Consider the following 57,671-nt stretch of genomic DNA (forward strand, 5'->3'; position numbering starts at 1 on the left):
TCCTGCCAGACGCGGGCGATCTTCATTTCGAGCAGCGTTCTCGGTGCGACATATTCCGCTCCTCCAGCCGCGGCTTCCTCCGGCGCGGGCAGCGCTTTGCGGTCGATTTTCCCGTTCGGGGTCAGCGGCATCCGCGAAAGCTGCACGAGGTGCGAAGGAATCATATACCCCGGAAGCTGCTTGGCGAGCTCCTCCTTGAGTTCATTCGCCGCCAGCCTCGTTTCCGCGACGTAATAAACGACAAGCTGCTTATGGCCGTTCGCGTCGTCGCGGTCGAGCACCTTGGCTTCTTGCACGGCGGCGATCTTCAGCAGCTGCGTCTCGATTTCGTCCAGCTCGATCCGGTACCCGCGGATTTTCACCTGATGATCGATCCGGCCCAGGTATTCGATGTTGCCGTCCGGCAGCCAAGCCGCCAAGTCGCCCGAGCGGTACAGCTTCTCCCCCTCCGCAAACGGGGAATCGACGAACTTCTCCGCCGTCAGATCCGGACGGTTCAGGTATCCTCTCGCAAGGCCTTCCCCGGCCACGTACATTTCGCCCGCTACGCCAATCGGCACAGGGCGGCGGTTTTCATCCAGGACGTACACCCTCAGCGTCGGAATCGGCTTGCCGATATTGCTCTTCGCCGCCTCCATTTCGACCCACGTGATTTCCTTATACGTCACGTGAACCGTCGTCTCGGTAATGCCGTACATATTGATCAGCTTTGTCTCCGGGTACTTCGTCTTGAAGCCCTTGAGCAGCAGCGGACTCAGCGCTTCGCCCCCGAAGATGACGTTGCGAATCCGCAGATCGTACGGATGGTCCGCCAAGACCTTACGCAGCAGCTGATAGAAGTACGTTGGTGTCTGGTTCAAAATCGTGACCTGTTCGCGGCCCAGCAGCGCCAGGAAATCGGCCGGATTTTTCGCCGTGAGCGGCGGTACGATGACCAGCTTGCCTCCGTACAGCAGCGCTCCGTACATTTCCCAGACGGAGAAATCGAAGCAGAACGAGTGGAACAGCGTCCACGTGTCGGACGGCCCGAAGTCGAACAGGTTCTTGTCGTTGAACAGGAGCCGCACGACGTTCTTATGCTCGATCAGCGTTCCTTTCGGTCTGCCGGTCGTTCCCGACGTGTAGATGACATAGGCCAGGTTGCCCGGTCCGGAAATCGGCTCCAGGTTCGAAGCGTCCAGCGCATCGGCGGAGTCCGCCCCTCTGTCGCCCCAAACGAAATCGTCCAATTCAAGGCGCGTTCCTGCGAAGTCGGTCTTCTCGTGCAGATGCTTTTGAATCAGCAATAACGGCGCGCCCGAATCCTCGATCATGAAGCGGATGCGCTCCTCCGGGTAGTCGGGATCGACAGGCACGTATGCTCCGCCCGCTTTGAGAATCGCCAGAATGCCGACAACCATATCAAGCGAGCGTTCAGCCAGAATCGCTACCAGCTGGTCCGCTTCTACTCCCGTCTCCCGCAGCTTCCGTGCAAGGCGGTTGGATCGCTCGTTCAGCTCGCGGTAGGTCAGCTGCCGCTCGTTCATGACGGCGGCCACGTTGTCCGGGTAAAGCTCCGCCTGTTCTTCGAACAAGCCGTAAATCGTTTTCCCCCGCTCGAACTCGGTTTCGGTGTCATTAAATCGCTTCAGCAGCGTCTCCCTCTCGTCTGGGGACAGCACATCGGCTTGTCCGAGCTCCAGATCCGGCTGAAATAAAAGCACGGACAGCAGCCGAACAAGATGGTCGGCCGCCTGTTCCACAAATGCCCGCTCGTACCGCTGCCCATCAAAGCTTATTTCCAGCTCGATGGAGTGGTTTTGGCGGTCGAAGCGAAAAACCGTATCGGCCGCCACCCGGTTAACCAGCGGTTCCGGATGAATCGGGGCGAAGGATGTGACGGTGTTGACGACCGGGAGGCCGTCCCCCGTATAGTCCAGATGGAGCGGCTCCACCATTTTCCGAAAAGGCAGGTGCTGATGCTCCAGCGCCTCGCCGATGGAGGCTTTGATGCCCCCGAGCAGCGTTTTCAGCGTAGTCTGGCGGCTTACGGACGTCTTGATCACCAAGATGTCATGCGGCGGCGGAGTCCCGTCGGGGTCTGCGCTATAAGAAGGCATACCGATCAGCACTTGGTCCCGCCCGGTATATTTGAACAGCAGGCTTTTTACTCCTGCCAAAACAATCATGTACAAAGCCAAATCCGAACCGTTGGCGAGGCAAATGATTCTCTCCGAGAGTTCGCTCGGCAGAGTACGATGAAGCAAGCCCGGCTCGGCCGCAGCTTCCCCGTCGGCGGATAATTTGGAGGATTGACTGTAGGGAAGGAAGCTCAGGCTGTCATCGGCGTCAAACTTGCCGCTCCAGTATCGTTCTTCCTTTTCAAACAAAGATTTCATTCGTATCTCCCCTAAAAATGAAGTGACCGCATGCCCCGGCGCAGGTCCGAAAAAGCTTGCTTTCGGCCTGCGCGTTTACGGGCTTGGACGTTGTTCGCCGTCTTCCTTGGGATGCGCGCCGCTTTCATTTGACGGCGGAGGCGCGCTTGTAGGATTAGAACGCGAATTCGATCGTATCGACGGCACTTTTTGCGCCTGCCGCCGGTTTATGACATTCAATCCGGCTTAGCTCGAGTTGTGGATTTTCCGCAATTTGAGACAGTACCCGCAGGTAATCCTCGGTCAAGGTGCGGATCATCGCTTTTTTGAACAGCTTGGTGGCGTAGAAGAAGCCCCCGCTCAGCGCCCCGTTGTTTTCATACATAAACAGCGTCAGATCGAACTTCGCTTCTTCCAAATGGTCAAGCTCGTAAGTCTTCAGGCTGACCCCTTCCAGCTCGGCGTCTCGTTCTTCGATATTTTGCAAGTCGAAAACGGCATCGAACAGCGGAAAGCGGCCCGGCTCCCGCTTCACATTCAAACGCTCCACCAGCTCCTCGAATGGATAATCCTGGTTCTCGAAAGCACCCAAAGCCGTTTCCTTTACTTCTTCCAGGTAGGACAAGAACGTTTTGTCGCCCGACGGACGATTGCGGATCGCCAGCGTATTGACAAACATCCCGATGACCGGTTCCAAATCGGCGTTCGTTCTTCCCGCCACCGGGGTGCCCACGACCAAGTCCTCCTGCCCGCTGTACTTGGACAGCAGCACGGTATAAGCCGCAAGCAGCACCATGAACAGCGTGCTTTCACGCTCGGCCGCCAATTCGTGCAGCCGCGCAGAGAGAGAAGCTTCGACGTCGAACTCCAGATGCGCGCCTTCGTAACTGCGAGCCGCAGACCGTTCGTAGTCCATCGGCAGGTCCGCCGTCGGCAGCTCGCCTTCGAAGGTTTGCAGCCAGTAAGCTTCCTGCTGCCCGATCCGCTCTCGGTGGGCCTTCGACTGCTGCCAAACGGCATAATCCTTGTATTGAATGCGCAGTGGCGGCAGTTCTTCCCCGGCGTAGAAACTCGAGAACTCATCGATCACAATCGCCATTGATACGCCGTCGGACACCATATGGTGCATGTCGAAAAGGAGAATATGCAAGTTCGGCTCCAGTTCGATGACCCCGGCGCGCAGCAGCGGCGGCTTGCCGAGATCAAACGGACGAACGAAGCTGCGGACGATCTGCTCGATTTGAGCCGCATCCTCTTTATCCGCTTGATGATGCTCGATAGCAAAATCGACCTGCGGGTAAATCCGCTGAACCGCTTCGCCCTTCACGATTTCAAAACCGGTGCGCAGCGATTCATGCCGTGTTATCAATTTCCGCAAGGCGGCTTCCAACCGGTCTAAATCAAACTCGCCTTCCACCTGCACCAACTCCGGCATGTTGTAAAGCTGATCCGCTCCATCCAGCGTGTGCTGAATGAACAGCCGTTTCTGCGCGGAGGACAGAGGGTAGTACTCTCTCTCCTCCGCTTGAGGAATGGCCTCATGCTCCCGCCGTTCCATCCGGGCGATCGCCTCGGCCATCGCCGCAATCGTCGAGTGACGGAATACGTCGCGCAGCGGCAGGTTGACGTTTAATTCCTTAAATACCTTGCCCGCCAGCTTCGTCGCTCGCAGGGAGTGGCCGCCGATGTCGAAGAAGTTGTCGTGAACGCCAATCTCCTTCGCAAGCCCCAGCACCTCCTGCCAAATCGCCGCCAGCTTCGTTTCCAGCTCATTGCGCGGTGCGACGTACTCCGTTCCGCTTCCCGCTTCCCCTTCCGGCGCCGGCAGCGCCTTCCGGTCAATCTTTCCGTTCGGCGTCAGAGGCAGGCGCTCCAGCTCCACGAAGTACGACGGGATCATGTAGCCCGGCAGCTCCTGCGCCAGCGCGCTGCGCAAATCGTTCACCGCCAGCTCCGCTCCGGTATCCGGCGTGTAATACGCGCATAGCGCCTTCTGCCCGTTCGCGTCACTTCGAACCAGCACCACCGCTTCGCGCACGCCTTCCGCCCGCAGCAGCTGCGACTCGATCTCGCCCGTCTCGATCCGGTACCCCCGGATTTTCGCCTGGTTGTCGATCCGGCCGATGAAGTCCACGTTCCCGTCCTCCATCCACCGCGCCAAGTCTCCCGTGCGGTACAACCGCTCGCCCGCGGCGAACGGGCTGTCTACGAACTTCTCTTCCGTCAGCTCCGGACGGTTCAAGTACCCGCGCGCCACTCCGACTCCGCCGATGACCAGCTCGCCCAGCACCCCGACCGGCACCGGATTCAGGTGCGCGTCCACGATGTAGAATTTCGCATTCAGCCACGCTTTACCGATCGGCACATTGCCTGTCTGCGGCAGCTTCGCCAGCTCCTCTTCGTAGAAGCTGGAATCGATCGCCGCTTCCGTCACGCCGTATGCGTTGATGATCCGGAACAACGAGCCGAAGCGTTCCTGCAAGGTCCGGTAATCCGCCACGCTGCAGCTGTCCGAGCTCGTGATCAACAGCTCCAACCGACTCATATCCAGCCCCTGCTCGTGCACGTACTCCAGGAACGGCACGATCAGCGCCGGCGTCGATTCGAAGATGGTGACCCGTTCCCGCTCAATCCAGTGGTGCAGACGAGACGGATCGATCCGGTCGTCCTTCGGCACGATCACCATCGTGCCTCCGTTGTACAGCGTCCGAGCGATATCTCCCACGAACACGTCGAACGAGAAGCTTGCAAGCTGCAGCAGCCGCACCGGGAACTGATCCAACCGGTATTCCCGCCGGTAGCCCGCCGCCGTGTTCACCAGGCTGCGGTGCTCGATCATCACGCCCTTCGGCTTGCCCGTCGTTCCCGACGTGTAGATCACGTACGCCAGGTCCTCTGGACGGGCTTCATGGAAGCTGTCGGCATTCGTCCGCTCCTCGCTGTACGACGCTTCGTCGTCCAGGTACAGCACCGCCGCCAGCGCCAGCTCCTCTTCGTCAAGCCAGGCTTCAGCACGCTCTCGCAGCGCCGTTTGCGTCAGCAGTACCTTCGCTCCGCTGTCTTCGAGCATGAACCGCACGCGGTCCGCCGGATAATCCGGGTCGAGCGGCACATACGCCCCGCCCGCTTTCCAGACGGCCAACACGGCCACCAGCAAGTCCACCGAACGCTCGGCGAGAATGCCGACGATCGTCTCCCGGCCGATGCCGCTTGCGCGCAGCGTGGCCGCCAAGCGGTTCGCCCGCTCGTTCAGCTCCGCATACGTCAGCCGCTCGTTCTCGTACACGACAGCTGCCGCTTCCGGCGTGCGTTCCGCCTGTTCCTCGAACAGCCGGTGGAACGCGGCCGCAGGAGCCGCTTCCAGCTGCGCCGGGTTAAACGCGCCGAGAATTTGTTCTTTTTCCTCTGCCGTCAGCAAGTTCAGCTCGGCAATCTTCGCATCCGGACGGCTTACGATCGTTACGAGCAGCTGCTCGTAATGTTTCGCCAGCCGTTCGATCGTCTCCCTTTTGTAGAGAGCCGTCGCATATTCGAAGCTGTAATCCAAGCCGCCGTTCTCCTCGCCCACATCCAAGCTGATATCAAACTTCGCGGTATCCAATGCGCTCGGATAAGGAATCAGGCTAAGCCCTTCCAGCTCAAATTCCTCGTTCTCCGTATTCTGCATCGTAAACAGCGTGTCGAAGAGTGGATTGCGGCTTAAATCACGGGTGACTTGCACCTTGTCCACCAATTCTTCGAACGGATAGTTTTGATGCTCGAAGGCGTGGAGGGTTGTTTCTTTGACTTCGTTCATGTATGACAGGAATGTCTTCTCCGAAGCCGGATAACTGCGGATAGCCAGCGTGTTTAAGAAAATCCCGATCAACGGCTGCACATCTCCATGATTCCTTCCGGCAATCGGCGTACCGACGATCACGTCTTCCTGACCTGAATATTTATGCAGAAGGACGTTATACGCCGCAAGCAGCACCATAAACAGCGTCGTGCCCGTTTCCGAGGCCAGCTGCTTTAGGCCGTCGGTTTTCGAAGCGTCGAAGAAAAACTCCAGCGTTTGGCCTTCGTAGCTCTGCACGGACGGACGCGGATAATCGGTCGGCATTTCCAGCACCGGCAGCTCGCCTTGGAACATGTCCAGCCAGTACGCCTCCTGACGCTGAAGCCGTTCCTTCTGCTCCTGCGAATGCTGCCAAACGGTGTAGTCTTTGTACTGAATGCGCAGAGGCTCCAATTGCTCGCCGCCGTACAAGCGGACGAATTCTTCAACAAAGATTTCCATCGAGACGCCATCGGAAATAATATGATGCATGTCGTACATTAGAATATGGCGTTCTGGAGCCAGCTCGACAAGTCCTACCCTCAGCAGCGGAGGCTTCGCCAAGTCAAACGGACGGACGAAACGGCGAACCATCTCTTCGGCCTCTTGCTCATCCACTCGATAGAACTCCACGGCAAAATTCACGTCTTGGTAAATCCGCTGCGATGCTTCGCCATCCACCATTTCGAACCCGGTGCGCAGCGTTTCATGCCGCGCCACGAGCTTACGGAACGCTTCTTCGAACCTTGCCCGGTCCAAAGCACCCTCCAGCAGCATCGCTTCCGGCATGTTGTAGCTAAGCTCCGCGCCTTCCAGTTGATTCAGGATAAAGAGACGTTTTTGAGCAAAAGATTGCGGGTACACCTCTCGGTCATCCGCCACCGGAATGGCAACGAATGTCTGCTCATCCAGCCTGGAAATGGCGGCCGTCATGCTCTCGATGGTGGAATGGCGGAACACGTCGCGCAGCGGCAGATCCACGTTCAACTCTTTATGAATCTTGCTGACCAGCGTCGTCGCCCGCAGGGAGTGGCCGCCGATGTCGAAGAAGTTGTCGTGAACGCCAATCTCCTTCGCAAGCCCCAGCACCTCCTGCCAAATCGCTGCCAGCTTCGTTTCCAGCTCATTGCGCGGTGCGACGTACTCCGTTCCGCTTCCCGCTTCCCCTTCCGGCGCCGGCAGCGCCTTCCGGTCAATCTTTCCGTTCGGCGTCAGAGGCAGGCGCTCCAGCTCCACGAAGTACGACGGGATCATGTACCCCGGCAGCTCCTGCGCCAGCGCGCTGCGCAGATCGTTCACTGCCAGCTCCGCTCCGGTATCCGGCGTGTAATACGCGCATAGCGCCTTCTGCCCGTTCGCGTCACTTCGAACCAGCACCACCGCTTCGCGCACGCCTTCCACCCGCAGCAACTGCGCCTCGATCTCGCCCGTCTCGATCCGGTAGCCCCGGATTTTCGCCTGGTTGTCGATCCGGCCGATGAAGTCCACATTCCCGTCCTCCATCCACCGCGCCAAGTCTCCCGTGCGGTACAGCCGCTCGCCCGCGGCGAACGGGCTGTCTACGAACTTCTCTTCTGTCAGTTCCGGACGGTTCAAGTACCCGCGCGCTACCCCGACTCCGCCGATGACCAGCTCGCCCAGCACCCCGACCGGCACCGGATTCAGGTGCGCATCCACGATGTAGAATTTCGCATTCAGCCACGCTTTGCCGATCGGCACATTACCTGTCTGCGGCAGCTTCGCCAGCTCCTCGTCGTAGAAGCTGGAATCGATCGCCGCTTCCGTCACACCGTATGCGTTGATAATCCGGAACAACGAGCCGAAGCGTTCCTGCAAGGTGCGATAATCCGCCACGCTGCAGCTGTCCGAGCTCGTGATCAACAGCTCCATCCAGCTCATATCCAGCCGCTGCTCGTGCACGTACTCCAGGAACGGCACGATCAGCGCCGGCGTCGATTCGAAGATGGTGACCCGCTCCCGCTCCATCCAGTGATGCAGACGAGATGGATCGATCCGGTCGTCCTTCGGCACAATCACCATCGTACCTCCGTTGTACAGCGTCCGCGCGATATCTCCCACGAACACGTCGAACGAGAAGCTGGCGAGCTGCAGCAGCCGCACCGGGAACTGACCCAACCGGTATTCCCGCCGGTAGCCCGCCGCCGTGTTCACCAGGCTGCGGTGCTCGATCATCACGCCCTTCGGCTTGCCCGTCGTTCCCGACGTGTAGATCACGTACGCCAGATCCTCCGGACGGGCTTCATGGAAGCTGTCGGTGCCAACATGCTGATGGCTCTCATCGCCGTCGTCCACAGCATCCGTCAGCTTGCCGGAGACTATGCCGGAGCCAATCGGCGTATTCGTCCGCTCCTCGCTGTACGACGCTTCGTCATCCAGGTACAGCACCGCCGCCAGCGCCAGCTCCTCTTCGCCGAGCCAGTCTTCGGCACGCTCTCGCAGCGCCGTTTGCGTCAGCAGTACCTTCGCTCCGCTGTCTTCGAGCATGAACCGCACGCGCTCCGCCGGATAATCCGGGTCCAGCGGCACATACGCCCCGCCCGCTTTCCAGACGGCCAGCACGGCCACCAGCAAGTCCACCGAACGCTCGGCGAGAATGCCGACGATCTTCTCCCGGCCGATGCCGCTTGCGCGCAGCGTAGCCGCCAAGCGGTTCGCCCGCTCGTTCAGCTCCGCATACGTCAGCCGGTCGTTCTCGTACACGACGGCCGCCTCTTCCGGCGTGCGCTCCGCCTGTTCCTCAAACAGCCGGTGGATCGCGGCCGCAGGAGCCGCTTCCGGCTGTGCCGGGTTGAACGCGCCGAGAATTTGTTCTTTTTCCTCTGCCGTCAGCAAGTTCAGCTCGGCAATCTTCGCATCTGGACGGCTTACGATCGCCGCAAGCAAATGTCCGAAATGAGTCGACAGCCGCCGGATCGTGCTTTCTTTATAAAGAGCCGTTGCGAATTCAAAGCTGCACTCCAGGCCGCCGTTTTCTTCCGTAACATCCACACTCAGGTCGAACTTGGCCGTGCCGTATTCGCTAGGGTACGGGGACAATTTCAGCCCTTCCAGCTCAAACTCTTTATCCTCCAAGTTTTGCAGGGAGAACATCGTGTCAAACAGCGGGTTGCGGCTCAAATCCCGGCTGACCTGCACTTTATCGACGAGCTCTTCGAACGGATAATTCTGATGCTCGTAAGCGCCTAAGGTCGTTTCTTTCACTTCTTCCAGATACGACAGGAAGGTCTTCTCCGAAGCCGGATAATTGCGGAGCGCCAGCGTATTGACGAACATTCCGATCAAAGGCTGCGTGTCTCCGTGCGTTCTGCCCGCAATCGACGTTCCGACGATCAAATCGTCCTGACCTGTGTATTTATGCAAAAGCACGGTATATGCCGCAAGCAGCACCATATACAGCGTCGTTCCTCTTTGAGCGGCCAGCTGCTTCAAGCCTTCGTTCGTTGCCTCGTCCACGAAGGACGTCAGCGTTTGTCCCTCAAAGCTCTGCACGGCAGGACGCGGATAGTCCGTCGGCATTTCCAGAACCGGAAGCTCGCCGCGGTAACGATCCAGCCAGTAAGCTTCCTCGCGTTTCAACTGCACTTTTTGCTCGTCCGACTGCTGCCATACCGCATAGTCCTTGTATTGAATGCGCAAAGGCTCTAATGATTCGCCGCCGTACAGACGAACGAGTTCCTCGACTAACACGTCCATCGAAACCCCGTCGGAGACGATATGGTGCATGTCGAACATCAGCAAATAACGTTCGGCTGCCAGCTCTACGAGTTCCGCCCGCAGCAGCGGAGGCTTCGCCAAGTCGAAAGGCCGGATGAAGGTCTGCACAACTTCGGGCGCTTCTTCCTCGCTCGCATGACGGTACTCAACGGCAAAGTCGACGCTCTCGTAAATGCGCTGTACAGCTTCGCCTTGTACGATCTCAAAGCCAGTTCGTAGCGTTTCGTGCCGTGCGATCAGTCCGTGGAAAGCCTTCTCCAGCAGGCTCCGGTCAATCGATCCTTCCAGCAGCAGCACGCCCGGCATGTTGTAGCTCTGATCGGCCCCTTCCAGCTGATTCAGGATAAACAGCCGCTTCTGAGCTGAGGAAAGCGGATAATATGCTCTTGCGCCTGCCAGCGGAATCGACGAGAACGACTGCTCTCCGATCCGGGAGATGGCCAGAGCCATCTCTTCGATCGTCGAGTAGCGAAATACGTCGCGCAGAGGCAGCTCGACGTTCAGCTCCTGATGCACCTTGCTCACCAGTGTCGTCGCCCGCAGGGAATGGCCGCCCAGGTCGAAGAAGTTGTCATGAACCCCGATGTGCTCCAATCCGAGCACGCTTTTCCAAATTCCGGCCAAACTGGCTTCCAGCGGAGTCCGAGGTGGAGTACGTCCTTCGCCCGGCTGCAAGCTCTCCTCCGGCGCCGGAAGGGACCGGCGGTCGACCTTGCCGTTTGCCGTCAGCGGGAGCCGCTCCAACTGGATCAGGTACGCCGGGATCATGTAGGTCGGCAGTTCCTGGGAAAGCGCGCTCTTCAGCTCGGCCGCCGGAAGCTCGCGGTCCGCTTCATAATAGGCGCAAAGCTGCTTCTCGCCGGAGGCGTTTTCCCTCGCGAATACCGTCGTTTTCCGAATTCCCTCCACTTTCTGAAGCTGAGCTTCGATCTCGCCCAGCTCAATGCGGAAGCCGCGGATTTTCACTTGGTCATCCGTCCGTCCTACGTATTCGATCGTGCCGTCCGGCAGCCATTTCGCCAAATCCCCCGTCCGGTACATGCGCTCTCCCGGCACAAACGGATTGTCCACAAATTTCTCCGCCGTCAGCTCCGGCCGGTTATTGTAGCCCCGTACCAAGCCTTCTCCGCCGACGCAAAGCTCCCCGGCCACGCCGATCGGCAGAAGCTTATTCCGGCTGTCGACGATATACACCGTCGTATTGCTGATCGGCCGTCCGATGGGTACGGTAACCGCCGACTCATCGACGAAGTCGACCGGAAGGTACGTGGTATAAACCGTGCTTTCCGACGGGCCGTACAGATGGTTGAGCCTGCCCGGTCCGATATGGGCGAGCGCTTTACGCACATGGCCGACCGACACGCGCTCTCCTCCGAACAAAATCGCCCGGACATCCCGCAGGCAGTCGACGTTCACATCTACAAGGATGTTGAAGAAAGCCGTCGTAATCAGCATGACCGAGATGCGCTCGCGCTGGATGAGATCCGCCAGCCGGCCGATTTCCAGCAAAGTCTCGCGAAGAACCAGCACCAGCCGCGCCCCGTTGGTCAAAGCGCCGAAAATATCGAAAATCGCTCCGTCGAACGAATAGCTCGAAAGCTGGAGGACATGATCCCGCTCGGTGATGTCGATATAATTCGTATTTCGCACGATCCGCACGATGTTGCGGTGCGAAACAAGGTTGCCTTTCGGCTTGCCCGTCGTACCTGACGTATAGATGACGCAAGCCAGATCTGTCGCTTCGGTGCCTGGATTTAGATTTGTGCCGTCCTCGTGATAGAAGGCCTCGTCATCCAGTAAGATCACGGAGTCTGAACCCGCCAGGCTCTCGCGCAAGCGGCTTTGCGTCAGCATGACCTGCGCTCCCGCATCCTCGATCAAGAAACGGATACGCTCCTCGGGATATTCCGGGTCAATCGGTACGTAAGCCGCTCCGGCTTTGTGTGCCGCCAGCATGCCCACCACCATTTCAATGGAACGCTCAGCCATAATGGCGACCAGACGGCCTTTGGATATCCCGTGGCTACGCAAGGTACGGGCAAGGCGGTTGACGCGTTCGTTCAGCTCGCGGTAGGTCAGCTCTTGCTCATTCAAGGAGATGGCGGCTGCATCCGGGATGCGCTCCGCCTGCTCTTCGAACAATTGAATGAGCGTCTTCCCGCGCGGAAATTCCGTGATGGTGTCGTTAAAACGTCCGAGAAGGTCGGTTTTTTCCGCCTCCGTCACAAGTTCCAGCTCGCCCACTGTAATTTCCGGGTTATCCGTCACCTGCTCCAGCAGATGGACGAGATGCCCCTTGAGCCGCTCGATGCTGTCTTTATCGAACACTTCGGCGTTAAAGTCGAACCGAATTTCGATCTCGACTCCCGGCACCACGGTCACGTTGAAGTTATAGTTCGTCTGCTCCTCCATCTGAACGTCAGCGATCGTCAGGTCGCCGTGCTGCTGGTCGCCCGCCTGCTCCATCTGCTCGTCCACCGGATAGTTCTCGAAAGCGATGATATGGTTGATTAGGTTCTGCTTTTGCACGCTGCGGGCTTGAATTTCATACAGCGGATAGTAATCATAACGCCCGGACTCCAGCGCCCGCTCTTGGAGCTTCGCCATCAGGTCGGCGAACACAGTGTCCGCTTCGCTCGTGACGCGGACCGGCACCGTATTGATGAACAGTCCGATCATGGATTCGATGCCCGGGATTTCCGCCGGTCTTCCAGCCACGACGCTGCCGAATACGGCATCGTTTGTCCCGTTATATTTTTGCAACATCACGCCCCAAGCGGCTTGCAGCAGCGTATTGACCGTAACCAGGCGCTGTTTCGCCACCTGGTCCATCCGCTCGCTCAAGTCTTTGCCCAGCTCGGCGGTGACGTGATCAGCCGTAAATCTGCCGTTCGGCGCCGGTTCCTTTTGTCCCGGGAGTACGGTTTGCCCTTCATAACCTGCCAGGAATGCCGTCCAATAGCCGGATGCCGCCTGATCGTCCTGTTTCTCCAACCATTCGATATAGGCACCATAATCCGATCCCTTATCTCCCGCTGGCTGCTTGCCGGATGCCAAGGCCGAGTACGTCTCAAACAGCTCCTGCGTCAGCTGCGGTAGGCACCAGCCGTCCATCAAAATATGCTGGAAACTCCACAGCACATGATAGCTTTGCTCTTCGGTGCGCAGGATCGTAACCCGAACGAGCGCGTCATGTTCCAGGTCGAAGCCGCGAAGCTTGTCATCCTCGGCTTTTTTATCCAAGTACGCTTGTTTCTCGTCCGACTGCAAATGAAGCAGCTCTTCATATTCAAAGCCGACCGGCTTGTCGCGGTATATGATTTGCAGCGGCTCGCCCGCTGGTCCTTTCACAAAATTCGCCCGTAGCACCAGATGACGTTTCGCAAGCTCCGTCCAGCTCCTCTCGAAAAGCTGGACGTCGAGCGCTCCCCGCATCGTAAACTGCGTCTGCTCGAAGTAAGCTGCCGTTTGCTGGTCAAGCGCACTGTGGAACCACATGCCCTTCTGCATCGGCGTAAGCGAGTAAATATTTTCGATTTCCCCGAGATGGCCCGAGCGCTGGGCGATTTGCTCCAATTCCGCGATGGTCAAGCCTTTAAATTGCACGTCGCTCGGCGTCAATTCGGTGTTTTCTTTGCCTGCGCAGTGGGTAATGAGCTCTCGAAGACTTTGCTCAAGCCGCTGAGCGAAGGCTTCCATCGTTTCCTTGTGATACTGCTTCCGGCTGTAGCTGAGATCGAGCGATAAAGCGCCTTCCAGCACCATGCCGTTGATATCCAGCACAAAGCTGCGGGCCTGCCGGTCGCTGGCCGGGCTGCCGCTGGAATAAGAAGATATGCCGATCTCGTCCTGATTGACATCATCGTCGAACTGGCCGAGGTAGTTAAAATTAATTTCCGGCTCTGAGCCCCAAACAAAGCCATCCTCCGATTTGGAGAGATAGCGGCATACGCCGTACCCAAGCCCCTTGTTCGGAATGCGGCGCAAGCTTTCCTTGACCTGTTTAATCTGATAGGCCAAATCCCGGTCGGTTTCCGGCTCCAGGACGACCGGAAACTTGGTCGTAAACCAGCCGACTGTGCGCGTGATGTCGATATCCGTTCCGATCGATTCGCGTCCGTGTCCTTCGAGATTGATCCGCACCCGTTCGTGTCCCGTCCACTTGCGAACGGCTATGCCGAGCGCCGTTACCAAAATATCGTTCATTTCGGTGTTGTAGGCCCGGTGAACCCGCTTCAGCAGCAGCTCCGTTTCTTCGGGAGTCAAACGGACGAACAGCGATTCGCTGTCCTGCTGCGTCGTAACGTCCGCCTCCAGATCCTTCGGCAAGGCCGGAACCGCAATTTGTTCCACGGCCTGCCAATAGGCCCGTTCCTTCGCCATCTCCGGGCTTTGCGCGTAAGCGGCCAGCTGCTCGGACCAAGTGCGGTACGCATCCGTTTTCGCTGGGAAACGAATTTCCTCGCTTTTGCCGGCCTGCTCGTAACCCAGAGCGAAATCCTCCATCAAAATGCGCCAAGACACGCCGTCCACCACGGCATGATGAACCGCGAGCAGCAAATGATCGCCGTCCGCGCACCGGAACAGTCCCGCCTTCACGAGGGCCCCGTTCTCCAGATCGATGCCCGCTTGAATGTCCGTTGCCTTCGCTTCCACAGCCTGCGCGGTATTCTCCGCATCCTTGAAGTCGAACACGTCCAGCGTGAACAGCCCGCCTTCCTGAATCGCGCGGGTCCGCGCACTAAACCCTTGTTCTGTCTTGCGGAACACCATCCGCAAGGCGTCATGATGCTCGGCCAGCTTTTGCAGCACCTGACGCACCGTCTCTTCGTCGAAGCGTTCCTTCCGGTACAACATCACCGACTGGTTGAAATGATGCGGGGCCGCAAAAGAGCTCTCGAAAAACCAATGCTGAATCGGCGTCAGCGCCGTTTCACCCGTTATTTCGCCTTGATCGATGGTACGTCCGATCGGTTTCACATGCAGGCTGAGCTGTGAGATAGTCGGATATTTGAACAAATCCCGGATTTCCAGCTTGTACCCGGCTTGATGAAGCCGCGAAGATACTTGAATGGACTTGATTGAGTCTCCGCCCAGCTCGAAGAAATGATCCGTTACCCCAACGCGATCGGCGTTCAATACCGCCTGCCACACATCGGCAAGCGTCCGCTCGGCTTCATTGCGGGGAGCTACGTACGCGCCGCCGGTCAGCGCGTTTCCTTCCGGAGCGGGCAAAGCCTTGCGGTCGATTTTGTCGTTCGGCGTGAGCGGCATCCGCGGAAGCTGAACAAAATGCGCCGGAATCATGTAATTTGGCAATTTTTGCGCCAGCGCGCTTCTCAGTTCGCCGAGCGTAAGCGGGCGGCCCGCGACCAGGTAAGCGCACAGTTCTTGCCCGTTTTTGCCTTCCCGCGCGATTACGATCGTCTCCTGCACGGAGTCGATCTTCAGAAGCTGCTCTTCAATCTCGCCGATCTCGATCCGGAATCCACGGATTTTCACCTGATGGTCAATCCGGCCCAAGTACTCAATATTTCCGTCCGGCAGCCAGCGGGCCAAGTCGCCCGTCCGGTACAGTCTCTCTCCGGGCTCAAACGGGTGTTCGATGAATTTCTCCGCCGTCAGATCCGGCCGGTTCCAATATCCCCGGGCGAGGCCGACGCCCGCGATGCACAATTCCCCTTCCACTCCGATAGGCGCCAGTTGATTCTGTGCGCCCAGTATATACAAGCGATGGTTCCAGATCGGACGTCCGATCGGTATCGCTCTGCGTTCGGTGTCATACGTAGACGCCGCCCACACGGATGTGGCGATCGAGGCTTCCGTCGGACCGTACGCGTTATAGTACTGTACCTTGTCTTTCCACTGCTGCACGAATTCGGCTGAAACGGCGGAGCCCGCCGTGATGAGCCTACTCAGACTCGGCAGGCGGTCTGAATTCAAATAAGCCGCATAAGTTGGCGGCAAAGTGGCGATCGTAATTGCATGCTCGTTCATGAAACGTTCGAACAGCTGATCATCCAAAATCGTCTCGGTTGACGGTATATATAAGGTCGCCCCGAAATATAGAGCGTTGAACATCTCCCAGCACGACGCATCGAATGATAGGCTGGCGAATTGCAGCACTCGATCCTGTTCGGTCGTGTGAAGCGTATGGGCAAACGTCAGTTTCAGGCTGACCAGCCCGCGATGCTCCAGCATGACCCCTTTGGGTTTGCCCGTCGTACCTGATGTATAGATGACATAAGCCAGATCATTCGGACCGCTGGCCGGATCCAGGTTCGAGCCATCGTCGCTGTAGGCCTGCTCGTCATCCAGCGCCACCACGGTCCCTTCGAACGGCACCTGCTGCTGCAGCTCCCTTTGCGTCAGCAGCAGCTGCGCGTTCGAGTTCTCCAGAATGTAGCGGATGCGTTCTTCCGGGTATTCCGGGTCGATCGGCACGTAGGCACCGCCAGCTTTCAGAACCGCCAGAATGCCAACGACCGTCTCCAGCGATCTCCTGGCCATCAAGCCTACCAGCTGATTGGGCAGCACGCCGACCGATCGCAGCGTCCGCGCCAGCCGGTTCGCCCGTTCGTTCAGCTCCGCGTACGAAAGCCGGCGCCCCTCAAAGACAACCGCCGTCGCTTCGGGCACCCGCTTCGCCTGCTCCTCCACGAGCTGATGAATCGTCCGATCACGGGGATAGTCCTTCTCGGTATCGTTAAAGCTTTGCAGCAATTGAAATTTCTCGTCCTCCGACAGCATGTCCGCCCGCACAATGTCCAGATCCAACTCGTGAAGCCCCACGGCCAGCAGGCGATTCAGATGGCCGACGACCCGCGTCATGAACTCGGAGTCATATAAGTGCTCGTTATATGACAGCGCTAGCTGTATCGTCCCGCCGGTTAAGCTAAATTCAAAGGAACAATCCGTGACCACGTTTTGCCCGATTTCGTCCAGATGCAGCTCCTTAAGGGATACTAGCGTATGGACGACGGGTATCCCGTCTGCATATTGCAGGTCCAGCTTCTCTGTCATTTTCAAGAACGGAATATGTTGATGCTGAATCGCTTCCGGCAAGGAAGTCCTCAGCTCGCTCAGAAGCGTTTTAAAAGTCGCATCCGCCGAAAGCGAGTTTTTCAAAATGGCCGTATGATTAACGGATCGGCGCGTCTCCGTCGGTTTCCGTACAACCGGCATGCCGACCAGAATGTCAGAAGCGCCCGTATATTTATGCAAGAGCGACTGAACACCTGCGAGCAAAATCATAAAAGTGGCCAGCGGAGCGCCCTTGCTCATTTGAAGGACGCGCTGCGCCACTTCCTCCGAAAGCGAACCGCCGACGGTTGTCATAATGGGCTCCAGGGAGCTTGGAGCTTTGCTGTAAGGCAGCCGCGTCAAGGTATAATCGTCGCTACCGAATTTTTCGTTCCAAAACAACGTTTCTTTTTCAAAAGCCATCTGGATCGTTCCCCTCTCTTCATCGGTAAAAGCAATCCGGCGGAGCATATGCCGCAGCAACGCTTCAGCCTCGCTCCCCGCCTTTTCAAACATGTGACAATAATGTCAATGGCTTTCGCCAGGTCACCGCTTTGTTTGCCCGGTTGATCGCATGCGGCAATCCTCTGCCTAGCAGCTGTCCCGCTCGGCTCCTATGCGTGAAAGACAACTAAGAGCATCGTTCTACGCAAGAGATGCGGTGCTTCCGGCTCCGCTGCTTCATATGCTTGCTGCGGACGAGCCGCCCGAAAACGGGCTTTGGTTTAACATTGGGTTCGGAATTGGATTTGGGGGTGGACAAGGGATGTTCCTCCCATCGATGTAAGGCTTGCTGTAGGGTTACGGCCGGCCAGCAGGAAGTCGGCCGTACCTCCGGATTCGGCACCGGAGCTGCCTTTGTCGAAGCCTATGTTTAAGGGATATTGATACACTCTATGTACGATTTGTGTATTCCCCCGTCTGGTGTGGATAAGTAAAGATACGGCTGCGGGGTAGTGAGCTTTTCCTTGCGATTAGATGTGACGATGGGTCTGCATGAGGCTCAAAGAATGCTCCGTATGGCATGAACGGGACAGCCTTTGTATTGGAAGTAAATTACATATTTTCAAAAATGCTCACGCGCTTCATCCTCCATCGGAATTGGGATAAGGTTGGCTTCATCCTTTCTGAGCCTTCTGACGTCATGGAGCATACATATTCTCGGCTGTCACTTTCCACAATTGTCGGTCTCCGCATGCCTGCTTGCTGGGTAGCCAGTGGATTGGTCTCTCGCGCACAGCTTGGATAGATATAAAAACCATCTAATTCTATTTTCTATCATAATTGGAAAGGTAACCTAGGTAGAATTATATCAAAATTTCCAAGAATGTATAGTAAAACTTTAGTTAAATTTGGTCTGTCCAACATAAAGTGTTAATATTTTGCCTAAAAAAAACGAATGGAAAAGAAACGCTGGGAATGGTTTGCCATCAATCGAGGAATTCGACGCGTGTCGACATTCAGGCGGGGTGCCGGCCGATTTGGGAGATCTTCCCTGGAGACATTCTCTGCCGGTGCTCCGAATCCTTGCGCTTTGCGATCTATTTTCTAAAATAATCATGGATTGTAGAGTAGGCTGTATTAGATGAGTCATATCCACTACCAATAGCGATTCGCTATTAAATATTTCACGATTTGCATGCAGTACCCACTTGGTAAACCAAATAATTCATCTTGTTCTCTTGTAACTTTCGCAAGTGGTTTTTCACTTTGTTGAATAGCACAATAGAGATTATCTTCGAGACTATTTATATGATGATTTGACAATTTATCGTTGTTTTTAGCATTATGAAGCCATTCGACATTCCTAACCAAATTGTAGTTTATCTGTCTTTCCGTAATAAGTGCCCACTCTATCTTTTGGTCTTTAAAGAACTCTTTTTCAATCTGTAATTTCTCTACAACTCGTTTTGTCAACTTGTTAGAAGGTTTGATAGAATGTGCAATAAATTTTATACTTTCTTCTTGTTTTACTGTAAGTAACATATCTGTAGTCATAATGATGGGAAGCTTATTCTTGGGGTCAGTTGGATGTTTAATGTCTAACTTTTGTGCAATATAGAGGGTTTTATCTAGAGGTAATAAAGGAAATTGTTCGCGAATATCAATCACTTGCTCTGACCACTCCATTTAGTAATGATGTGCCAATTCAAAGTGTTCAGACAAATAATGGTGAAGTCGACCACTTTTCCAACCAAGAATTCGAGTAACTATCCCTATTGAAGGTACATCATGATAGTCAACCAAGGTTTATATTCCGAAAAGTGGCCTTGACCTCTTCCTTCTTTGATTTTCCGTTGAATAGATGCTATAGAGCTACTTGATCGAATTTTGCTCATTATTCACCTTCTTTTTAGAACTACTAAATCAGAGTAAAGTTCAGTTATCTTTTTCTACTCCTAAGATATATTTTAGTTTTACTTCAAAATACAAATGTAGAATATAACAACTCACAGCTTTATACAATAGCAAAGTAATATTTCTTAGATATATTTTACTTCGTAGCCTATTCATAGGCTACTCGTAGGGTACAGTAGAGCATGAATAAGCTATAATATGGGCTATAAGTAGGTATAATTAGTAAGCAGATGGGTCGGGTAAAACCTATTTGATTTAATAGAGATGAATTCATGAATACTTTGGAACAGAGATGTAAAAATTTGAGTCTAATCCATAAATAGACACAAAAAGAAATTTGTAATAAGATCGGGGTAACTAAACAGGTTGTTTCTAATTGGGAGTGAAACGTAGCACGGCCTAAAATTAATCATTTAATATCTTTAGCAAAGGTTTTTGACGTTACAACTGATTATTTACTTTGTATTGCTAATCGAATGACGTTCCCCTACTGTGTGGGCTCAATTGCTACAGGCGTATCTCCAAAGATTAACCACTCTATATGGGAATTGAAGTTTTCTTTAATTGCTATAAGTATATCAAGAGAGGGTCTGTATTTATCTTATTCCAGCTCACTCAACGTTCCTTGAGAAATTCCAATTATATTTGCAAACTTTATTTGATTTAAGTTGTTTGTTTTTCTAATAGTTCGAATTCGTTAGCCTATTGTAGACATAATTGCCTTCCTAAGCTAAAAAGATCCCGATATATCATCGGGATCTTTCTTGATGTTTGTAAAATGACTAGTTCCACACTTTTTTATCACCAGACATTTGTTTACAGACAATAAAGTTGTGTACCTAACTCCATTTTTTTGTAATAAACCATCCATAAAACAGAAGCCGCCCTTAAAGGTTGTTTGGAACTTCCTTTGAGGGCGGCTATTGTGCATCTACCTATGTTAAATCTCTAAGAGTTACAGCATTCCAACACAAACGGATTGCACTACTAACGCTCTCACTGCTTAACTCGAAGATTCCATGTAGATGGGCCTTCAGCATATAAACAAATGTCCCAAGTTCGATAACCCGATTCCAACCAAATTCAAACTTTTCACGAATCGTCGTGCCCTTAAGCAAGCCTTCTCGCACATTATTACAAATTATTGATGTAGTTGAGATGGACTCACTTTTTGAATTTGAACAAGTATATCAAACGTTTTACCTAATGATATATCAACAGTTTTTGGTATACCAGGGCCTTCTTTAGTTATTCCAGCGAAAATTTGATGTTGTTCGTTTAACCAAGTTTTTGTCACTCCGTTCGCCTTACGTAAATCAATAAAAAATTGATCTTTTTTGACCTGTCCAAAAATGTAATTATAACTGTTTGGATCATCTGATTTTAATATTCCATATGGGCCAAATTTACCATCATTATTATAAACATTATATTGTCCTTTATAAACTGATGTTCCAATAGATACATACCGTTTTCCATAATATTCTGCTAAATGCTGCCCAGCTACTTTAGGGTATATAAATGGAATCATATTTGTTTTCGAAACGTGTCCATTATGTCCCCAAACTATGGTTTTCCCTAAATGTTCTTCAGTCCACTTCGCATTTTCATACATTGCAATATCATGTTTCAAATAAAAATCCGATGGTTTATCAGGGGATGTTCCTCCTAACATTGTAGTAAACTGTTCAATAATACGAGCATTTTGTTTTATCCATGCGAATTCTTTGGATTTTCCGTTTAGATAACTTTTATTTTGTTCTAATAAAGCACTGATTTGTTTAGCATCTGATATATACTTTTCTTTTTCTTCTTTCGTAAGGCTCTCAAAAGTATTCATATCCTTTGTTACAGGAATAAGACCTTTTATCTTCTCTTCTACTCTAGGCACAAGATCTGAATTGTTTCTTTTTATATATTCTCTTATATTATTATAAACATTCTCGTTTACTGATTGAATATCCATCCCAATGATACGCACTTTAGATTTATGTTTTGGATTAGCATTATATTGTCGAATCCAACTAAGTAGATCTAACATTTCTTTTGTGTTAAATTCAGGTGATAGATGTTGGCTTGGGTTTCCCTTACCAGTAAGAACATATCGATCAAGCTCCAAAGCTCTGTCCCATCCCTCTTCTAAAACTAAGTTGGTGAATCCCTTTTCAGATACTAAATAATTAACAATGCGTTGTTTCATTGTAAAAATTTCATGAGCCCCATGCGTAGCTTCACCTAAACCTACAATTGAAGCTGAATCTACCATATTCTTAAGTGGTTTTAAATCATTAAAAGATGCAGTTGGATTAGTTGTTTTTAAAGGCTTTGCATGCATTTCTAACCATTCCGCTATTTGACTTGTATTGTAGGGAGCTGTAACAGAAACTCCTGTTTTCGAGTCTGCATAAGTACTTCCTACAAAATTAGTCAGTATTATAGCAGAAACACCAAGTGCAATAATCATTTTCTTTTTCATAAAACCCTCCTAAAATACTTATTTGTTAGTTTTTTGACATGCTCTAAGGACCAGGGGATACTTCAAGACCCTAGTTTGATGGCGACGTGGCGGGACCTCATGCCTATCAACTTAAGAACTTGCTTTATTCAAATTTTTTTAGAGTAAGTTGTTTTTTGAACCAGAAAGGCATATTTTTAACTATAAAAACTATGACAAAATTTATCCGGTTTTCCTTTTTGCCTACTTGCTAAATTCAGCAAGTAAAATATTTTTAAATGGATCAGGACTATCAGCTTTAAGGCTGTTCAAATTGACGGCCAATGTATGCTTGCCTCCAAGTGTGCCACCAGCAAAAGTGGTAAACCCTAGAACGCTACCTTTGTGTCCCCATATCGAGACACCGTTTGGAAGCTTAGTTTCAAAGATCCCAAGACCATATCCGGTTCCTTCTCTATCTGTAGGAACTGTAGTAAGCATTTGTTTTAGTTGCTGTTCCTTCAGTAATTTACCACTGAGTAAGTAAGAGAAGAATTTGTTTAAATCGTCAGCAGTAGAAATCATATCTCCATCCGAGCTACCTGGGTTAATATAAGTAACGTCTTTTAGCTCACTTGCTCCGTCTAGTTGGAAATAGCCACGGGCATGCTTGGTGCCTGGAATCACACTTGAATTGCCCGGTAGGAATGTATTTGACAAATCAAGCGGTTCAATAATCCGATTTTCAACCTCTTCCGCATAGCTGTTTCCAGTTACTTTTTCAATAAGGATCCCCAGTATTACGTATCCTGTGTTTGAATAAGACCAACCCTTTCCTGGGGCAAAGTCTGGGGGAAGAGAAATCCCCATCTTTACGAATTCTTCAGCCGTATACGATTTTTTTGTATCCGTATAATCAAAGTCTTTTGAATTTACATAGTCAGCGATACCACTTGTATGATTCAATATCTGCCGGATAGTAATTTGGTTACCATCATATCCGTTTCCTTGAATGACACCAGGCAACCATTTTTCAATGGGGTCGTCTAGATTCAAGCGGTTCTCTTCAGATAATTGAAGTAGAACTGTTGCAATGAATGTCTTCGTCACACTGCCAATGCGAAAACGAAAATCTGTTTTCATCGGTTTCTTGGCTCTCAGATCCGCTATCCCAGCAGCATAACTCCATGTTTTTCCACTCTTATAAATTTCAGCAAGTATCCCAGGGTATCCAAGTTGTAGTGTATCCCGCATTGCTTGCTTAGCAGAAGTACAATCTCGTTGGGTACTTGTTTGTAACAAACTAGATACATTTTGAGTGGGCTCTGCTTTTACAATTGAGGTTGGTGTTGTGTATAACAGAGAACTTCCAATCATTAAAAGAACTAAACCTGTAGATGTAATTTGACAATGCTTTTTCATAAAGATATTCTTCTCCTCTATTCATATTGTATCGGTAATTATCTGCTGTTTTAGGGCAAGAGTGGATTTGCAATTATCTTTACTCATTATTATTTTCACAAACGCTATTGTGTCCTACCAAACGGTAAATTCCTTTTTTTCCACATGTATGTTAACCCTAGAAATTACTTATTTTCCTTAAAACACTCTTGTTACTGGTTTGTTTTTCATAAATAGGTCAAACCTGTTTCCCCTTTCACGCCTCGTTAAATTTTTATCATACACAATGAAAATCCCCTCCTCATTTATTGTTAATGTGTTAAAACTACCTCTGTGATTCTAAGTGTTTTTCTGTCACATACGGTAGTGTCAAAATGTCACGCTATATAAATCCTAATATTGTTCGGAGTTAATAACTCAATTCAGATGTCGCTGTCAGTGAAGCTGGTGATTTGGCTGTGTTGAGTTATAATTTATACAATTACGTAGCAGGAGAAGATGGACAAGAAAAACTTCAAAAATGTTGGAATACTACTGAAGTTTTTCGCTTAATTAATGGCGAATGGCGTGTCACAAGAAAGATATTAACGGAGATGATTGAATCTCCACCAGATTTCCTTCAAATCCAAACAAGAAGTCCTCTGGTGGTTAGAGACCTCGATATACTATTAGAATTGCAACAACGTTGTGAATTATTAGTTTCTATGACTATTGAAACAGACCGAGAAGATGTAAAGCGACTTTTTGCACCTTTAGCTCCAGGGATCAACCAGCGCTTAAAGGCTCTTAGAAATGTCCATGCAGCAGGAATTAATACACAGGCATTCATTTCTCCTCTTTTGCCCTTCACGCCAGATTTACCCAAAAGATTACAGAGGATTGTTGATCGAATATATATTGATTCGCTGAACATTTGGAGATGGTTTAAAGGGGAAGCGATCCGTGCAATTGGGTATGCCTTTGTTGTTTCAACGAAATGGGTTTTCTAAATGGTATCAGCCTGATATTCATTTAAAAACGAACAACTATTTTAATAAATATTTTGACGAAAAGATTATATTCTTATCTTCTAGTAGAGAGTATCCTCTAAAAGGGGAAATATGTATAATTAATTAATCTACAGGAAATCGGACAGTCATATCCTCTACTCCAATCTGGACGTTAATTCTATCAGTTACATTCTTATACATACAAAAAGAGCAGCCTGTTTAGCTGCTCTTTTTGTATGTATAAGATATTGAGTTTTCATCAGTTGAATTTCCTAATAGTTTCAACGCTTCACGTAGATGCGAAGTCCCATTACGGGACGGGAAAAGGAGCTACGATTTATCGGTTCGTGAGCGACCAATTTTTCATTTTCTACACGAAAGTCATCAATATGAACACTCGGGATGCCGTACACGTCATCGTCGATTTGCTCCACCATGGAACGGACTTGGCCATCGAGGTGCATTATACGGATACAGCCGGTTAAACCAACAAGTCTTTGGTTTAACGCATTTGCTCGGATTTCGCTAACAGGAAAGGATTCAAAAACTTTTGACTTGTTATGCAATTTATATTCGCTCTGATTGAAACCTAAGCAGTCACCCTCTGAATTTAATAAAAACCCGATGATACGTGCTCATCGGGCTTTTTATTAAATACTTATCAAGAAGAGATATTCTTGTTATCCGTCATTAATAATTAGTATACAACTTTATTGTCTGTACGCAACATTAATGTCGGATGATAAAAAAGTATGGAACCAATTTTGTTGATTTTATAGGGTTTGTTGCGGCATTTGAAACAGGCGAAAAATAAAAAGTTTGGAACCGCCTAAAATTTCCATACAAAAAAATTGGAAACCGACTCCCAAATACGGTCTTCCGCTTAGTTTATTCCATAATCCGCTGGTTCGCTTACATCATTATAAAGTTTAAACCCACAATTAGTACAAACTGTCTTACCCAATTTAAAGTAATGCTCTCCCTTATTAAGTTGTGAGGAGAAGAATATTTTATATCAGGATAAAGAAAAAGAGTGTCATTTCTGCATACAAAACAAGTTTTTTTGATTTATTTTGAATATCGTATATTTGCCTTATTAAATCTTCTTCATAAATTTGTTGTAGAAGATTGCCGACTGGTTTTTGATATGCTTGACGAAGATTGCGACAAGCTCGTCCATATTGTCAGAGCCATGTTCAAGCACATTCTCCCGCCGTATAAGAACTATGTCGTATCTAAAGGAGATGCTTCATTGATTCACTCTGCCTACCGCTACGGCGGTAGGTTCTTGCTGCTCTCCACTTCCATCATAAGATATATGCTTCCTGTTCATCGTAGCCGAGGCGGGGGATGGAATCAGTGTAGCAATAAACAAGCAACTACGAAACTCTCAAGAGATATCATGCAGAACGACAAACGCCCGATGTGTTAGCCCAAACTTTTGAATGCAGTCTTTTACAGGATGATATAAACGATTTCTCCTTTCGAGATATTTCGCCTTATATGGTAGACACTCTATAGGTAGGAATCACACACAGAAGCATAGGGCGATTATTTAATCTTGAATATGTCACATCGGAATAACATATCAATTCAATCTTAGCAGGGGTAAGAATAATCGAATTTGCTTGGCTTCGTTATCTACCGCCCGCTTAATCCAAGGAACATATCATCAAGTGGTTAGGTAGAATCATCTTACATAATTTTCTACACTGGCAAAGTAAAGATTACCTCAAGTGGATCTTTACCTGCGAAAAAATCTTCATACAATTTTCTAACTTCCATCGAATCTAATTCTTTTTCTTGCTTATTGATTAACCTATCCAACTCTTCTAAAATACTTACTTCCTTTGATGACAGCACCTTTGACTTAATAAGCGTATCTTTCATATTGGGAAGTAACCCTCTTGGCCAGCAATCCTCATACACACCTCTGTATGAATCGTATAAGAACGTGATCTGACTTATTCCCGCATATTTCCGAACGTGTGGATGCACTAATAATAAAAATTGAGCGATAATTCCAGAACGCTGGATTAAATAATAAGCCTCTTGTATTTCCTTCATCAAGTAAGATTTGGCTTCTACAGAATTAGCAAGAAAATTGATGTACATTTTTGAGAGTACGTTTATTAAGTGTTCTTTCTCTAAATTCTCTTCCAACTTCTTAATTATTTCTTTTTCACTAATTCCCGCTTGTATAAACCCTATTAAACAAGCTGACATTCCTTTCACATTAACAGCTTTTTCAGCTACACATAACATATATTTATCAAAGATTTCCTTGAGGTAGTTTTCACTAAATGTGTAAATGTCTAAACATTCAATGATTGTTTCTATTACTGAAGCTTGATCATACTTATCTTCTATACGCGGGAGAAGGTCTATCAAATGTTCAACAAATTCTTCTCCGTAATATTCTAGCAAGCTAGGATTATATTTTACTTTTTCTAGTAGAGCAAAAAACGTTTGATATTCTTTTGTATCATTATTTTGTGTTAGATATTTGAATAGCTCATTAATATATTTAACTTTCTCGTCCACTAGACTTTCTCCCTTTCTATTGTTAGTGTTACTTAATTTAACTTTTTACACGACTTTATATCAGATTAATGGCAATAAAAAAACAATTCTACCATAGAAAAACTTAGTGCCATTGTACTACATTCCACTCAATACCTTCGGAAGTTTGCCTATAAATAATTTGCATTACGCCATTGTTTCCATATTCATCTCTTATATATACAGAATTCCATCCTGCATAATTCTGCCCATTGCGTCTACTATCAAGAACATGATCGTTTAATGCCTTTAGACGCGCTCTAGCACTTTCGTCACCCCGAGCTTGCGCTGAAATATCATCAAGAATTTGATTAGCTAAATTTCTCTCATGTTTAGTTAAATGGCGACTTTCAGGTTTTCCTGATACGCCGCCTATTATTGGAATTTTTTAGAAAAAAAATATCCGAAAATAAATAATTATAAATATGATTCACCTAAAGAATATGCCCAACACTTCGAACACATAGAATCAGATTCCACACTGGATTTTGTCTTTTTTTTTTTCGAGATTTACGTGAGTAAAGCGAATTACAAAAGGAAGAACCACTATTAATTATTCGTTAAAAACAGTAGGCACTGTGTGTTAAGAGATGAGTCACTGAAGAGTTAACCTTGGAGTTTCCAACTGAAGCACTTACGGATGAAGTCGCTTTTCATCTCCAAGTTGCTCGGTACGATAGGGTGTCTTCAAGAAAGAATGAGATGAAAAAAAAGCTTGATTCGGATGGCAGCCATCAAAGACGTTAAAAACGGGAGGTAAAGTGAAGAAAAACAACATCATAACAAAATGTCATAACTATATAAATCTCAACAAAAAAATGCCAGACAACAAGTATTTCATTTGAAGAAACAATCTTCCTTGCCGATCCTAAAACTATCCCCTTACATCAGGAATGATCTGTACAGATGGAAACAGTGATTTCTTATAAAATAAATGCCAGACAGGCCTTAACCTATTTGGCACTTATTTTTGTGATACACTTCCAAGGTTCTAGAAGCCGGCTCAAATTAGCACTCGTAGAATTAGATGTCTATTCCTTAGGAGTAGCTTAGCCCCTCTTATTTCAAGAAGATTTGATCAGTTGTACCTTTTAATTTTAAGCTTTTCTGATTTTGTGTAAATAATAATAAAACTGATGCTTGTTCTGAGTAATCTCCCAATATAGTTGCGCTTATTCATATACCCTCTATCCCCTACTCTTTCTCATTAATTCATAGTTAGTAGAAGGCTTATTTGAAATATTGTCTGCTACAATATTATTTGTATCAATTGCTAAAACGCTTTTCATAGCTTCATTCGTAAATTTAGTGAGTTCTGGAAATACTCTTGGATTAACGATTTGAGCAGCTTGTAACCTTCCCTTAAAAGATTGCAATTCTGGAATTCCTAACTGTTGCCCACCTTTAAGCACTGAAAAGGAATCACGTTTAATTCTATTCTGCAGTGAATTACTTACTAAGAGAGTATGATCCTTAGATAACACAACTCCTGTAATTGGTTTGTTTTTATTTTTAGAGTAATATCTCATTTTGCGATAGCTCGGCTTATGTCCGTACTTTCTTAGAAGAATGTCGACACCATTCCGCAACTGATCTTTGCTAAAAGGTGTTTCTTTGGAAAAAGTCATATCGTCTACATATAAGGTAAATATACATCCATGCCCTTCATGAGCAAGAGCTTGGATCTCATGAAACATATTTCGGTATGCATAATAAGCTGTTAGTTGACTTGCCGGGCTTCCCGTCGGAATCGCCCCATTATATGTTAATATATTTGTCAGGATTCTGCGGTATCATTTGACATCATCATTTCATCTCGCCAGAAAAGATATACATATTCTCGGATAGTATTTCCATAGAAGCTACGAATATCTATAGTTAAAACATACTTTGATTTCTGATGCGTTTTTGCATTGTCTATGTAACTTTTGCCTCGTTCACCCGAAATAAGCCAAGACGGTCTTTCCAATCTACTTAACAACTGAAGAACACGTTTTTGCACCCTTTTCAAATCATCATTGGGTGCAGTGATCAAACGATCTTTCTTCCCTTCCTGCTTATGATTAAAAGTACGATATTTTATCATAGCTTCAATTTGTTTTAACTGACTAACTTCAAGATTTAGGTACTTTGCTAGCTTATTCTTACTTTTCAATTTATAAAAAACACATTGATTAAAGTCATACTTTTTTATCATCTTGGCCATCTGAATCTACCTCATTTTTTGACATTAACTCAATAAATTTAATCATCATCTTCTTTACAAAATCTTCAGTGCAATTTTTCCGTACTGCATCATCATGATCTTCAGAAAGAAGTATTAGAGTCGATACTTTCATGTCAAAAACAGCTGCATATTTCTCAAGCAGATCTAATGGAGGTTTTTTCTTATTATTCTCAATTTCGGATAAATAACTTGAAGAAATTCCAAGTTTCTCACTCAAAACGCTTGCCTTATACCCATAGATCAATCTTGTTCTTTTAAGGATTTCTCCAATCATAGTATTGATCCACCTTTCACAATCAATAAACATAAAATTAAAATTAGGTAGGCTCCCCATTTTAACTCGACTACTTCAGAAGATCACGGAAAACCACAATAAGCCTGACAATTGTAAGAATCCCCTCTAAAATCTTGAATGGATACTTAAAGATCAATAACTTAATTGAGGAGCGATGTTTCTCTTTCCGTGAAACTCTAGACTGTACTTCGATGGGGTAGTCCTTCGTGGACAGTGAATTTTTCTGCATTTGCAGTCTCCTTTCGGAACTAAGAAAGATTTTGGACTTAGTTCCCTCCCTGAAAGAAAGAAGGTGCACGAAGGATACCTACCTAATTCCTTTCGCACCGCGTGCAATCCCTAGCGCGCGGTGTAATGATCGGTTTGCCGCCTGTTGGCGTTCAGCGCCATCCGACGCCGTGCGACCCTCATTAGGTAGAATACAAGTTTGTATTCCGCGAGTAATTAAACTCCAATTTGTGGAAGATGACCATGGGTAATAGAAAAATCTACTAAACCTCTCACTGCACTAATAGTCTATCATTAGAAATAATATCCTGTAAAGATTTTTTTCGCAAATAGCGAATATTTTTTCGCATATATGATTTTAGTTAGCTATGAGCAGAGTTAGGCGACCTTAGAATAAATTGGAAGTTTTACTCGCGGTGAGTTGTAACTTTTGATATGGTTCTTCATGCATCCTAAGATAGTTGAATGAGAGCCGTCGTGTTCCTCCCTAATATTCTTGTAGGGATAAATCACTTAAATTCGTTTAAAACTACCTACCAGTATATTCTATGAATACACAAATAGGCCGTCTAAAGTTAGATGACCCATTTGCTAAACAGTTTTATACTGACGATCTAATATTATTATAGTATTTTATATCGACAAAAATCCATTATGTTGTAAATATCCCAAATATTTATTACTCATTTCTCGGTTTAAGTGAGGCTTGGTACTTTTTCCTTCGTTCATATGCAGCTTCAAGCATCAAAGCTATACGTATGCAATAATATATAAGCCTAAACTTTTTCAGGCTAGGGGAAATAAACTTTCATAGGAGTTATTTTTCATACGTACACAGTTAAATAATCACTCAGGTATTTTAGGTAATACAGGTCTTGCATCCTCCAAATTAAACCAAGTCTCAATATGCAGACAAAGCGGCTCAATATCCTCGATTGCTAACTCACATATGCAGTTATATCTATCTTCTAAAATTTTTTTAACGTTATAATGCTCGTGAAATTCATCTGTAGACTTTGCCATGTACACTTCAGTAGGTTCAATAATATAATTTTTATTCTTTGTATCTTTACTCACATACATAATCCAACCAAGGCTTCCTTTAAATGATCTTATACATTCTTTCAATTGATTATATATTTCCTCGCCGTTAGAAAACCTAAAGAAGAATCCTGGTGGTAATTTATATATATCATCCTCAAAATACATAACAGTTCTAACCCATTCGAAAGACCCAAGTTTTGAAATAGTATAAGCCAATTTTTCATTCTTTCTTATTTCTGACGAATGTTTAAAATAAAAGCTTTTCCGTTGCATTACCCTCGCCTCTATTCCAATTTTTCTGTAGTGACTTCGATATTCCCGCCATTGGACTGTTTCAGTTTTTCAAGATAGGCATCCTTAGGAATCGGCACTTCACTGTATCGTGGATCGTAAATATACTTGCCATCTGAATAAACCGTATGATAGTCAAAATCAACCTTCGATCCATATTCAGTTACCTCTATCTGCCCGAATTTTTCGGACGATCTAATAGTTAGCACTTCACCTTTTCCACCCGCTGCTTGTGCTAAATCATCTGCTATTTCAGAACAGTCATAGTTAAGATTCTCTCTATATTTTGCTGCGTTTTCTGACATCACTTTGGTTACAGAATGATTACCTACACTTTTATGACTTCCCTCATTTTTGGGAGTTTCCCCTGTTAGTTCGCTTGACTTTTCTCCTCTCTCCTCAGGAGTGTGATCATCCTTCTTATGTGACCCTCCTAGTGAAGCACCGTCATCTTTGGAATGTTTCTTTCCTTTCTTTCCTTTCCTTCCAACCACAAACGCAAATGCTGCTTCTACTAACAGATGGGCATTTTCTTGCTTGGAGCTGTTTTTTGCTTTTTCATAAACAGTATCTGGTTGCGTTATGACTTTAACAATTTTATCTGCTACGTCTTGTTTTCCTTTGAAGTTATCAATCACCATTTGACGAATATCCAGATTAGGGAAGTTACGTATTCGCTCCCATGTCGCCTCTACATATTCATGAGTAGAGTTTTTGATTTCATTGAACACAATCCGCTCAGTCTCATCCAGGTCTTTCATAAAAGGACTTTCCCTAAACGGCCCATATTCTTTTCTATAATCGTCAATCGAATTCAGAAAATCAATCAAATATTTCTTCTGTTCCGTCGTGTATCCTTTCATGTCATCCCGATACTTGGAACTCATTAAAGCTCTGTCACTAAATCGAAAATGGTTGTCTGTCTGCCGCTGATGTTCCATTAAAGCGATTATATCTGTGGAGAGGTCCTGATTATTATAATAAGCATCCAGCGCCTTTTCAAACTGTTGATCCACGTTTCTTTGATCCCAGCGTTCCCGTATATCAAGGGGAATTTCGCTATAGGCTTGTACGGAAGCTTGATTGACTCCCTTTACATAGTTGATGAAGTCATGTATGGATTGTACTTCTCCATATCCCCTGGCACTCGTCCATACCTTACCGAGGAAATCCATCGTCGCATGCCGTTCACGCGTTCTTTGTTCCTCCGCATGCGCATGCAAGGTTTGGGCAACAACCTTGGCGCTCTTCCCCAACACCACTCCCCAACCATGGGAAGGTACGCTGGCAATCATGGAAAATCCGGCTGCCGCATATTTAACTATGGATGACGGTCCGGAGGAAGCGACCTCGGAACGAATTGAAGCTATTTTTTGACTTGCTGCTTTCGGTATGGCTCCCAATACGGGAATCGACGCAGCCACATCACATACTTTCTGAGCTAATCCCAATACGCCATCCAGTAGACTAGCCTTCGGTGAACTGGGAGTGTTTACAGCCGACTTAACGACTCCACCATCTTTCGACGTAACGCTTGAATTGGAGCTTCCTCCTGTACTGCTGCTTGCTGCACTTTTCGCCGCCTGCGCCTCTGCATAGGCTTTTACAGACATTAATGGGGGCTCCCAAATCGGTGCTAAATCAGCAACAAAAACCGGTCTTTTAACCGTGCCTTCCAGCTGTACTTTAGCGGACCGTATATCCGTTTCTCCATCCAACACCAAGCTGCTGCTGCCCGCTTTGAAATAAATAGCCTCGGCAGCTTGAATATTCAGCTCCCCATCTGCATGCAAAGAGAGCATCTTCCCTGCCGACAATGACAACTCATGCTCACTGACGACCTGAACACCCGATGCATTCAATTGAATATGAACCTGCTCCGACTTGGCCGTCATCTTCAATTCACTGGCACTTAGCTTGATGTTCTTGTCATGAGGTGTCCCCCAATACTTGGTGGCTGGGTCAGCGAGCTTCGGCGAGTTTCTCCCTTGTCGTATGGAGCTTGCCGCATATCCGTCCGCCTCCTGCTCTGTAGGGAACCGGACGGATACCCTATCTCCTCGTTCCGGCATGACATACCAACCACTGTTCCCTTCGGCTGTATAACTGCTGGCATATGGAAACCACCACGCCGTTTCCCGATCCTGCTTCTCATCCACTGTAAGGTGAACACGTATTCGGCCTGACTGGATCTCTAATACATGCCCTTCCAGTGAGGCTCCGGTGAGGTTCGAGCACAAAATCTCTGTTTGATGAATTCCCTGTTCGTGAATCAGTTCATACTCGTGTAGCAGCACTCCTTTTTGCAATTCAGAAGTGACTTGCGCTACCATCCATTGCTCGCCATTCCAATCCGTCAGATCCCCAAGCCGGGCAAGCTTTTCACTCTGCAGCAAGTAGCTAAATTTTGTTTTGCTGTTGGGATCAAAACTGCGCCGAGTACGGTAAACGGGATGCTTCATTTCAACGTATTGTCCCTCCGGCATACCCAACCAGAATTTGGGCCCGTTTAGTGAAATTTCCGGGACCAGCACAGCTCCAAATCGGGAAGCGATCCGTTTGAGAAAGGCCCAATCCGTCTCCTGATACTGTAAAGTAAATGCATGCAGGGTAGCACCGTTTGTTACGTTATCAATAACATCGGCCTGGCTGTACTTCTGTATGATTTGCTTGATCAAATTTCCGTAGGGCATTAAAGTATCCTGATAAGAACGAGTTACAGGTGTGATATCCAACTGAATTGTATGAGATACGGCTTCAAGCTCCACATAATAGATGCCACGCACCATCCGTGTTTCTGCATGGACCAGTAAACCATGGAACAAAATGCGTTCAGGCTGATCATTTTCTGTTTTGGTACGGATAATGACCGGTTCGTTATCCTGATCCTGTTCTATGTAATGATCTCTCTGTTCCTCATCTATCCATCCACTGATCTTTAACCGGGCGTGGTCATTTAGTTTTCGTTCGATACGCAGTTCGCTTATCGTTTGAAGAGGATATGGACCTGTACATTCCAACTCCGTATACGTTAACATCGTTTGTGTGTGATTCAACTTGTACCTCCTTACTCCAGCGTCTGGCCATCGTCTGTAATCCGAATCATTCCCCCGTATAGGCACGCATTCGAGCATTGATCCAGCAAGGCTGGTTCTCCCTCCACAAGCACATCACTTTTGCCGCCGATCCAGGGTCCGGTGATGAGCGGAACACAGTTCGCTTTTTTCACCCCGTAGATATCCACCATGTCACTGCTTTTGACCGCTGGGTTAGCTGGGCAGGAGCAACGACCGAAATTGCTGATATTGGTTCCTGGCAAGTAATCTCCAACGTTCATTTGCGCTTTCTCTTTTACATATACTCCGTGACTGAACGGACGTTTGAGACGTGTCGGCTGCGTACCAAAACTGCAGCTCAAGATGGCCCCGGCAACTACGTATCCTTGCTTACTTCCCCGTCCAGCCTGAATAGGTTCCTCTTCCGAATGAGACTTTTTTGCCATTCTTCCTTTCCCCCTTCCCCATGTCCTTTCTTAGTTTGTTTTTACTTCACTGCCCAGAACATTGGTTATTCCACCCAGCGATACGGTACTGCCTTTGCTCGTCATTTGAATTTCATCCCCGGCCGTGATTTTCACTTTACTGCCGGAATGAATAGAGATATTCCCTCCTGCTGAAAACTGAATCTGTTTATCGCTTACAATGTGAATTCCATTTTTCTCATTTAGCTGGATATACATCGTCCCCTCTTTACTGGTGATGACAATTTCATCAGGGGTTAATTTGATTTCCTTGCCGTGGGCGGTACGAAACAATTTGATGTCAGGGTGTGCAAGAGCATGTTGTCCCGTACTCTGATTCTTTTCGCGCAAAGATGTACTTGCCATGCCCTCTTCCTCGCGATGGGCAGGGAAATAGAGCAGCACGGTATCCCCGAGCTCAGGCATTACATACCATCCGCTATGGCCCTCCGCAGTATAAGGAGAAACATAGGTGAACCAGTGAGCCTTTGCAGGGTCCTGTGTGGCATCGATATGTAAATGCAGTTTGATACGATCCCGCTCTACCTGAATGACTTTACCTGGTAAAGACAGACCGATAAGCTGCTCGTTAAACACCTCTTGGTGTCTCAATCCCTTGTGGGAAGTCAGGGTATACACGTGCTGCATCATTCCTTTTTGCATATGAGTGTCTACCTTGTACACATACAGATTTTTACCCTTAAAGGTAACGGTGCTGCCGAGCTCCAATACCTGCTTTGCCTCAACCCGGTAATCAATAAAATCATGCTCGTTTACATGTGCTGTATCATTGCCGTTAAAATAACGATAATCTCCAACTCGCTTGCTGACGGTATAATGATAATTGGTTAAGTCCAGTCCAGACTGGGTTTCCTCGACTCCAAAATAGCACTTCGGCACATCAAATACCGACGCAGGCGTGAGTGAAGTATGGTAACGCGAAGCGATCCGCTTGAGGAACTCCCAATCGGTTTCACGATATTGGACTGCTATACGGCCTAAAGTCGCTCCCCCTGTAGCCGAATCAATGATATCAAAACCGGGATAATCTGCACCTACAGCTCGCAGCAATTCCTCAACCTTCATATTTTTATCTTGAAAGGACCTGTTCTTTTTACGAATATCCAGCTTATACGTGTGTGATATTGCCTCGACCTCCAGGTAATACACATCTCTTACCACTTTGACTTCCATATGGAGCACCGTTCCGTTAAATAGCGGTGTTGGAGTGCCTGCCTCATCCAGCTGCGACACGCAAACCGGCGAATCGGCTTCGATCAACTGGACATAACTGTCCTGTAATTCTTCAGGTAAAATGGCGGTAAAAGAGAGCCGGGTGTGCTCATTCAGTCGCTTGGTCATATGGAGTTCCTGAATGCTAACCAATTCAAATGGCGTAATTTGCAGCCGATCATATGTAATGTGGGTTAATGTCATAAGGGTTGATTTTCCTTTCGCTCAGACTCGATTTTCAACGTTAGCAGCATACTGCGGGCTATTGGCTGCCAGGTCGCCATTTCTTCATCCGTACAGTTAAAAGTACACATGAGCGCACGTCCTTCCAGCACCGTAAAAAAGGATAAATTATACACACGCGCATTCCATACTGGTGTCATAAATTCACAGTATCCAATCTGACACTCTTCGTTCTCCAGCACTTCATGGCCAAACCATTCAGTCAACTTCTGGGTTTGTTTTACCACCTGAGCCATCTCATCCGTAAAGTTTTCCAACTCTTCGGTTTGTAATGGACTCTCGGTATGCTTGAAGGTTAAGTTAATCGTGCCTGTGTCATTGGTAAAAATAAAATCCGGACGATGATGAGAGGGATATTTTAATCGTTGCTCGTGCATGGGCATATCCCGAAAGCTCTTTGGCATTGTTATACTGATGCGTTCATCCAGCAAATGTCGCTGAGCAAAAATAAATCTTTCCCCACCGAGTTGCATAAATGTTTGTAAGGGCTGTCCAAACGGTTCCTTCCCGTGAGCGTGATTCACTCCTTCATCCTGAATTAAAGATTGATCATTTTCGGTATTTTCTGCTGTTACTGTGTGTAGCAACGAAACAATTTTCTTATCCAGATGTTCCATATATCATCCACTCCCATCTTTATTACTGCATGGCGACTTCCTGAAAGGTGATGCCACTTGTCCCTCTCCGCAACAGACTTTCCGCCAATGCCAGATTGACCAACGTGTAGGTTTCACGCAACCCTTGAACTTGCAATAGAGATTTCCCCTTGGTACGTTCTCGATCTACGACCAGCTTCATCAATGTTCCTCCGGGACGAAATTGGCTTTGCTCACCCAAACAATCCACTAAAGGGGGTTGAATCATCCAATACAACTTTTGCTGCGAACGTTCCATATCCCGAAGCAAAGCCATGCGGCTGAACAAGCCCGGCACAAAGACCTGTAATAATTCATGCACAGCATCAGATACCATCATCCTGGAACCCATTAGAATATCAGGGTAAACCGTATAATCGTGACCATTAACCTTAAACTGCGCAGCATAAGATGCTGGCCAGTTCGTCCAGTCATTTAGGTCCATCATCTCTGCATTTGCCTCTTCATCCCACACGGGTACAGCAGCATACAACATCCGATCATCGTGCTGACAAAGGAAATACTCCACTATGCCACGTCCCTTCCATTCCGTTTGTCCCACATTGTGTTATCCAAATTAAGTTAGACTCTGAATGGCTGGATGCATACCTAAACTAAACCGGCTTCCATCCAGCACCGCTCCTTTGAAGCAGGCTCCCTCAAACGCTGCCCCCATGAAGTCAGCCCCCTGCAATATGGCCCCGGTGAAATCTGCATCCTTCAAATAGGCTCCCTGAAATTGGGCTCCTGTAAGATCCGCTCCTGCAAAACTTACGGGTTGAAAACCGGGTCTTTCCCATCGTTTAGACTGGTAAATTCCAGATACAGCTATTGCATCCCGGAAAGATGCTCCCTTTAAGTTGGCTTGTTCAAAACGGGCTTCCTGAATCAAACAACCGCTAAAATCCGCTTCTTGTAAACAGGCTTTATTCCAACGGGAACCAATCAAATTTCCTCCTGTAAAAACACTATTGTTAAAAGAACTTTCACTCAAATCGGCATATTGCAGACGTATTCCCTCATAATCTCCTCGGGATCCGTCAATTCCCCGAAAAACTTCATGTATGTAGTCATATGGCTTCTTTTCCTCAAGCCAATCTTTCATCACCGTCGAATCTTTGACACGCACATCCCGTTTATAAACGATTTCACTTTGGTCCCAATATTCTCCGACTCTCAGCTCGAACACATCTTCCAACTGTATTTCATGAGCAAACTGTATTGCATCCAACCATTCTTCTGTGATACTAAAACGCGCAAAAGCAATGATATATTGGTGAATATGTATTGCCGCGCGCAATTTCATCCTTTGAATATCATCCAAGCCGATTCTTCCACCATATTTCTTAGCGTGCTTACTTAATTCCGTCTCCCACTCGTCCAAATAGCGAAAGGCCCATTCTGCATCATAGGTATCCCGGCAAGGATGGCGATCCATAAACCACGTCTTGTCCATGGCCTCCACCAAATAGGTCGCCCTTCCGTTTACCAAATCGGTACGAAGCATGGAGTAAGATATATATCCCAACGCCTGTTTGGTGCCTTCATACTGCATCTGCTTGGCTTTCCCGAGTATTTGCTCTAGTGAATTGCGAAATGTCTTGGCTAAGGTATACTTATGATTTTGAAAATGGGCTTCCAATGCAAATAACATTTGATGCTTTAGGGGTTCATAGATCTCATTTGCAAAATGTCGAAGAACCTCTTCACGATTCACATCCTATCTCCTTTCTCGCAACTGAATTTACAATGTTGTGCAATATCCAGTTATTCTAAAATATAAATTTTATATAAATGATATGTGAAATCATAATTTTCAAGGGTATATTTAACAGTAAATCATTCTTATGTATGTATCGGACAGATTAGCGATTTTGTTTACAGAAAGAACCATAGTACGTGTTATTTTCAATATTAGCTCCAAATACATATTGCTACATAACTAACTTAACAAGATTATTTTAACTAGGGAGATAGAGCAATCAACATTATTGAAATAATAATTTAAACTAAGGAACCTGAAGTTCATATGCATTTTACGAATAAATCAAATTCATATATACCCTGTAAGAGTGTCTTCAAAAGTCCATTTTCTTTATAACAACAAAACAGTTAAAGAAAAACGAGCCTTTAGAATCGCTTCTAAGGCTCGTTTTGTGCTTAGTGAGACATATTTGTAATAGTTCCTTTTAAAATCACTAAACCATAAATGATAACTGTACTTCACCAATTAACATCTTTTTGATTTCCATAGCTATAGTTTCAGCCATCAACGGCGGTACAGCATTACCTATCTGTGTAAATACAGCTGTGCGTGGTCCCTCAAAATAAAAATTATCAGGAAACGACTGAAGGCTCGCTGCCTCTCTGACAGATATTGATCTGGACTGGTTAATATCCGGATGTATATAATAATGCCCGTCCTTGGCTATATGAGCCACTACTGTATGTGAATAGGGTAGATCTCTTGCAACAACCTTGAATCGATCCAGAAAAGCCTTAAGATTATTATGCGTTCTTAATCTTTCTGGGAGATCTGTGTACTTCAAACGCTTTTTTTCTCGATTCCAAAGGTCTATTGCAATATTGTATATTTCAAGATCACTCTCATTATGCATTCTGGTTAAGTGCTGTGTTAATATATCCTCTTCATTTCTAATATTAGTATCCCTAAGGTATGGTGTTGGTTCTTTAACATATTCATTCAATTGTTCACCTGGTGCAAGTGGATGCAGGTCCGAAAAGATATCTTCGACTAATGCAAGCTGTTCGATTTGGGTAAAACGCGGATATTCGTATCCCAACTCCCTGTTCCATCCTATTAATATAACTCTCTTTCTCTTTTGTAACACTCCGTAATGAGAAGCATCCAAGGTTTTATGTTTGATTTCATATCCGATTTCTCTCATTAAATCTTGAATACCCCTATAATAGGATCCTCCGCCAGCATTTAAAATTCCAGGTACATTTTCAAACACAAAAATATCAGGCTGATATTTGGCCAGAAATTTCACATACTGTTTATAGAGATAGTCCCTCGGATCATTCTCCTTCTTCTGTGGATCTCTGGCTCCTCCAACAAGCGAATAAGCCTGACAGGGCGGACCGCCAACCAAAACATCAATTTTTTGAGTCTGGCCGGTATTAAAGGGAAAGGACGATCTCCTATGAATAAAAAACGGAAGATAACTTTAGAAAAACGGATTGAAATTGCACAATATACCCTCGCTAATGGTCTAGACTATCAGAAAGCGATGGAGGAATTTGGTGTGTCTTGTCTGCAAGTATATGAATAGGTTCGGAAATATCAAGCGTCTCCAAGACATCGGAGGCGTTAAAAGCCTGTAGAAGGAACTAGGCGAGCAGGAACGACTCAAGCTGCGGATCAAAGAACTGGAAGCACGAAATGAATATCTGGAGATAGAGAATGTCTTCGCAAAAAAGTGGGCAGGGATCAAGCGACGAAAACCACGCTAACCCTAGTTCGACATGTAGAACGGGATCAAGCGATACAAGAACTACATGATGAAAAAGGTTACACTATTGCGACGTTATGTGCGTTAACTGATGTAGCTCGATCTGCCTATTACAAGTGGTTAAAGTGGACACCTTCTGCCAGAGAACGTGAAATACACATGTTGGCTAAAGAAGTGAAGGGCCGTTATGACAAGCGAACTGGCATTCTAGGCTATCGCCAAATGCGCACCCAACTCAATCGAGGCTTAACCAGACGTACAATAAAAAGTGCTTCTACAAAATCTGCTGGTTTATCCCTATCATGTAATTGCAATTTTCCGTTTATAATGTTGGGATAATCATAGTCTTAACCCTAGAGTTAACTCGAAACATAGTGGATAATGATTTTTAGCTCACTCTAGTCACTGTCTACACTGCAAATTTACGAATAAATGATTCTGGATGGCTTAATATGTAGCTTTTTGCAACTGCAGAGTATTCACTTTCAGGGTTAGCTAAGTTCCTTAATTCTCTGCATTTTTCTTGCATTTCTTCACGGACAAGCGGATTATTATTATAATTGTCTTGTTGATAAATGCTTACTATGCGGTCAGCGATGCGTTTGCAAGTTGTGCGAATTTCCTTTCTTGCCTTAACCAATTTTTCAGAATCAAGTCCATATATTTTTGCAGAAAGATACACTCTGATAGCGCACCAAGACTCTATATCTGAACAAGCTGGGCATACCTTTCCGTCTTCGTTGAAGTCAATCCAAGTCACATCATCTTTGTTTGTTGGGTCTATTAGAACTGGCACTTCGTTTCCTATTTCATTTGTTTTTAAAGCAATTGGTGACCCTTCGCGCAATGGGAATCTCACACCTTTTTTGGAATTTGGAGTAGAACCCATTAAGCGGTAATTTTGAGGGTCAAAGGCAAGCCACCAATAAGCTTGTGAACTTGCAATTGTTTTTATTTTATAAGGATGTGTAGTATTTGTAACCTTATTTTTGGGTCTGAAATGATCCATGGTATACGCCGAAACATCCTCTTTTGCTTCCGTATACCAGCATTTGTAATGCGATAATTTTTCAAATTCAAATTTTAATTTTGTCCAATATGCGCTATTGTCATCAATAAATTGTTTGCGATCTTTTTCGGGTGTGACCAACAACTCAGCCGTAAGCCTTGCCCCCTCATCGAGCAAGCTTTGGTCGAGATTAAGCTTTGACATATCAATATATATCACGCCTGCTCCTCCTTCAATAACTCACTTAAAATTTCATCAGTTATTTTCATTAATTCATCTCTATCAGATTCCGTGAGCGGTTTCGTTTGATATTCAGGTCTTAAATATAATCGCTCAATAAATTTGTCGTAGAGTGGATCTTGAGTAGTTCTTGAAAAACCCAATTTTGTAAGCTTGCCTTCCAGTTCAAGGTATAAATCTTCTTCTTCCTGTGTCCTATCTTGCTTATATTGTAATTGTCGTTTTCTGTCTAAGTCTTTTTGCGTCTTATGATCAAGCGCAGTCATCTGCCCGAATATTTCACTTGTGAGCACACCAGCGATACCAAGGCCTCTGGGGTCAATATCCGGATTTTTCACATAAGTTCCGGTCTCGTTGCGTTCAAAAATCAACACAGATTCTTTTGTCAGACCGCTAATCACTATGGGATCATGTGTTGAAATAATAAATTGACTATTGTCTGCTTTTCCACAATATTTTTCGATCAAATCCAGATAGTCAAACTTCCATGCTGGGTTGAGATGCGTGTCCGGCTCGTCCAGCAAAAACAGTGTATCCTGTTCTTTTGTGAATTTGATTAATCCGATAACGGTTAGTAGCTGTTTTTCGCCCTCGCTCATTTCATTGAAAGTTATAACTGTGCAATCAGACTTTTTCATTTTAATATGAATGTCTTCAATTAAATCTGATAGATACATACTTTCCAGATGCTTGAAAAATTCGGTGTTCTCGCTGAAGTTTTTAGCAAACGCCAAGAGTTGATCTTGATCTTTTAAAAACAAATAGGTGAATTCTCTTTTGCTGGAGGAACGTCCTTGCTTTACAGTTACCTTTTCTTTAAGCGGAGCCAATGCGAAAGGATAGAGCATATCTAAAAAACTGCGCACTACACCACGGGCACCCCAAAACTCAGATTTTCGGTGTCCCTTCCCTTTTCTCCATTCTGGTTCTTTGAGTATAAATAAAACCGATTCAAGACCGAAAACATCCAAATATTTATTTAATAGACCGTCATCTTGGGTCTCTTTCGATAACTCATCAATTAGCGAGAAAAACGCAAGCAAAACAAATTGGCTGTGAATCAGGCGTGCATAAAACATTCTTCTAAGTGCACGATCATCATCATCCAAAAGCCTGCGATAAAAGATCTCCTCATGCTTATCGAAATGGCTTTCCAGTCTGCGACTTGTACCGGAATAATAAGCAAACACATTTCGTGGCAGATGAACACTTCTCCCACGGTAAAATGCGGTTTTCGTTACTTCTTCCTCGTCAACGAAAAACCTTTTTTTATCTTTGTTGCTGACGATTTTTATTTTTTTTCCACCACATTGGTATTCAATGGTATAGGAAAACTCAACAGTTATATCCTCCAAATCAAGGTCCCGGAAAATGATGGATAGTGCCTCAATTAAATTAGATTTACCGCTTCCGTTTTGCCCGATAAGCACAGAAATACTTTGCGTTTCATCAATGTCAATGCTAAAATTCTGCAGATTTTTGAATTTATCAATACTAAGCTTGTCTACCCTCATTGTTTACCTCCAGATAATTCTCTTCCCCCTCACGGCGTTCTATCACCGCACCGGTATCAACCAATTTTTTAAGTTCCGCATAAAAATCATCAATATCCTTTATGCCTGTTTGAGCCTTTAATTTTTCGGGCGTAAGGCTCTTATGTTCGCTCAATGCTTCTAAAATCGTCTTTGGCATTTTGCTATCCTCCAGTACCAGTACACTTTTTTTCTTTTCTATTGATGGTACAGTGTTTATTTTGTCCAAAAGTATGGATTTTAATAGTTCTTTCGCACTTTCTTCCTCGGGGTTGTTTGTGGCTAGCTCGCCACGGAAAGCACGAGCGAGGATTACTTTTTTCATAAGGTCAATTTTCTCAATCACGTTAGAGTGCTCTTTTGCCTTTTGCTCTTTTTCAATAATGCTTTCAAGGATACGGACAATTTCGCTTTGTTCTTCTGGTGTCGGGATAGGTAACATGTATTCGTGAAGCAAACCTGTGCTAATGCTTTCAACAGTTGTTCCGCTTTTGCTACAGCTGTCCCGTATTGATTTTTCATTTGCAATGCAAGCCCAAAAAATATACTCTTGAGATACATTTTGAGGAACCAAAGCTTTAATATCTTGATTAACAGTTACAGGACATTTTGTCATTGCTATTGGTAAAATTCTTCGCAAAATTCCGCTTCGTACAACAAACAATATTGCATTATCAGCAATCAGCTTTGCGGAGGAACTTTCAATTGCAGCTTCTGTGATATGATCTATTGTGTCGACTATAATGTTGCTTTTCATATCTTTCGGGGTTACCCATAGAACAGTCCCATCGTCCCAATATTCAGCAATGGATGTTGTAGGTGTTCCACCACCAAACCACTCACCACATTTTCCGAGTTTGCGTTTTTCCCAACTATCTAAACTCACGCAGTTTTCTTCCCGCCATTTTTTTGTTAGCTCTCCTGTGAAAGCCTTATGCAAAATAACGGCTTTGTGTTTTTCATAGCTGTCAAGGGCAGTTTGTGCTTTTTCCTTTGCCTCGTCCAGTTTGGACAACAGGCTTTCAATGCGGTTGACAATGCGCTGTTGTTCGGCAACGGGTGGGAGGGGGAACGCATACTCTTTTAATTTGCTTATGCTTGTTCTTGCACGTATAATACCTTGGGTATTTTCTTGCACTTGATTTCTAAAAAAGGTGCAATTTATTCCGCGTACTAAAAATTGAGTAGATACCACTCGAGTAGGGACCATTTTAATCGCATCAGATGATAACACATACATTTGTTCGTTATTTGGTACTATAATTGCTCTACCTGCAGGCATCATTTTTGCAATTACGATATCACCAGAAGAAACAATACTCTTTGCGATCGTGTAGGCATGGTTGAAAGTTGTATACTTTGTGTTTTCTTCTCGCCAACCATCTTCACCTATATTGCTAAGCTGGATGATTCTTGCCTCTTTTTCTTCGGTATAATGTTCAGATTTCAAATTGCTTCCAAATGGTCCATCAGCCATATCATGAGTTAAACTACCAAATTTAACCCACATCCAGTTCTCCGGTACCTGATACGGCTGCTCCCAATCGGGTACAAGGGCGTTTTGCAGTATTTCCTCCGGTGAAAGGCTTCCTTTTTTCTTCGCCATCAGCATTCACCCCCAAGGGATTTCAGCTCCTTCACCACGCTCATAATTAAATCCACCGCTTCTTCCAGCTGTGCAATAATTTCTTCTCCGCTTTCGATTGGGTCTTGTAAATCTTCATAATCCAACACGCTACCATCACGAATTAACCCCAAATCCAGGCTGTTGTTTTTCTGCGCTATTTCCTCACGGGTAAAGCTACTCCAGCGCTCATCTTTTACCGCATCTCTGTCTTCTGCTTGATACGCCTTTACAAAATTATCAAAATGCTCCACCTTTAGCGGCGTTGTTTTGCCAAAGGAGGGCATATTAGTTCTCATATCGTAAAAGTAAATCTTTTGGGTATTGCCTTTTTCGATAATTCCACGGTTAAAAAACAGCACATTGGTTTTGACACCCTGCGCATAGAAAATACCGGTGGGCAGACGCAGAATAGTGTGCAGATTGCATTTGTTCATTAGGTCTTCACGGATTTTGGCGCCATCGCCGTCAGCAAACAGCACATTATCCGGTAAAACCACAGCCGCACGGGCTTTGCCATCTTTTTTCAAGCAGCGGTAGATGTGCTGCAAGAAGTTTAGCTGCTTATTTGAGGTTGCGTAAGAAAAATCATCACGCTTGGCACGCTCACCACCCTGTTTTGTTCCAAATGGTGGATTGGATAGCACAACATCTATCTCTTTGATGGCTTTTCCTGCATTGGATAACGTGTCATCGCATATGATGTCACTTTCAATACCGTGAATCATGGCATTCATCAGCGCAAGGCGGTGGGTGTCAGACACAAGTTCACAGCCAGTAAACGCATGAAATCTTTGAAAATAATATACTTCTGGAGATAACGTGTTTTTATCCACATGATCAAATACATACTTATTCGCCGCTATCATAAATCCGAATGTACCGCAGGCAGGGTCATTACATTTTTCGCCTACTTGCGGCTTAACCAGAGACACCATTACGTCAATCAGCGGACGTGGGGTAAAATACTGACCAGCTCCAGATTTTTTCTCGTTGGCATTTTTTTCGAGTAAGCCCTCATACAAATCGCCAAAGCCGTCTTTTTCAACATTAAACCAGTCCAACTTGTCCATGCTGGATATAATCTTTTTCAGATTTTTGGGTTCACCAATATTGCTACGTGCATCATGGTAAATATCACGGATATGCCCTTTGCAATAATCGCCAAAGCGACGCAGCATGGCGTTGTAGTATGGTTTTAACTCTGCCTCGGACAACGCCGCAAGTTTATCCCAAGAATACTGGGCTATTTCTTCTTTTTCTGCAAGCTCTGCTTTTTCTTTGTTGGTAAGCTGATCTTTTTTGGAATCCTTGTTTTTTTCTGCTACTTTTAGCTTCTTGCGAAGCTCTGCAAGACCAACTATGTTTTCCGCAATATTATCTTCCTGTCCAGTCTCTTTCATCATCTTAAGAAAGAGAATATAGGTAAGCTCTGTTACATACTGGTGATAGGTGATACCGTCATCACGCAATACATTGCAAAGATTCCAAAGCTTTTGTACAATTTCTGTGTTTCCCATTATGCTACCTTTCTCCCGTCATCACAGGGATGTTTATTTATCTCTGCAATGTACTCTATTAAAGTCTGTACGAAAACCTATTTAAGCCATAAGCGAATCGAAAGCAGAATCAAAAAATCCTTAACATATTCGCCGTTTTTTCATAGCGAGTAGCTAAGCCTCAATAGTTTTTGCTTTGTTGAAAAAGTATTCGACATATAGCGAGCGTTTTACCCACCGATTGCGTTTGCTTGGGATAATCGGAATAGCGCTCGGCTTTACAAAAGCTCCAAAATGGCATTAATATCGTGGGCGCGATTTGTTAACATTTTCCTAGGCAGAACACCAGTTCATGAAGCAGACGGTATCTGGTGACGGAATCGTTATCTTGCCCTGGTGTCAACTCGAAACGTAGTGGCTATCCCAGGAATACCATCGCATGAACTTTGGTGGTTAATCCTCCGTATGAGCGTTTGATGGCATGTTTGTACTGCCCCTTTTACGCTCGCTTTATGTTGATGGACGCAGACGATCGCAGCATCGACCATAACTTGCTCCCAACCAGTTCGACAACAATATGATTTGGCACTTTAATCCATTTTTTTTCTTTTTGTGCCGCCATAAGAAGCTGTAAGCGGAAGACTAAGAGCCTTAATAATTCGGAAAAATCGCCATGTCGCTCCCGTTCGAGAAACCCAAAGCACGGTATTGATCATCTGACGTCGATCTTTTGGCAGGTGTCCTCCTTGTTTTTTCATACTGGAGGCATCAGGGATCAAGCATATTCCATTCTTCGTCATTCAACTCGTATCTTCGTCTCATGCTCCTTATTTTACTATATTTCTAGGAGTTGTACAGTTTGCATACAGGCTCTAGTAATAATTAACACGAGACAGCTGTCTCGTGTTTTGGTAAGGACTGAATTTGGATATACCAAGAGGCGCCCCCGACATTTCTATTGACTCTTCTTGCAAGCTACATTGTCGAGTTTCAGCCAATCCCAAAAAGTCTCAAGGGTAATTTCCCCGCGTAGAATGCATGCAATTCAGCTTCGCCAACTCGGGCCACTGATAGAACGCCGTTTCCGTTGTCTTCCCATAACGAACTCAGGCAAAACGCCTTTTAAATTCCCGCGCATAAGCGTGGTCGGGCTAGCATTCTTGCCTTTCCTCTGTTTGAGTGCACCAATTCCTTGCAGGTTTTAGCAGAAACGGCAAACGGACATTCACAATAATCAGTATTTTTGTTTCGGCTTAGCGAAAAGTAGTGATCAAAATTTTTGCATATCCGAAGAAGCAGCTTATACAGACAGTTTGCCATCGGAAACAGTATTCGATACTTTGATCTTAGTAGGTTTGCAAAAGTCCCTCCTACCAAACTGTGGCTTAAACATCCAAATGAAAAACATGCAGGGCATGGAGACTGTTGTCTCCCTTAACGGAACGAAGCATGATCAGGGAGTCGTAGGTTGATGCTCGGATTGAGGGTGCAAAACTCCGTCTGGCCTGGAATTGGGCCAGAATCCGAGGTATTACTGCCTTGAATTCTGTAATCCGCTTGAGTTGCTGGATGCCGGGTCCCATCGGTATGGATCCCCTGATGGCACGAACGATATGGCCGGGTGTCAAGGTAAGGGCCTAGAAAGACAAGAAAATTGCCACCCGGACTGAGGAAGTCTCCGAGACACACGTCGTTAAGTAACTTACTGAGCATACTTAATTTCACTCTAACAATTTATTTCTCTTGGACAATCAGTTCTATTTATTATATCGTTTTAATTTCAAATTTATTATTTCTCCAATTTCTTGTTTATCTTCTAGGTTTAGCTTTCGTAAATTTGAAACCAGGCTTAGTTCAAACTCATTTACCTGAATATGAAATAATCCTATGTTAGAATTCACAGGCCTCTCAAGTAGCAGCCATTCTAAATCAATATCAAAATTTAGTTTTAAAGCAATTATAGTTTCAACGGATGGCCTGTATTTATCTTTTTCCAATTCACTTAATGTACCTTGAGAAACGCCAATAATTGAAGAAAATTCAGTCTGATTAAGCTTATTCATTTTTCGTATAATTTTTATCTTTTCTCCCAAAGTTTTCATTAATCCACCCACAATCAATAAAATACAAACAGTCCCGATCAAGAATTTTCCATCGGGACTGTTTAAGTTTTGAATATCAAGATTTTTATAGATGAATTTTATAATTGTTAGGCACAAAAGAATATATTGTCATTAAATACACTTATAAGCAAATAAAGATCAATTTCTAGATTCATAATTAATAATAATCGATCACAAGTTGCTATAAATTAGAACACAACTTTATTGTCTATTTCTCGATTTGTACACAACTTTATTGTTTTGTACACAACTTTATTGTCCGTAGACAAATCGGGCTTTTGTTAAGATACTCTTTATTCTACAGTAACACTTTTCGCCAGGTTACGTGGTTTATCAACATCATGACCCAGTGCAAGCGATGCATAGTAGGCTAACAATTGGAGAGCTATAACTGAAATGGCAGCCGACAGAATCGGAAGTGTTTTTGGAATTGCAAATACTTGATCCACGGATTTCAGTAGCTCAACAGCGTGCTCTTCATACGTGATTGCAAGCACGTCACCGCCACGAGCTTTGACTTCCTTAATGTTGCTCACGGTTTTTTCCAACACGGATTCCTGAGTTACCAAAGCGATAACTGGAATCCCCTCTTCGATCAATGCCAGTGTACCATGCTTCAACTCACCCGCAGCATATGCCTCGGAATGAATGTAGGAGATTTCCTTGAGTTTCAGGGAACCTTCCTGTACTACAGCATAGTCCTGACCACGACCAATAAAGAACAGGTGCTTGTTGCTAGCGATTTGCTCAGCATAGGCTTTGATCGCATCTGCTTTACTCAACATCTCTTCTACTTGCTCTGGCAGTGATTCCATAGCAGCCAGCACATGAGCTACTTGCTCATCCGTTTGTGTGCCGCGTACTTGAGCCAGATACAGACCCAACAGATAAAACGCAATCAACTGGGAAGAATACGCTTTGGTGGAGGCTACGGCAATTTCCGGTCCTGCCAGTGTAACCAACACATCATCTGCATCACGGGCGATGGAACTACCAACTACGTTTGTAATCGCCAGTACATGCGCTCCGTTTGCTTGTGCTTCACGCAGTGCTGCCAAGGTATCAGCAGTTTCACCGGATTGACTCACCACAATCACCAATGTCTCAGGTGTTACGATAGGAGAACGGTAGCGATACTCGGAAGCTACATCGTTTTCTACCGGAATACGAGCCAGACTTTCAATAACCGTACGACCAATCAAACCAGCATTATAAGCTGTACCACACGCTACAATTTGAATGTTGCGGATATTTTTAATTTGTTCTTCTGTCAGCTTCAGCTCTGGAAGAACAACCTTTTTAGTGTCTTTATCGATACGGCCCAACATTGTATCACGGTAAGCCTTAGGCTGTTCGTGAATTTCTTTCAACATGAAATGCTCATATCCGCCTTTTTCCGCTGTCACAGCATCCCATTCGACATGAATCATTTCCCGAGAAATAAATTGGCCTTCGATTGTCATTAATTCGACAGCATCACTAGTCAGAACAGCCATTTCGCCATCGTTCAAAATAAATACATTGCGTGTATATTTCAGAATAGCCGGAATGTCGGAACCGATAAAGTTCTCGCCTTCTCCCACACCAATAACCAGCGGGCTGGCTTGGCGAACAGCTACCAGCTTATTAGGCTCGTGCTCGGTCAGCACTCCCAGTGCAAAAGCACCGCGCATAAAGGTAATTGCTTTTTGTACTGCTTTAACAATATCTCCTTCATACTCACGCGCTACCAGATGGGAAATAACTTCTGTGTCCGTTTCGGAAATAAAGGTATGACCTTCGCCGATCAGCTGTTCCTTCAGTTCCAGATAGTTCTCAATAATTCCGTTGTGAACTACAGAAAACTTTTGGCTCTCATCCAAATGTGGATGGGAGTTTTCATCAGAAGGTTTACCGTGTGTTGCCCAACGTGTATGTCCGATGCCTGCATGGCCTACCAACGGTGTACCATCCAGTTTAGCTTCCAGATTCGCCAGACGACCTTTTGCCTTGGCTACTTGCAGTCCTGAATCTGTAAACACGGCAATACCCGCAGAATCATACCCGCGATACTCCAGCTTCTTCAGTCCGTCAATCAATACCTCTTGCGTATTCTGATTACCAATATATCCTACAATGCCACACATATTCGTTATCCTCCCGATCATCATTTCACAAGACGACTCATCACAGGACTAACGTGTGCGGTAGATTGTGGAATAAAGTTCATTCATCTATGAAGTTGTCAATGATAACTATAGAATTTACAGGCATCTCTTCACGAATGTAACGAAATTCCCAAACCGCGCACGCCAATGATGATGGCCGCACATTCATGAAATGAATCTTATAATTTAGGTTATAAAATAATTTGGGCATCTACCGGTGCGTTGTGTAAACAGTTGCCTGTTCATTTTCCGCTGCCGGTTTACGGGTTGATGCTTCACCGGAAGGTCCCCGCCGAATGTTTCGAACACCTTCACCTCGTCAGCTTGCTTTGTCGTGAACCGATGCGAGCAATATCATCTCAACGGAATCTATTGCTTCTCCACCAAGTTCCCCCGCACAAAATCAAGCTCTGGCGCTTGTATTACGTTACCTCACAACCCTCGCTTTCTCTATTTGAGTCACAACATCCCTATATTATATTCAGCAGAGCATCATTTGGCAATGACACTTTATTCATAATTACACCCTAAAGGCGTTAAATCCTTAGTGAATAACCGTAAATGCGGTTGCCTGCTTATGTTAACAGGCAACCTACGTTTACAAAATTTTAAACTAATTCTTTTTTCACGACATCTACGATCTGTCCGACGAATTGCTCCAGCTCATCTTTGTCCGGGCCTTCGGCCATTACACGAATAAGCGACTCTGTACCTGAAGCACGGACCAATACACGCCCATTATCGCCCAATTGTTGTTCCACCTGCTCAATGGCTTCTGCAATCGCAGGATTCCCCTCGTAATTGCGTTTGTCCTGCACACGTACATTCACAAGCACTTGCGGATATTGTTTCATAAGCGATTTTAGCTCGCTCATCTTCTTGCCGGAAGCTTTCAGGGTATCTACCAACTGAATCCCCGTCAGCATGCCATCACCTGTCGTATTGTGGTCTAGGAAAATAACATGACCAGACTGCTCACCGCCCAGATTAAATCCACCCCGACGCATTTCTTCCATCACATAACGGTCTCCGACCGCAGTTTTTGCAGTCTTGAGAGCCAGCTTTTCAGTAGCTTTATAAAAACCGATATTACTCATTACTGTCGATACAATGGTGCTGTCCTTGAGTTTTCCAGCGCGGTTCATTGCATCCCCGCAAATACAGAGAATGTAGTCTCCATCTACCTCTTCCCCGTTCTCATCAATTGCGATCAGGCGATCAGCATCGCCGTCAAAGGCAAGCCCAATATCCGCTTTCAAGCGGCGCACTTCCTCTTTCAGCTTTTCAGGATGAGTCGAGCCACAATGATCATTGATATTCAATCCGTTTGGCTCCGCTCCGATCGTGTGCACTTCAGCTCCCAAATCCGCAAAAAGCTTCGGCGCCAGCTCATAAGCTGCTCCGTTTGCACAGTCCAATACAATTTTTAGACCTTCAAAAGAATGACTAATTGTTGTTTTCAAAAACTCCAGATAATCGTAGCGGGAATGCTCGTCTACAACAACCGTGCCCAACCCGTTGCCAATCGGACGAGGCAATTGGTCTTCTTTTGCATCCATAAGCTCTTCAATTTTCAATTCCGTTTCATCGGTTAATTTAAACCCATCGCCGCCAAAAAACTTAATCCCGTTGTCCTCAACAGGATTGTGAGATGCTGAGATCATTACACCAGCGTCCGCTTTCAATTGCCGTGTGAGATATGCCACCCCAGGCGTCGAAACAATACCTAGGCGAACCACATTAGCCCCAATGGACAACAACCCGGCTACCAGTGCCGATTCCAACATCAGCCCGGATATTCGTGTATCCATACCAATCACAACTGTCGGTTTCTCTACATTACCTGCTAAGACATATCCGCCGCAGCGGCCAATGCTATATGCCAGTTCGGCTGTTAGTTCCTGATTAGCAATGCCTCGTACACCATCTGTACCAAAATATTTCCCCATGTAAAATGACTCCCTTTTTTTGTCTAATAAATCTTGATCATTTACTACAGATAAAACATGTTATGGCTGACTGTTCTCCGAGGTTCCATTCGCAGAAGATTCTGCGCCGTTATGAGGATTTGTTTTATCCTCCGCAGCTGCGTTGTCCCCGGTATTAGCGTCAGAGTTGCCACCTTGATTGCCCTGCCCCTCCTGTGGCCTCTCCTGCCCCTTATCACCACTACCAGAGGGGTTTGATTCATTCTCACTATTCGGATTCGTTACAGCAGGCGTAGAAGGGCTCTCAATGTTTACCGTTGCCTTTAGTTGGCCGGCATTCCCGGCTTGTGTAATGTATTTAGGCAAGCCTACTTTCAAAGTAACCTCGTGTTGACCAGCCGAGAGGCCACTTACATTTGCCACCAAACTAACGTCATCATTGGTTAAATTGTTTACCAAATCCTGAGGACCCTTCACAGTAACATCCATCGTCTTGCCTGTGGGCGCTATGACAGTCGCATTAGCTCCATCTCCTGCACCTTGTAAAACGATTGGGATGCCTGACAGCGTCCGTTCCGTATCTGTAACTTCATTGGAAGGAACGACAGTCACCTGAATTTGTATTGACCCTGGCTCGATTTTATCAGAACCTGAGGGAGCTGCCAAATTAGCTTGAACCGTACGGGTCCCCGCTTCCGTAAATTGACTCAGATCGAGTGTAACCGTGACATAAGAGCTGAGGCTGCTTAATACATCCTGTGATGCATATACCGCTGCTTCCTTCACGTTTGCGTTTACTTTAGAAAGCGCCAATCCGTCTGGCAGCTCTCCGGAATAGACTATCTTGACAGGCACAGACTTCGCCTGCTGAGTGACTGGGATTTCAACGGACACCGTGGATGGCTCAATGACCGCACCTGTGAGTTCCTGTCCCTTTTTGTTATAAGCTTTCAGTTTTACACGTTTCTGTTCAAACTTTTCTGAAATGCCATCCGTATTAACAGCCCCTTGCACCGCAGTAACGGTATTCAACTGGCTTTTGGGTAAAGTAACCTTTACCGTTTGAGGAGCAATCACAGGCTTGCCGAGCTGTAGCCCCGCATCTGGACTACCCTTAGATACTATAGATACATTAAATGATTTCGTTTGTTTTTCCTCAATTGTTACTGTAACACGGTTAGGAGTCATCGATACCAATTCCACCCCATCCGGCAAATCCGGTTCAAGTGACAATGTTTTAGTACCTGCTCCTAAGCCGCTTAAGTTTAGTTTTGCCTGATAATTATCCGCGAAAAAAGTAGTCAGGACAGAGCGCTGTCCTCTGACCTCCATCTTTACATGATCCGTGTCCATAGTAGACAGCACATATTTTGAATCATCCAGACCACTGGCCTGAATGGCCACATTATCAATTATTTTATTATTATAAGAAACGGTCAACGTAGACGAAGGTGTACCTGTATCCAGATGAACCATTCCCCACAGCATTATAGCAACCGCAAGCGCCAATATCTTGGAAATCGTATTATTGTTAATCCATTTGTCCATCATGAATTTCCACGGCCTCCCCTCCGATTCCAGAATGAGCCGCGTTTTTCCTTCAGTGACGGTGTTGGCCGCAACTCCTCATACAGCTTGGAGATTAGGGATTCTTCCTTAATGTCTCGTACGACCTGACCATTGATAGCCAACGAAATTTGCCCTGTTTCCTCCGATACCACGACAGTTACGGCATCAGTTACCTCACTCACGCCAATTGCAGCCCGATGACGGGTTCCCAACTCCTTGCTAATGAAGGGATTTTCCGATAATGGCAAATAGCAGGCCGCAGAAGCAATCTGTTTATTTTGTATAATCACCGCACCATCATGCAAAGGCGTATTGGGAATGAAGATGTTAATTAGCAGTTCAGAACTAACTACGGCCTGTGTCTTGATACCAGACTCCGTATATTCATTCAGCCCTGTCTCTCGCTCGAATACGACCAATGCTCCTATTTTTCTACGTGATAAATAATTCAGCGCCTTAATCATTTCTCCAATTAACTTATTGATTTCTTCATCATCTACTGACGAACGCCCAAATAATTTACCACGTCCCAGCTGCTCTAGAGCACGACGCAACTCAGGTTGAAAAATAATAAAAATAGCCACTACACCAAAGGTGAACATCTGATTCATCAACCACTTGAGCGTGTACAAATCAAACCAGGTACTAACCGCCCAAATAACGACCAGGAACAGAATTCCTTTTAACAATTGAACTGCTCGCGTTCCGCGAACAAGTAAAATAAGCTGATACATAATATAGGTTACGATTAAAATGTCGATAATATCTTTAATGGACTCTTTCCAAGTCAGGTCCGCAAAATAATCCAACATGCGCATGCCCCCGCAATTTTCTGTAGTGAGTGGGTGTAATATGTACACAGTATGCTCTCTCTATCTAGGTTATAACGATCAGGCTCACGTTGCAAGCTGTGCGACAAAAGAATCACCAAAATCAGTAAAATACAGTACGATTCGCCAGATTCATATACAAAAAAACGCCTTTTCCAGCGGAAAAAGGCGCTCGATATCGTTCTTGCCATTCAAGCTTCTTTTATGGAGAAGACGGTCCCCCGAACAAATCGGTAACCTTGTACCAAATCCAGTCCAAGGTTTGATCGATACTTTTAACCTGTCCTGCAATATGGGCGGTTGAAGCTTGATAGTAAGAGCCGTCAATCACAGTAAGATTTCCTTCCACATCACCGTATACACGGGCCTCACCATTTTGTACTGTTAAATCTCCGGCAATGGATTTCCCTTCAGGTACAATTACAGTATCGCCCTGAATAACAACTTGATCTAGATTGCTTCCTTTGACTACCAATTGATGGTCCGTGCTAGAAAAGCTGGCCATACTTGAGCATATCACAATAAGGAAGAAGGCGGCAGCTGTTACAGCGGGATGCCTCTTCACCCAAGTTAGCATAGGCACCGCAGGCTGTCTTTTATGCGGCGGCAAAGCATTCATAATGCGAAATGTCAGCTCATCCGATACACACGGCACTTGATGATAGCGTGTACCGTAAAGCATCGCATCCGTCCGCTCCAGCTCTTTAAAACGCATGCGGCATTCCGGGCAGTCTAACAAGTGTTGTTCCAACTCATGTTTGTCCTGCTCAGACAGGTCGCCATCTAGATAGTCATGCATAAAAGAGACGGCTTGTTTGCAATCCATATGAGCCAATCCTTTCTAATATTCTTCCGTGTTTCTCAACATAACATGCTCCGGCTTAGAAACTTTGCTCATCTTACATACGTTACAATGAGCATTATGTTTCATAAAAACATCTACGCAGGCTCTTTTCCTAGAATGTATGCACATCATTTATAGCTTGTGCTCCAATTTTTTGCGTAGAAAATCCCGTCCCCTGTGTACTCTTGTCTTAATTGTGGTAACTGGGAGATTGAGTACATCGCTAATTTCCTGCAAGGAAAGCTCCTGCAAGTACCGTAAAACCATAATCGTCTTGTATTTATCCGGAAGGCTGTCAATGGCGTCATGAATTAAAGCTTGCGTTTCCGACAACAGCGTGCTCCCTTCAGGGGTAAGCTCTTCACTAGCAAGCATGGCGTACCCATCAACACCTTCTTGATCATTCATTTCAGCATCAAGTGAGTATGTAGGTTTTCTCCTTCGCAGACGATCAATGCACAGATTTGTAGCAATCCGATAAATCCAGGTTGAGAATTTCTGTCCATGGTCATACTTTTCTAAGTTGCGATACACACGCAAAAAAGTCTCCTGCACCAAATCCTCCGCCTCATGACGATTACCTAGCATCCGGTAGGAAAGATGAAAAATCCGATCTTTATATAACTCGACTAACTCCGCAAAAGCTCGCTGATCACCTTTTTGCACCAGCCTAACCAAGCGGCTTTCCATATTATCCACTCTATACTCCCCCAGACTTGCTGATGGGTTACTTATTATATGTTTATGATTATTCATCGTAGTTTAATTTTATCCAGAAATCAACTGAAGTATGGACACAAGTAACAAACTCGTGCGTCATTACTATAAACACAGCACAATCGGGCACTCCATGAGTACCCGATTGCCTGTATCATACAGCCAAACTATATCAGCCTGTGTTTCTCAAGCCTGCGGCAATTCCGTTAATCGTCAACAGTACCTCACGCAGCATTTCAGCATCATCACCGTTCTGATTACGCAACTCGCGCAGCTCACTTAGCAATTGAACCTGCAAATAACTTAACGGATCGACATAAGGATTACGCAACCGGATAGATTCCTGAATAACAGGTACATCGTCCAAAATCTCGGATTGTCCGGTTATTTTCAAAATCAACTCAGATGTCAGCTTGAACTCTGCAGAAATCTGTCCAAATATACGTTGTCGTGCTTCTTCATTATCCGACATCCCAGCGTACTCCTCTGCAATCAGCAAATCCGCTTTAGCGATTGCCATTTGCAGTGTATCAATAAGCGACCGGAAGAAAGCAGAGTCTCTAAACATCGTTTGCAGCACTTTAAGGTTATCTTCATTGTTTTGATAGTAGCTTTGCAAACCAGTTCCTGCCGCATACCAAGCGGGTAGCAAGTAACGACTTTGTGTCCACGCAAAAACCCACGGAATGGCGCGCAAGTCCTCAAAACGTTCGCTATTCTTACGCTTGGACGGGCGAGATCCAATATTCAGCTCGCCTACCTCAGGCAACGGTGTAGATTCTTTGAAGAAACTGAAGAAATCCGGGTCTCGGAAAATTAAATCTTGATACTTCTCCAGTGATACCTCGGAAATACGGGCAATAATCTCCTCCCAGCTTTCCTCGAACACTTCTTTCTTTCCCGAGCGATGATAGGCAGCAGCCGTAATTAACGCCGATGTCGCCTGCTCTAAGCTCCGATATGCAATCCCCTTGAGCGAATAGCGGGATGATAGCACTTCGCCTTGCTCCGTAATCTTAATTCCTCCACCAATGGTATGAGGAGGCTGAGCCAGAATACTGCGATTAAGTGGCATTCCTCCACGCCCCAGCGCTCCTCCACGTCCGTGGAAAAACTTCACTTTTGCGCCATACTCGTTTACTACTTCCGTAATGCTATTCATAGCGACCCGAAGTTCCCAGTTCGCTGTAACCACACCGCCATCCTTATTACTATCCGAGTAGCCAAGCATGATCTCCTGAAGCTCATCCATGGCGGCTACAGATTGTCGATATACAGGCAGGTTCATCAATCTTCTCATAATGTCAGGTGCAGCGTGCAAATCATCTATCGTTTCGAACAAAGGAACGGATTGCAGCGTACAGATGACAGTGCCATCCTTCTCGATGCGGAACAGGCCCACCTCTTTGGCTAATACCATGACCTCAAGCAAATCACTGGCCCCTTGGGTCATACTGATCAAGTAGCTTGTAATGGACTGCTTGCCAAATTCCTCCTGAGCCAAATAAATCGTACGATATACATCAAGACATTCCTGTGTGCTATCGCTATATTTTAGATACGGCGAAGTAATCGGACGCGGTTCATTCAGCAGCTGTTCCAGCAGATCTATTTTTTCTTCCTCTGACAGCTTACTGTAATCTGACACAATATTCATTTTAGAAAGAATTTCAGTCATCGCATTTTCATGTTCCTGACTATGCTGACGCACATCCAGCGTAGCCGTATGAAACCCGAATAG

32 protein-coding genes and 2 pseudogenes (2 of these 34 only partly in view) are annotated in these 57,671 nt (G+C 46.0%); 3 read left to right on the forward strand and 31 right to left on the reverse strand.

Annotated features, from left to right (window positions below; genetic code table 11):
* The 6 genes and pseudogenes from EGM68_RS22295 to EGM68_RS22325 all read right to left on the reverse strand — a co-directional run.
* Positions 1-2,378, reverse strand: partial view of a non-ribosomal peptide synthetase gene (locus EGM68_RS22295; RefSeq protein WP_129550031.1) — the 5' portion only. 931 nt of this gene lie to the left of the window's left edge; 2,378 of the gene's 3,309 nt are visible here — the first part of the coding sequence; it begins with the start codon at positions 2,376-2,378; the stop codon falls past the left edge of the window.
* Between the two features lie 154 nt (positions 2,379-2,532).
* On the reverse strand, positions 2,533-17,448 hold the full coding sequence (locus EGM68_RS22300) for a non-ribosomal peptide synthetase (protein WP_129550032.1): 14,916 nt from the start codon (positions 17,446-17,448) through the stop codon (positions 2,533-2,535).
* Between the two features lie 1,083 nt (positions 17,449-18,531).
* Positions 18,532-19,044, reverse strand: coding sequence for a TnsA endonuclease N-terminal domain-containing protein (locus EGM68_RS22310; RefSeq protein WP_233902309.1), 513 nt, complete (start codon positions 19,042-19,044; stop codon positions 18,532-18,534).
* An 847-nt stretch (positions 19,045-19,891) separates the two neighbouring features.
* A complete protein-coding gene (locus tag EGM68_RS26590) occupies positions 19,892-19,984 on the reverse strand; it encodes a helix-turn-helix domain-containing protein (protein ID WP_129550363.1) in 93 nt (30 codons plus the stop codon).
* Positions 19,985-20,431: 447 nt separating this feature from the next.
* On the reverse strand, positions 20,432-21,766 hold the full coding sequence (locus EGM68_RS22320) for an erythromycin esterase family protein (protein WP_129550034.1): 1,335 nt from the start codon (positions 21,764-21,766) through the stop codon (positions 20,432-20,434).
* Positions 21,767-21,988: 222 nt separating this feature from the next.
* Positions 21,989-23,171 (reverse strand): annotated as a pseudogene (locus tag EGM68_RS22325) (serine hydrolase domain-containing protein).
* 412 nt (positions 23,172-23,583) lie between these two features.
* Here EGM68_RS22325 and EGM68_RS22330 point away from each other — a divergent pair.
* Complete coding sequence (locus EGM68_RS22330; RefSeq protein ID WP_240664097.1) at positions 23,584-24,114, forward strand: radical SAM family protein; 531 nt, start codon at positions 23,584-23,586, stop codon at positions 24,112-24,114.
* A 278-nt stretch (positions 24,115-24,392) separates the two neighbouring features.
* A pseudogene (locus EGM68_RS22335) lies at positions 24,393-24,640 on the forward strand (Tn3 family transposase); the annotation flags it as partial.
* A 1,181-nt stretch (positions 24,641-25,821) separates the two neighbouring features.
* Here the strand turns inward: EGM68_RS22335 and EGM68_RS22340 are convergent.
* From EGM68_RS22340 to EGM68_RS22400, 12 genes are all read right to left on the reverse strand, one after another.
* Entirely contained in the window at positions 25,822-26,658 is an 837-nt protein-coding gene (locus tag EGM68_RS22340) for a hypothetical protein (protein ID WP_129550036.1), read from the reverse strand.
* 1,205 nt (positions 26,659-27,863) lie between these two features.
* Positions 27,864-28,373 carry an RNA-dependent RNA polymerase family protein gene (locus EGM68_RS22350; RefSeq protein WP_129550037.1) on the reverse strand — a complete coding sequence of 170 codons (510 nt, stop codon included), beginning with the start codon at positions 28,371-28,373 and terminating at the stop codon, positions 27,864-27,866.
* Between the two features lie 80 nt (positions 28,374-28,453).
* Entirely contained in the window at positions 28,454-28,882 is a 429-nt protein-coding gene (locus EGM68_RS22355; RefSeq protein ID WP_129550038.1) for an RNA-dependent RNA polymerase family protein, read from the reverse strand.
* On the reverse strand, positions 28,857-29,177 hold the full coding sequence (locus tag EGM68_RS22360; protein ID WP_129550039.1) for a helix-turn-helix domain-containing protein: 321 nt from the start codon (positions 29,175-29,177) through the stop codon (positions 28,857-28,859). The genes EGM68_RS22355 and EGM68_RS22360 overlap by 26 nt, the downstream gene beginning before the upstream one ends.
* 1,095 nt (positions 29,178-30,272) lie before the next feature.
* Positions 30,273-30,743, reverse strand: a complete 471-nt coding sequence (locus tag EGM68_RS22365; RefSeq protein WP_129550040.1) for a hypothetical protein — start codon at positions 30,741-30,743, stop codon at positions 30,273-30,275.
* A gap of 11 nt (positions 30,744-30,754) precedes the next feature.
* Positions 30,755-33,817, reverse strand: a complete 3,063-nt coding sequence (locus tag EGM68_RS22370; protein WP_165264070.1) for a phage baseplate assembly protein V — start codon at positions 33,815-33,817, stop codon at positions 30,755-30,757.
* 11 nt (positions 33,818-33,828) lie between these two features.
* Positions 33,829-34,263: a DUF4280 domain-containing protein gene (locus tag EGM68_RS22375; RefSeq protein ID WP_129550042.1), complete on the reverse strand. Its 435-nt coding sequence runs from the start codon at positions 34,261-34,263 to the stop codon at positions 33,829-33,831.
* A 30-nt stretch (positions 34,264-34,293) separates the two neighbouring features.
* On the reverse strand, positions 34,294-35,718 hold the full coding sequence (locus EGM68_RS22380) for a phage baseplate assembly protein V (RefSeq protein ID WP_129550043.1): 1,425 nt from the start codon (positions 35,716-35,718) through the stop codon (positions 34,294-34,296).
* Positions 35,715-36,374: a hypothetical protein gene (locus EGM68_RS22385; protein ID WP_129550044.1), complete on the reverse strand. Its 660-nt coding sequence runs from the start codon at positions 36,372-36,374 to the stop codon at positions 35,715-35,717. Before EGM68_RS22385 ends, EGM68_RS22380 begins: the two co-directional genes overlap by 4 nt.
* A 22-nt stretch (positions 36,375-36,396) precedes the next feature.
* The gene (locus tag EGM68_RS22390) at positions 36,397-36,954 is read right to left on the reverse strand and encodes a hypothetical protein (RefSeq protein ID WP_129550045.1); all 558 of its coding nucleotides are present in this window, start codon (positions 36,952-36,954) and stop codon (positions 36,397-36,399) included.
* A 15-nt stretch (positions 36,955-36,969) separates the two neighbouring features.
* Positions 36,970-38,109 carry a pentapeptide repeat-containing protein gene (locus EGM68_RS22395; RefSeq protein WP_129550046.1) on the reverse strand — a complete coding sequence of 380 codons (1,140 nt, stop codon included), beginning with the start codon at positions 38,107-38,109 and terminating at the stop codon, positions 36,970-36,972.
* 481 nt (positions 38,110-38,590) lie between these two features.
* The gene (locus EGM68_RS22400) at positions 38,591-39,565 is read right to left on the reverse strand and encodes a DNA cytosine methyltransferase (RefSeq protein ID WP_129550047.1); all 975 of its coding nucleotides are present in this window, start codon (positions 39,563-39,565) and stop codon (positions 38,591-38,593) included.
* Between EGM68_RS22400 and EGM68_RS26430 the strand changes: the two genes are divergently transcribed.
* Entirely contained in the window at positions 39,560-39,688 is a 129-nt protein-coding gene (locus tag EGM68_RS26430) for a hypothetical protein (RefSeq protein WP_276311672.1), read from the forward strand. The genes EGM68_RS22400 and EGM68_RS26430 overlap by 6 nt on opposite strands.
* Positions 39,689-40,277: 589 nt before the next feature.
* Here the strand turns inward: EGM68_RS26430 and EGM68_RS22405 are convergent.
* The 13 genes from EGM68_RS22405 to ppc form a co-directional block, all read right to left on the reverse strand.
* Positions 40,278-41,096 carry a hypothetical protein gene (locus EGM68_RS22405; RefSeq protein WP_129550048.1) on the reverse strand — a complete coding sequence of 273 codons (819 nt, stop codon included), beginning with the start codon at positions 41,094-41,096 and terminating at the stop codon, positions 40,278-40,280.
* Complete coding sequence (locus EGM68_RS22410; RefSeq protein ID WP_129550049.1) at positions 41,093-42,631, reverse strand: AAA family ATPase; 1,539 nt, start codon at positions 42,629-42,631, stop codon at positions 41,093-41,095. The genes EGM68_RS22405 and EGM68_RS22410 overlap by 4 nt, the downstream gene beginning before the upstream one ends.
* Positions 42,612-44,255, reverse strand: a complete 1,644-nt coding sequence (locus EGM68_RS22415) for a restriction endonuclease subunit S (RefSeq protein WP_165264072.1) — start codon at positions 44,253-44,255, stop codon at positions 42,612-42,614. Before EGM68_RS22415 ends, EGM68_RS22410 begins: the two co-directional genes overlap by 20 nt.
* Positions 44,255-45,793 carry a class I SAM-dependent DNA methyltransferase gene (locus EGM68_RS22420; protein WP_129550051.1) on the reverse strand — a complete coding sequence of 513 codons (1,539 nt, stop codon included), beginning with the start codon at positions 45,791-45,793 and terminating at the stop codon, positions 44,255-44,257. Before EGM68_RS22420 ends, EGM68_RS22415 begins: the two co-directional genes overlap by 1 nt.
* Before the next feature lie 1,364 nt (positions 45,794-47,157).
* Positions 47,158-47,355 (reverse strand): hypothetical protein, encoded by a 198-nt coding sequence (locus EGM68_RS22430; protein ID WP_129550053.1) that lies wholly within the window; start codon positions 47,353-47,355, stop codon positions 47,158-47,160.
* A 174-nt stretch (positions 47,356-47,529) separates the two neighbouring features.
* The gene (locus tag EGM68_RS22435) at positions 47,530-47,874 is read right to left on the reverse strand and encodes a helix-turn-helix domain-containing protein (protein ID WP_129550054.1); all 345 of its coding nucleotides are present in this window, start codon (positions 47,872-47,874) and stop codon (positions 47,530-47,532) included.
* A gap of 314 nt (positions 47,875-48,188) precedes the next feature.
* Positions 48,189-50,021 (reverse strand): glutamine--fructose-6-phosphate transaminase (isomerizing), encoded by a 1,833-nt coding sequence (gene glmS, locus EGM68_RS22440; protein WP_129550055.1) that lies wholly within the window; start codon positions 50,019-50,021, stop codon positions 48,189-48,191.
* A 629-nt stretch (positions 50,022-50,650) separates the two neighbouring features.
* The gene (gene glmM, locus EGM68_RS22445) at positions 50,651-51,991 is read right to left on the reverse strand and encodes a phosphoglucosamine mutase (protein ID WP_129550056.1); all 1,341 of its coding nucleotides are present in this window, start codon (positions 51,989-51,991) and stop codon (positions 50,651-50,653) included.
* Between the two features lie 60 nt (positions 51,992-52,051).
* Entirely contained in the window at positions 52,052-53,521 is a 1,470-nt protein-coding gene (locus tag EGM68_RS22450; protein WP_040102798.1) for a CdaR family protein, read from the reverse strand.
* A complete protein-coding gene (gene cdaA / locus EGM68_RS22455) occupies positions 53,518-54,351 on the reverse strand; it encodes a diadenylate cyclase CdaA (protein WP_013373237.1) in 834 nt (277 codons plus the stop codon). Before cdaA ends, EGM68_RS22450 begins: the two co-directional genes overlap by 4 nt.
* A gap of 220 nt (positions 54,352-54,571) precedes the next feature.
* Entirely contained in the window at positions 54,572-55,195 is a 624-nt protein-coding gene (locus EGM68_RS22460) for an anti-sigma factor (protein WP_013373238.1), read from the reverse strand.
* Between the two features lie 150 nt (positions 55,196-55,345).
* Positions 55,346-55,912, reverse strand: coding sequence for an RNA polymerase sigma factor SigW (sigW, locus tag EGM68_RS22465; RefSeq protein ID WP_013373239.1), 567 nt, complete (start codon positions 55,910-55,912; stop codon positions 55,346-55,348).
* A 190-nt stretch (positions 55,913-56,102) separates the two neighbouring features.
* Positions 56,103-57,671, reverse strand: the 3' portion of a protein-coding gene (ppc, locus tag EGM68_RS22470) for a phosphoenolpyruvate carboxylase (RefSeq protein WP_025675905.1). It continues 1,224 nt past the right edge of the window; the window shows 1,569 of its 2,793 coding nt (coding positions 1,225-2,793); its start codon lies off the right edge, out of view; the stop codon is at positions 56,103-56,105.

It is taken from the genome of Paenibacillus sp. M-152, from assembly GCF_003856555.1.
In the GTDB taxonomy this organism is placed as follows: domain Bacteria; phylum Bacillota; class Bacilli; order Paenibacillales; family Paenibacillaceae; genus Paenibacillus; species Paenibacillus polymyxa_C.

Coding starts and splice junctions, on each gene's coding strand:
- EGM68_RS22300 (WP_129550032.1), bottom strand. CDS start 17,448: ATGTTTGAAAAGGCGGGGAGCGAGGCTGAAGCGTTGCTGCGGCATATG.
- EGM68_RS22320 (WP_129550034.1), bottom strand. CDS start 21,766: ATGAAAAAGAAAATGATTATTGCACTTGGTGTTTCTGCTATAATACTG.
- EGM68_RS22350 (WP_129550037.1), bottom strand. CDS start 28,373: ATGTTTCATGAGATCCAAGCTCTTGCTCATGAAGGGCATGGATGTATA.
- EGM68_RS22355 (WP_129550038.1), bottom strand. CDS start 28,882: ATGGCCAAGATGATAAAAAAGTATGACTTTAATCAATGTGTTTTTTAT.
- EGM68_RS22360 (WP_129550039.1), bottom strand. CDS start 29,177: ATGATTGGAGAAATCCTTAAAAGAACAAGATTGATCTATGGGTATAAG.
- EGM68_RS22365 (WP_129550040.1), bottom strand. CDS start 30,743: ATGCAACGGAAAAGCTTTTATTTTAAACATTCGTCAGAAATAAGAAAG.
- EGM68_RS22375 (WP_129550042.1), bottom strand. CDS start 34,263: ATGGCAAAAAAGTCTCATTCGGAAGAGGAACCTATTCAGGCTGGACGG.
- EGM68_RS22380 (WP_129550043.1), bottom strand. CDS start 35,718: ATGACATTAACCCACATTACATATGATCGGCTGCAAATTACGCCATTT.
- EGM68_RS22385 (WP_129550044.1), bottom strand. CDS start 36,374: ATGGAACATCTGGATAAGAAAATTGTTTCGTTGCTACACACAGTAACA.
- EGM68_RS26430 (WP_276311672.1), top strand. CDS start 39,560: ATGAATAAAAAACGGAAGATAACTTTAGAAAAACGGATTGAAATTGCA.
- EGM68_RS22410 (WP_129550049.1), bottom strand. CDS start 42,631: ATGAGGGTAGACAAGCTTAGTATTGATAAATTCAAAAATCTGCAGAAT.
- EGM68_RS22415 (WP_165264072.1), bottom strand. CDS start 44,255: ATGGCGAAGAAAAAAGGAAGCCTTTCACCGGAGGAAATACTGCAAAAC.
- EGM68_RS22420 (WP_129550051.1), bottom strand. CDS start 45,793: ATGGGAAACACAGAAATTGTACAAAAGCTTTGGAATCTTTGCAATGTA.
- EGM68_RS22430 (WP_129550053.1), bottom strand. CDS start 47,355: ATGGGACCCGGCATCCAGCAACTCAAGCGGATTACAGAATTCAAGGCA.
- EGM68_RS22435 (WP_129550054.1), bottom strand. CDS start 47,874: ATGAAAACTTTGGGAGAAAAGATAAAAATTATACGAAAAATGAATAAG.
- glmS (WP_129550055.1), bottom strand. CDS start 50,021: ATGTGTGGCATTGTAGGATATATTGGTAATCAGAATACGCAAGAGGTA.
- glmM (WP_129550056.1), bottom strand. CDS start 51,991: ATGGGGAAATATTTTGGTACAGATGGTGTACGAGGCATTGCTAATCAG.
- EGM68_RS22450 (WP_040102798.1), bottom strand. CDS start 53,521: ATGATGGACAAATGGATTAACAATAATACGATTTCCAAGATATTGGCG.
- cdaA (WP_013373237.1), bottom strand. CDS start 54,351: ATGTTGGATTATTTTGCGGACCTGACTTGGAAAGAGTCCATTAAAGAT.
- EGM68_RS22460 (WP_013373238.1), bottom strand. CDS start 55,195: ATGGATTGCAAACAAGCCGTCTCTTTTATGCATGACTATCTAGATGGC.